Consider the following 57,671-nt stretch of genomic DNA (forward strand, 5'->3'; position numbering starts at 1 on the left):
CCTACAGGTTATGCGTCAGGTCATAAGATCAGAGGCAGGTAGCCAGCGCCGCCAAACGGCGCTTGGCGACAAAGTCGTCATGCTGCGCGTAGTAACTCAACGCCGTCCCTGACGCATCGGTGGTCACGTCCACAAAGGACTCCGCCGAACGCGTGTAAACGGTAGACCCACCCTTCTTACCCGGCTGCAAATAAGCGCCCGCATCGACGCCGAACACTGCCTCGTCCTGCCAGGCGAACTGCACGCACTGGGCGACGACCTTTTCCGGTTTGTCCGAAGTCAGGGTTTTGTACGGGGTGCCCGTGCGGGCATCGTTCATCACCGAACCGGCGCATCCCGCCAGCAACGTTGCGGCCAGCGCCACCATCAGAATTCGCATTGCGTGTGCTCATCAAGAAAAAGCGGACTGTATCACCGTGGGCCGGCGTATCGTTCTGCTTTACTTCATTTATACCGCGACACCGCGCCACGATTCGCGCACCCTGTCGCGCCAACCGCTGCATCGCCCCTGTTTTCGGGCTCATTTTTTTGGAACGTCCATGACACCCAACGCCGAATTCTACAAACCGACCGCTGAATATGCCGACAAGCTGATCAGCCAGATCGGCCAGACGCCTTCCTGGATCGCCAAGCGAATCGGCGTCACCGACAAGCGGATCCGTTACATCCTCGACGGCGAACGCACCGTCAAGGGCGAAACCACGCCGATCCAGATGACCTACTGCGAGCAGTTTGCCCTCGAATGCCTGGCCGCAGCGGCCAAGGCCAGCAAGAAGCAGTCCGTGTAACCCATTCTCAAGGAGCGACCATGGCGGCAACCGAACAGCTACACGAGCAGGCGCTGCAGAAGTTTCTAGATGAGCGACCTGAACTGCGCCACGAACTCGACAACCTCAACCCGCTGCTGGCTCAGGCCAAGGGCGAAACCGCGGCGCAATTTCGCGACGAGCGCTTGCATGAAGCGTTCGAAGCCGAGGCCGAACGCCTGGGGTTGTTTGCCTGGGAGCTGACCCTGCAACTGACCGCCGCGACACCGGAGGACTATGAAGCTCAACGCCTGAACGTACACCGGGAAGTGGCCGAGATGGCGGGGATGGACTGGCTGGAGTATTGCGAGTTATATGGTCTGATCCCATAACCGTCGCCGCACAAGGATCCCGCCACCGATGCTGCCTTCGTCCTCCACGACCCGCGCCAGTCCGGGGCATCTGCACACTCAGAAATGGCGCGGCCGCATCGGCCTGTCGCTGGTGGCCGCACTCTCGGTACTCGCCGGCATGACCGACGCTATCGGCTTCATGGCCAGCGGCGATTTCGTCTCCTTCATGAGCGGCAACACCACCCGCCTCGCCGTGGCGATCAGCGACGGCGACATGGGCCTGACCCTGCGCCTGCTGCTGCTCGTGGCCACGTTCATCCTCGGCAACGCCTTGGGCATTGTCGTCAGCCGGGTCGGCGGGCGCCGCGCGCTGCCCTTGCTGTTGTGCATCGCCATGTTGCTGTGTGCGGCAGCGGCCTGGCCTTATGACGAACAATTGCCAGCGCTGCTGGCAGCGATCATCGCGATGGGCATGCTCAATGCCGCCGTCGAAGAAGTGAATGGCCTGCCGGTGGGCCTGACTTACGTGACGGGCGCCCTGTCGCGCTTCGGTCGCGGCCTGGGACGCTGGATGCTCGGCGAGCGGCGCAATGGCTGGCGGGTGCAGTTGATCCCCTGGACCGGAATGTTTGCCGGCGCGGTGCTGGGGGCTGTGCTGGAGCATCATCTTGGACTCAGGGCGTTGTTTGTCAGCGGGTTGCTGGCGGGGGCGCTTGGAGTGTTGTCGTTGAGGATTCCAAGGCGTTGGCAGTTGGGGTATATGCCGCGTTGAGCGGCGTAGCACATTCAGCATTTATGTCGGCAGACAGACCGCCATCGCTGGCAAGCCAGCTCCTACAGGGGTTTTGTGGTGGGTCGAAGGCTTGTAAACGACACGAGACCTGTAGGAGCCAGCTTGCTGGCGATGGCGACAACTCGGTCCACGCCTTATCATGGCCGCAGTTTCGCTGATCGAGTCCGTCATGAAGTTCGCCATAGCGCTGTTTTCCGCCGCCCATGCGCCCTCCTCGCGCCGTGCCTTGTTGTTCGCCCAGGCTGCGCTGGCCGGCGGGCATGAGATTGTCCGGCTGTTTTTCTATCAGGATGGCGTCTACAACGCGTCCGCCAGCGTGGTCACGCCGCAGGATGAACTGGACCTGCCCAAGCAATGGCGCGCCTTTGTGGCCGAACATCAACTGGACGGCGTCGTCTGCATCGCCGCCGCCCTGCGTCGTGGCGTATTGAACGACGAAGAAGCCCAGCGTTATCAGCGCGAAGCGGTCGCCGTCGGCGCGCCGTGGGAATTGTCCGGTCTCGGTCAGTTGCATGACGCGGTGCAGGACGCCGACCGACTGATCTGTTTCGGAGGTGCGTGACATGCCTAAATCCTTGCTGATTATCAGCCGTCAGGCGCCGTGGTCCGGGCCGAGCGCACGTGAAGCACTGGACATCGTGCTGGCCGGTGGTGCCTTCGACCTGCCGATCGGCCTGCTGTTTCTTGATGACGGGGTGTTCCAGCTCGCGCCGAAACAGGACGCCAAGGCCCTGCAACAGAAAGACTTGAGCGCCAACCTGCAAGCGTTGCCGATGTTCGGCGTCGAAGACCTGTTCGTCTGTGGCGACAGCGCCGCTGAACGCGGCCTGGCCCCGGACAGCTTGTCGCTGGAGGACGCCCAGGTGCTGGCCGCCCGCGAAATCACCGCCCTTATTGACCGTTACGACCAGGTGATCACCCTCTGATGTCGACTTTGCATGTGTTGTCTCATTCCCCGTTCGGCGACGACCGCCTGAGCAGTTGCCTGCGCTTGATCGGCGCGAACGATGCGCTGCTGCTGACCGGTGACGCGGTGTATGCGTTGCAACCGGGCACCGCGCCCTTCAACGCACTGATCACCGGCAACCCGACGCTGTTCGTGTTGGCCGAAGACGCCCAGGCGCGTGCGGTGGAGGTTCCGGATACGGCCAAGGCGATCGATTATCCCGCCTTCGTCGAACTGTCGATTCACTACGACAAGGTCAACAGCTGGTTATGAATGCACTGACGGTCGGCGCCCGCGCCATCGAGTTGGACAAGGACGGTTTCCTGGTTGAACTGAGCGACTGGTCCGCCGACGTGGCCAGCGCCCTCGCCGCTGCCGAAGAAATCGAGTTGAGCCCCGAGCACTGGGAAATCCTCGAATTGCTGCGCAGCTTCTACGCCGAATTCCAGCTGTCCCCGGCCACCCGTCCGCTGATCAAGTACACAGCGTTGAAGCTCGGCCCGGAAAAAGGCAACAGCCTGCACCTGAACCGACTGTTCAAAGGCACCCCTGCCAAACTCGCCGCGAAACTGGCGGGCCTGCCCAAACCGACGAATTGCTTATGACCGATTATCCAGTGCTGACTCTAGAAACGCCCGCCGAACACCCCTTCGCCCAATTCGTGCGGATCCTCGGCAAAGGCAAGCGCGGCGCCCGCGACCTGACCCGCGAGGAAGCCCGCGAAGCCATGGGCATGGTGCTCGACGACAAGGTCGAAGACACTCAGCTCGGTGCGTTTCTGATGCTGCTGCGGCACAAGGAAGAAAGCGCCGAGGAAATGGCCGGCTTCACCGAAGCCCTGCGTGAGCGCTTGCAACCACCGGCCTTGAATGTCGATCTGGATTGGCCAACCTACGCTGGCAAGAAACGCCATCTGCCGTGGTATCTGCTGGCGGCCAAGTGCCTGGCGCAGAACGGCGTGAGGATTTTCATGCACGGCGGCGGCGCGCACACGGCCGGGCGGCTGTACAGCGAGCAACTGCTGGATGAGCTGAAGATCCCGTTGTGCCGCAACTGGCAACAGGTCGGCTTGGCGCTCGATAACGGCGGCTTGGCGTTCATGCCGCTGGTGGATTGGGCCCCGCAACTGCAACGCATGATCGACCTGCGCAACACCTTGGGCCTGCGCTCGCCGATCCACTCCCTGACGCGCATTCTCAATCCGTTGAACGCTCGCTGCGGCCTGCAAAGCATTTTCCACCCCGGCTACCAGGCGGTGCATCGCGATGCCAGCGGCTTGCTCGGCGACACCGCGATTGTGGTCAAGGGCGATGGCGGCGAGATCGAGATCAACCCCGACAACGACAGCCACCTTTACGGCACCACCGGCGGCGAGAGCTGGGATGAGGAATGGCCGCAGCTGTCGGCGCAACGCCATGTCAAACCCGCCTCTCTCGATCCCGAACATTTGAAAGCCGTATGGCGTGGCGACGTGGTCGACAGTTATCCGCAAATGGCGCTGATCTCGACCATGGCCCTCGCACTACGCGGCCTCGGCCAACCTCGCGAAATCGCCTTCGAAACAGCCCAGAAATATTGGGATGCACGGGACAGATCGATTTAACCGATCATAAGCGCCCAACCTTTGCGCTTTTTTATCGAACCTATCGGAATAGACTCCTCTCCAACGCTTATCGGTTGAGGAGTCTTGAACATGGGTTTGTTAGTCGAAGGTCGCTGGCATGACCAGTGGTACGAAAGCAGCAAGGACGGCGCGTTCCAGCGCGAACAGGCGCAGCGTCGAAACTGGCTGACGGCCGACGGCACGCCCGGCCCGACCGGTGTGGGTGGCTTTGCCGCCGAAGCGGGTCGTTATCACCTCTTCGTATCGCTCGCCTGTCCGTGGGCGCATCGCACACTGATCCTGCGCAAACTCAAAGGCCTTGAAAGCCTGATCGACGTGTCGGTGGTCAGTTGGCTGATGCTGGAAAACGGCTGGACCTTCGACAAGCACTTCGGCTCGACCGGCGACAAGCTCGATCACTTCAACTTCATGCACCAGCGCTATACCGCCGACACTGCCGACTACACGGGTCGCGTCACCGTGCCGGTGCTCTGGGACAAGCAGCAGAATCGCATCGTCAACAATGAATCGGCGGAGATCATCCGCATGTTCAACGGCGCATTCGATGACTTGACCGGCAATGACCTGGATTTCTATCCGGCGCCGTTGCGCGGCGAGATCGATGCGTTGAATGAGCGGATTTATCCGGCGGTGAACAACGGTGTGTACCGCGCCGGGTTCGCGACATCGCAGACGGCTTATGAAGAGGCGTTTGACGGGTTGTTTGCGGAACTGGATCGACTGGAACAGCTGTTAGACGCCAATCGTTATCTGGTGGGCGAATACCTGACTGAAGCGGACATTCGCCTGTTTACCACGCTGATCCGCTTTGACGCGGTGTATCACGGGCACTTCAAATGCAACCTGCGGCGGATTGCCGATTATCCGAACCTGTCGAACTGGCTGCGCGAGATTTATCAGTGGCCGGGGATTGCCGAGACGGTGGATTTTCAGCACATCAAGAACCACTACTATGGCAGCCACAAGACCATTAACCCGACCGGGGTTGTGCCGAAGGGGCCGGAGCAGGACTTTACCGTGGCGCATGATCGGGCGCGGTTGAGTGGGAAAGGGGTTTGGCGCAAGAACAGCGCCTGATCCGGGTTCTATTTCGATTTTGAGGCCCCCTTCGCGGGCAAGCCTCGCTCCTACAGGTTTTGTGTCCACCCGCAATCGTGCGAACAACATAAAATCTGTAGGAGCGAGGCTTGCCCGCGAAGGAAGCGACGCGGTCTTCAGACTTGCGCCTGAGCCCCCTCAAACCACGCCAGTTTCTCGCGCAACTGCACCACTTCCCCAACAATCACCAGCGTCGGTGCATGCACTTCATGCTCCGCCACCAATCGTGGAAGATCGGCCAAGGTGCCGGTAAACACCCGCTGATTCACCGTGGTGCCCTGCTGAATCAACGCCGCCGGCGTATCCGCTGCGCGACCATGCTTGATCAACTGCTCGCAGATGATCGGCAAGCCCACCAGCCCCATGTAGAACACCAGGGTTTGCGCCGGGGCGACCAGGTCACCCCACGGCAAATCGGTGGAACCGTCCTTCAGGTGCCCGGTGACAAATCGCACCGACTGCGCGTAATCGCGGTGGGTCAGCGGAATCCCGGCGTACGCCGCGCAACCGCTGGCCGCCGTGATGCCCGGCACCACCTGGAACGGGATGCCATGGGCCGCCAGTTCTTCGATCTCTTCACCGCCACGGCCGAAGATGAACGGATCACCGCCTTTCAACCGCACCACGCGCTTGCCCTGTTTGGCCAGGTCCACCAGTTGCTGGTTGATCTGATCCTGCGGCACGGCGTGATCGGCACGACGCTTGCCGACGTAGACCCGTTCAGCATCGCGACGGCACAAATCGAGAATCGCCGGCGCCACCAACCGGTCATACAGCACCACATCGGCTTGCTGCATCAGGCGCAAGGCGCGGAAGGTCAACAGGTCGGGATCGCCCGGCCCGGCACCGACCAGGTACACCTCACCCGTGGCAACCGGCGCTTCACCGCTGATTTTCGCCTGCATCATGCGCTCGGCTTCAGCGCCCTGCCCGGCCAGTTGCCGGTCGGCAATCGGGCCCTGGAACACATCTTCCCAAAACGCCCGACGCTGCTGTACATCCGGAAACAGGCCTTTGACCTGACTGCGAAAACGCGCAGCCAGACCGGCCAGTTGACCGTAGGTGGAAGGAATCCAGGTTTCGATCTTGGCGCGGATCAACCGCGCCAGCACCGGCGCATCGCCGCCACTGGAAACCGCGATGATCAGTGGCGAACGGTCGACGATTGCCGGGAAGATCACGCTGCACAAGGCTGGCGCATCCACCACGTTGACCGGCACGCAACGCCGATGAGCATCAGCGGAGACTTGTGCATTCAGCGGTTCATCATCGGTGGCGGCAATGATCAGCCCGCAGCCGTCCAGATCCGCTTCGACGTAGCCACGCAACAGGCACTCGCCACCGCTGCCGGCAACGAGTTCGCGCAGTTGCGGTTCGATTTCAGGCGCAACCACCCGCAGCAGCGCACCGGCTTCGGCCAGCAGGCGGGATTTGCGCAAGGCAATTTCCCCCCCACCGACGACCAACACACGACTGCCGCGAAGGTTGTGAAACAGCGGCAGATAGTCCATTTAGCCGATGACCTCGAGGCCACCCATGTACGGTTTCAGCACGTCCGGCACACGGATCGAACCGTCGGCCTGCTGGTAGTTTTCCAGCACGGCAACGAGGGTACGACCGACCGCCAGACCGGAACCATTCAGGGTGTGAACCAGTTCAGGCTTGCCGGTTTCCGGGTTGCGGAAACGCGCTTGCATGCGACGGGCCTGGAAATCGCCGCAGTTGGAGCACGACGAAATCTCGCGGTATTTGTCCTGGCTCGGGATCCACACTTCCAGGTCGTAGGTCTTGACGGCGCTAAAGCCCATGTCGCCGGTGCACAGCGCAAGAGTGCGATAAGGCAGTTCCAGCAATTGCAGGACTTTCTCGGCGTTGGCGGTCAGGCCTTCCAGCGCTTCCATCGAGGTCGATGGCTCAACGATCTGGACCATCTCGACCTTGTCGAACTGGTGCTGGCGAATCATGCCGCGGGTATCGCGACCCGACGCACCGGCTTCACTGCGGAAGCACGGCGTATGGGCGACGAACTTGATCGGCAGCAGTTTCGAATCGACGATTTCGCCGGCAACGATGTTGGTCAGCGACACTTCAGCGGTCGGGATCAGGTACAGATCGGCTTCGCCTTCGCGCGCAATCTTGAACAGGTCTTCTTCGAATTTCGGCAATTGGCCGGTGCCTTGCAGCGCCGGCGCCTGGACCAGATAAGGCGTGTAGGCCTCTTCGTAACCGTGCTCGCTGGTGTGCAGGTTGATCATGAACTGCGCCAGGGCGCGGTGCAGACGGGCGATCGGGCCACGCAACAGGGCGAAACGCGCGCCGGACAGCTTGGCGGCGGTTTCGAAGTCCAGCCAGCCGAATTTCTCGCCCAGGGCGACGTGGTCCTGGACCGGGAAATCGAACGCGGTCGGGGTACCCCAGCGGCGTACTTCAACGTTGCCGTCTTCGTCATCGCCGATTGGCACGGATTCGTGCGGCAGGTTCGGGATGCCGAGCAGGATCGAATCCAGATCTGTCTGAATCCCGTCCAGCTCGACTTTGCCGGCGCTCAATTCGTTGGCCATGCGCTCGACGTCCGCCATCAACGGCGCGATGTCTTCGCCGCGCTGCTTGGCCTGACCGATGGATTTGGAGCGCGCATTACGTTCAGCCTGCAGTGCTTCGGTGCGGGTCTGGACGGTCTTGCGCTGTTCTTCCAGCGCTTCGATGCGCGCAACATCCAGCGTGTAGCCACGGGATGCCAGGCGGTCCGCTACGTCCTGAAGGTTGCTACGTAACAGTTTGGAATCGAGCATGTCGGTCTCTCGTTATCAAAGTTTGGTCAAGGACAGGCCGGCCCAGGTGGCGAGCAGCCCGCCGAATACGCTGATGGCAGCATAGCCCAGGGCTAGTGGCACCTGCCCGCTTTCCAGCAGGCGCACCGTATCCAGTGAAAAGGATGAAAAAGTCGTCAGCCCCCCGAGGAAGCCGACAATCAGCCCGGCGCGCACTTCGAAAGGCACCTCCGGGCGAATCAAAAACAGACCGTATAGAACGCCGATCAGCAAACAGCCGACGATATTAACGGCCAGCGTCGCGGTATAGAAGTGCCGTGGCCAATTAGCGTTGACCCAGTTGCCAGTGGCGAAGCGCAACAGCGTGCCAGCGACCCCGCCGACGGAAACCGCAACAATCAATGGAAGCACTATTTTCTCCGCTGCCGGGGGCTTAAACGGTCAAGTTGCGCGAGGTGATTGAGCTTCTCGCCGATCTTCAGCTCCAGGCCTCGCGGCACTGGCTGATAGAACGGTTGCGGCTCAAGCTCTTCGGGGAAGTAGTCTTCGCCGGCAGCGTAGGCATCCGGCTCATCGTGGGCATAACGGTACTCGTCGCCGTAACCGAGTTGCTTCATCAGCTTGGTCGGGGCGTTGCGCAGGTGCAACGGCACTTCCAGCGAACCGTGTTCGGTGGCGCTGCGCATCGCGGCTTTGAAACCCATGTACACCGCGTTGCTTTTCGGCGCGCAGGCCAGATAAGTGATGGCCTGGGCAACCGCCAACTCGCCTTCCGGGCTGCCGAGGCGTTCCTGCACCTCCCACGCGGCCAGGCACAGGCTCAAGGCGCGGGGATCGGCGTTGCCGATGTCTTCGCTGGCCATGCGCACCACGCGCCGGGCGAGGTACAGCGGATCGCAACCGCCATCGATCATCCGTGCAAACCAGTACAACGCGCCATCCGGATTGGAGCCGCGCACCGATTTATGCAGCGCGGAAATCTGGTCGTAAAACGCTTCGCCGCCCTTGTCGAATCGGCGACGGGTATCGCCCAAAAGACTTTGCAGCAGATCGACGCCGATTTCGCTGTTGTCTTCGGCAAGGTCCGAGGCGTTTTCCAGCAGGTTGAGCAGGCGTCGACCATCGCCATCGGCGGCGGACAGCAGCATCTGAAAGCCTTCATCGCTGAGGGTCAGTTGCCGTTTGCCCAGGCCACGCTCTTCGGTGAGCGCACGATGCACCAGTTTGCGCAGCGCCGCTTCGTCGAGGCTTTTGAGCACGTAGACGCGCGCCCGGGAGAGCAAAGCGTTATTGAGTTCGAACGAGGGGTTTTCCGTGGTCGCGCCGATGAAAATCAGCGTGCCGTCTTCGACGTAGGGCAGGAAGGCGTCCTGCTGCGACTTGTTGAAGCGATGCACTTCGTCGACGAACAGGATGGTGCGTTTGCCGTACTGGCCGGCCTGTTGCTTGGCGATTTCCACCGCCTGGCGGATTTCCTTCACGCCGGCCAATACAGCCGAGACCGTTTCGAAGTGCGCATCCGAGACTTCCGCCAGCAACCGCGCCAGGGTGGTTTTGCCCACGCCCGGCGGGCCCCAGAAAATCATCGAATGCAGCGCACCCTGCTCCAGCGCTTCGCGCAAAGGCTTGCCGCGAGCGAGCACGTGTTCCTGACCGACGTACTCGTCCAGATTGGCCGCACGCAAACGGGCGGCCAAGGGCTGAGCTATCGGGGCGCTGCGAAACAGGTCCATCACTGCTTATGAAACCTCACTATGAACACCGCAATACCTGTAGGAGCCAGCTTGCTGGCGATGGCTGTTTATCATTCAACATTGATGTTGACTGACCCACCATCGCCAGCAAGCTGGCTCCTACAAGGGGCTGCGGTTTATTCCTGGATGATGTCCGCGCCTTTAGGGATGTCGAACTTGAACTTCGACGCCGGGATCGGCTCGTTGGCCTTCACGCCGGTAAACAGGATGTTGGTGCGCTGGCCGACGCTGTCGATCAGTTGCATGTCATTGACCAGGCCATTGCGGAACGACAGGCGCAGGCTGTCGAACAGGGTGTCCTTGGTCTTTGGCTTCAGCGTGAAATCGATCACGCCGCCAGCTTCCTTGGCGCTGATGGCGAAGCTCTGGCTGATCTTGGACACGTCACCGGACAACAGCAACGCCGGCGTCTGGCTCAGACGCAGATCGAGGGTCTTGATGGTGGCCTGTTCCAGGTCCGGGTCCCACAGGGTCACTTTCTTGCCGTCGGAAACCACGACTTGCTCAGCCGGCGCATCGGTGTGCCAGTAGAACAGGCCCGGGCGCTGCAGCGACATTTCACCGGCCGTTTCCTGCAACTGGGTGCCGCTGCCATCGAGGGTCAGCTGCGAGAAGCGTGCAGTCAGGGTCTGGGATTTTTCCAAGAGTTGGGTCAGACGTGCCACGTCCTTGTCATCGGCGTGGGCCGAGAGTGTGGTCAAAGCCAGAACCGGCAGCAACAGCATGCGGATAAGACGCATGGGAGTCCTCATAACATTCGTGGGGAGTACGATGACGCGTCACTGCACCATCGTTCAAAACATCAAATCAAATCAGTCGCGCACCGGGCCAGGCGCCAGGACTTCACGCGAACCGTTGGTGTTCATGGACGTCACGACCCCGGCCATTTCCATGGCTTCGATCATGCGTGCGGCGCGGTTGTAGCCGATCTTCAGCTTGCGCTGAACCGCAGAGATGGACGCGCGACGGCTTTCCAGTACGAACTGCACCGCTTCGTCGTACAGCGCATCGGTTTCAGCATCGTCATCACCGCCGCCACCGCCATTCTCAAAGCCGCTACCGGCCTCTTCGACACCGGCGAGGATGTCATCGTTGTATTCAGGCGCACCGCGCAGCTTCCAGGCTTCCACCACCCGGTGAACCTCGTCATCGGACACGAACGCACCATGCACACGAATCGGCAGGCTGGTGCCCGGCGGCATGTAGAGCATGTCACCGTGGCCCAGCAACTGCTCGGCACCACCCTGGTCGATGATGGTCCGCGAGTCGATCTTGCTCGACACCTGGAACGCCATGCGCGTCGGGATGTTCGCCTTGATCAGACCGGTGATCACGTCAACCGACGGACGCTGGGTCGCGAGGATCAAGTGGATACCGGCGGCACGGGCCTTCTGGGCGATACGGGCGATCAGCTCTTCAACCTTCTTGCCGACGATCATCATCATGTCGGCGAATTCGTCGACCACCACGACAATGGTCGGCAGCTTGGTCAGCAGCGGCGCTTCGTCGTGAATGCTTTCGCGCTTGTACAGTGGATCGCTCAGCGGCGTGCCGGCGTCCTGGGCTTCCTTGACCTTGGCGTTGAAGCCGGACAGGTTTCGCACGCCCATCTTCGCCATCAGTTTGTAGCGACGCTCCATCTCCGCCACGCTCCAGCGCAGGGCGTTGGCCGCGTCTTTCATGTCGGTCACGACCGGGCACAGCAGGTGCGGAATGCCTTCGTAGATCGACAGTTCAAGCATTTTCGGGTCGATCATGATCAGCTTGGCGTCTTCCGGGCCGGACTTGAACAGGATCGACAGAATCATCGCGTTCACACCCACCGACTTACCGGAACCGGTCGTACCGGCCACCAGCAAGTGCGGCATTTTGGCGAGGTCGGTGATGACCGGCTTGCCGCCGATGTCATGACCCAGGGCCAGGGTGACCGGGGATTTGAAGTTGTCGTACTCAGGCGTCGAGAGCACTTCGGAGAAGCGCACGATCTGCCGGTCTTCGTTGGGAATCTCGATACCGACGGTGGTCTTGCCCGGAATCACTTCCACCACCCGCACGCTGGTCACGGCCAGGGAACGCGCCAGGTCTTTCGCCAGGTTGGCGATACGGCTGACCTTGACCCCGGCGGCAGGCTGGATTTCGTAACGGGTAATCACCGGGCCCGGGTGGATCGAATCCACCGAGACTTCGACGCCGAATTCCTTGAGCTTGATTTCCAGCAAGTGGCCGACGGCTGCCAGCGACTCCGGGGAATAATTGAGTTGTTTCTTTTCCGCAGGATCGAGAATCGAGATCGGCGGCAAGGTGCCTTCGACGGCGCTGTCGACGAACAGCGGCGCCTGTTTCTCTTTTTCCACGCGCTGGCTTGGCGCGGCGGGTTTCGGCGGCGCGGGGGCAATCACCGGCGGGACCTGCTTCTCGCGGTCCGACATGTGTTTGCTCAGGGCTTGCTCACGCTCGATCAGGCGTTCCTTGACCTTGGCTTGCTCGCGCTTGTCGGTAACGGTCGGTGCGACCACCTCATGCACGCGATCATCGACTTCACGCAACTGCGCAACCAGCTGCTTGCGTTCGACACGGGCAGCCCACCAGCGGTTGGCCGCGCCCTGGAACACCTCGAACAGGTCGAGGGTGATCTTGCCGGTAACGTCCATCACCTTGAACCACGACAGGTCGGTGAACACCGTCAGGCCGAACAGGAACAACGCGATGAACAGCAAGGTGCTGCCCTGGATATTCAGTGCATTGCGGGCCAGATCGCCAAGGCTTTCGCCCAACGCGCCGCCCGCGCCGGCCGGCAGACCGGTCGGTGCATGGAAATGGATGTGGGCCAGGGCCGCGCCCGACAGCACCAGGAACACCAGGCCGATCAGGCGCCAGGAAAACAGCCAACCGCTCCACTGCCACGGCTCGTGGCGTTGACGGAAGATCTGGTAGGTCTTGACCGCCAGCAACAGCGGGAAAATGTAGGCGAAGTAACCCAGCACCATGAACAGGATGTCGGCACTGTAGGAGCCGACCGGTCCGCCAAAGTTCTGAACATCGTCGATCTTGCTGTTATGGCTCCAGCCCGGATCGTCCTTGCCGTAAGTCAACAAGGCCATCATCAGGAACAGGCACAGGCCGCCGATGGCGATCAATGCACCTTCCTTGAGCCGGTAGTGCAAATGCTGGCGCCAGAGCGGAACGACGGCTGGTTTAGGTGCTGCGGTGGATTTCTTCAAAACGCTTCTTTTCCTGCGCCTATGGCGCGTCCATCTGTTGAATGACTATAAAAAACTGCCCAATCCAGGCAGGTAAAAAAGTTAACCGGCGCAACTGGGACTACTTTTAACACTGCACTCCGGTTTTTATAAACACGGTGCGCACTGAATATTCAAGTGACCGGCACGCATTGTACGGGTTTGTTCGTACGATGCCATGCTGGCAGGCCATGGATCAGCATAGCTAACGGCGCACCGATTGCGATTCAATTTGAGCACGCATTCTCTTTCGTGACAAAGGCTTATGAGGTGTTTTATGAGCGAATCCAAGCATTGCCGCCTGATCATTCTGGGTTCCGGCCCTGCCGGTTACAGTGCAGCGGTTTATGCCGCCCGCGCCAACCTCAAACCTGTGGTCATTACCGGCATACAGGCAGGTGGCCAGCTCACCACCACCGTCGAAGTCGACAACTGGCCCGGTGACGTCGAAGGCCTGACCGGCCCGGTACTGATGGAACGCATGCAAAAACACGCCGAGCGCTTTGACACAGAGATCGTTTACGACCACATCCACACAGCCAAGTTGCAACAGCGCCCGTTCGAACTTATCGGCGACGGCGGCACTTATACGTGCGACGCACTGATTATTGCCACCGGCGCTTCGGCGCAGTATCTGGGTCTGCCCTCGGAAGAGGCCTTCGCCGGCAGAGGGGTTTCGGCCTGCGCAACGTGCGACGGCTTCTTCTACCGCAATCAGGTGGTCGCCGTAGTCGGTGGCGGCAATACCGCTGTTGAAGAAGCGTTGTATTTGTCCAATATCGCCAAGGAAGTCCACTTGATCCACCGACGCGACAAGTTGCGCTCGGAGAAAATCCTTCAGGACAAACTCTTCGAAAAAGCCGCCAACGGTAATATCCGTTTGCACTGGAACCAGAATCTCGATGAAGTGCTGGGCGACGCCAGCGGCGTGACCGGCGCCCGCCTGCGCGAAAGCCACAGCGGCGAAACCAGCGAGCTGTCGGTGGCCGGCGTGTTCATCGCCATTGGCCACAAGCCCAATACCGGGCTGTTTGAAGGCCAGCTGAAAATGCGTGACGGCTATCTGCTGATCAGAGGCGGCAGCGAAGGCGATGCCACCGCCACCGAGATCCCCGGCGTGTTCGCCGCAGGCGATGTGGCCGACCACGTTTATCGCCAGGCCGTCACTTCCGCCGGCGCCGGCTGCATGGCCGCACTCGACGCCGAGAAATACCTCGACGACATTCCGGCCGTTTGACGGCAAACTTCACGGTGGGCCCAACCGCCCACCACTGCCCTCCCCTTCTGTAAGCCCGGATGCCATGCTGACTTGGTTACAACGCAACACTCTGACCTTCCCACCGCTGGAAAAAGCCATGCGCGATCCCAACGGATTGCTGGCTGCGGGCGGCGATCTGTCCGCCGATCGTCTGATTCAGGCCTATCGCCATGGCTGCTTTCCGTGGTTTTCGGAAGGCCAGCCGATTCTCTGGTGGTCGCCGGATCCGCGTACCGTGCTGTTTCCCGACGAACTGCACGTCTCGCGCAGCCTCAGCAAGCTGCTGCGTCAGCAACGCTATCAAGTGACCTTTGATCAGGATTTTGCCGCAGTCATTCGCGCGTGCGCTGCACCGCGCGAATATGCCGACGGGACCTGGATCACCGAAGCGATGCAGAACGCCTACCTGGCGCTGCACCAGCGGGGCTACGCGCATTCGGTGGAGGTCTGGGATCAGGGGGAACTGGTCGGTGGGCTCTATGGCCTGGCGATGGGGCAGTTGTTTTTCGGCGAATCCATGTTCAGCCGCGCCGACAACGCCTCCAAATTCGGCTTTGCCACCCTGGTCAAACATCTGAAAGACTCGGGTTTCGTGCTGATCGACTGCCAGATGCCCACCGATCATTTGCACAGCCTGGGCGCCCGCGCCATTCCTCGTCGCGAGTTTGCCCGCTATCTTGCGCAGCATCTGGACCAACCCAGCCGTGCCACCTGGGTTTGCTGAGCGACTTTCGCGCGCGTGGCTTACACTTAATTCAAAGCTTATACCGAGGGTTGATCATGACCGAGTTGGCGCGTTTGAAGTTTTATGCCACTCAGCCCCACTCTTGCAGTTATCTGCCCGAGGAGCAGGCCACAACGCTGTTCCTCGACCCTAGCCAGCCCATGGATGTGCATGTCTATGCAGACCTGTCTGAAATGGGTTTTCGTCGCAGCGGCGATCATCTTTATCGGCCACATTGCCAGAATTGCAATGCGTGCGTGCCTGCGCGCATTCCAGTGGCGCAATTTTCGCCGAATCGTCAGCAGAAACGCATTTTCAAGCGCAATGCCGACGTGCAGGTGCGCCCGACCAAGCCGAAGTTCAGCGAAGAGTACTTCGACCTGTATCAGCGCTACATCGAACAGCGCCATGCCGATGGCGACATGTACCCGCCGAGTCGTGACCAGTTCTCGACCTTCCTGGTGCGTGACCTGCCATTTTCGCGTTTCTACGAATTTCGCCTGGAGGGCCAGCTGTTGGCGGTGGCGGTCACTGACTTGCTGCCGAACGGTCTGTCGGCGGTCTACACCTTCTACGAACCCTCTGAAGAACGCCGCAGCCTGGGGCGCTACGCGATTCTCTGGCAAATCGCCGAGGCCCAGCGCCTGGGGCTTGAAGCGGTCTACCTCGGATACTGGATCAAGAACTGCAAAAAAATGAGCTACAAGACCCAATATCGCCCGATCGAACTGTTGATTAATCAGCGCTGGGTCATCCTGAACTAGAACCCCTTGGCTTAAACCCCATTTTTCGGGCACAATGCACGCCGCTTTTGCCTGGCGCAGTTGCACCGGGCCATTCATTGGACACCGAGGGCTTTACTGCATGTCGAAAGAAGACAGCTTCGAAATGGAAGGCACTGTCGTCGACACCCTGCCCAACACCATGTTTCGCGTGGAGTTGGAAAATGGGCACGTCGTAACCGCGCATATCTCCGGCAAGATGCGCAAGAACTACATTCGTATTCTTACCGGTGACAAAGTGCGCGTCGAGCTGACGCCCTATGACTTGAGCAAAGGGCGCATCACTTACCGCGCTCGCTAATCAAGTCAATACAAGACGCCCGGCTTTTGCCGGGCGTTTTTGTTTGTCTGCGATTTGGTGTGGTGTGGTGTGGTGTGGTGTGAATATCCATTTTTTTGGTGATGGCTGGTATTGGTTTCGCTTTTACAGCGAGTCACTTTCGAAAAGCGCGAAAGTAACCAAAGCGCTTTTGCCCCTTTCGTTCGGTGGCTCGCTAAGGCTCGCCATGCCCTCGCTCCGGTCCTGCTCCGTGGGCCCGCCGCCATCGGCCATCCATGGCCGGGGGCGGCTAACCCGGCATCCATGCCGGGTTGCCCACTGCGCAGAACCTCCACTCGGCCTCTCGAGGGGGCGACCACCGCCACAGCCGCCGAGGCGGCCTGAAAGCCGACCTGGCTCTGCAGTTGTCCGCGTTGTCCTTCACTGCTGCGCTCACTCATTCCGAACATGTACACCAATCCCCTGTAGGAGCCGGCTTGCTGGCGATGGCGTCCTTTCAGGCGATAAATGCGCGACTGACCCACCGCTATCGCCAGCAAGCCGGCTCCTACAAGGGATTGGGTTCACACGACTCAAAATTGTAGGAGCCAGCTTGCTGGCGATGGACGCCAACGATAACGCGGGCTGTCTGAATGAACGCGTCGCCCAAACGCTTTTCGCCGGCAAGCCGGCTCCTACAAGGGATTGGGTTCACACGATTCAAAATTGTAGGAGCTGGCTTGCCAGCGATGGACGTCAACGATAACGCGGGGCTGTCTGAATGAACGCGTTGTCCAAACGATTTTCGCCGGCAAGCCGGCTCCTACAGGGATCGGCGTTTGCGTTTGCTTTTGATTTTCACCACTCATCAGGCCGAGCGTTAGCTCGCCTTCAGCTTTTGATCTGAGCGCCCCCTCGAGAGGCCGAGTGCAGGTTCTGCGCAGTGGGCAACCCGGCATGGATGCCGGGTTAGCCGCCCCCGGCCATGGATGGCCGATGGCGGCGGGCCCACGGAGCAGGACCGGAGCGAGGGCATGCCGAGCCATGGCGAGGCACCGAACGAAAGGGGCAAGAGCCCTTGGTTACTTGGGGCCCTTCCAAGTGACTCGCCGTAAGGGCGAAACCAATAGCCGCCGTTACCAAAAAAACGGATCTGCCCCCAAACCAAGCAGCCAACAAAAAAGGCGCCCGAAGGCGCCTTTCGCTTTACAACAGATCAACAACCGTCAGGCCATTTCAGCCGTGGTTTCAAACTCGAAGGTCAGCTCGCCGTCCTTCAGATCGATATGCACCACGCCACCATGGTCAGCCAGCTCGCCAAAGAGAATCTCTTCCGCCAGCGGACGCTTGATCTTGTCCTGAATCAAACGCGCCATCGGCCGAGCGCCCATTGCCGAGTCGTAGCCACCTGCCGCCAGCCAGCTGCGCGCCGCGTCGGTCACTTCCAGCTGCACGCGCTTGTCTTCCAACTGCGCCTGAAGCTCGGTAAGGAACTTGTCCACCACGCTTTTGATGACCTCATGACTGAGGCGACCAAACTGGATAATGGTGTCCAGACGGTTGCGGAACTCCGGCGTGAAGCTCTTCTTGATCACTTCCATCGCATCGGACGAGTGGTCCTGATGGGTGAAACCGATCGAAGCACGCGCTGCGGTTTCGGCACCGGCGTTGGTCGTCATGATGACGATCACGTTACGGAAGTCCGCCTTGCGCCCGTTGTTATCGGTCAGCGTACCGTGGTCCATGACCTGCAACAGCAGGTTGAAGACTTCCGGATGCGCCTTCTCGATTTCATCGAGCAACAGCACGCAGTGAGGCTGCTTGGTAATGGCTTCGGTCAGCAGACCGCCCTGATCAAACCCGACGTAGCCAGGAGGCGCACCGATCAGACGCGATACGGTGTGGCGCTCCATGTACTCGGACATGTCGAAACGAACCAGCTCGATACCCAACGCCTTGGCCAACTGACGCGCCGCTTCGGTTTTACCGACACCGGTCGGGCCTGCGAACAGGAACGAACCGACAGGCTTGTCAGGCGACTTGAGGCCGGCACGGGACAGTTTGATCGCAGTCGACAGCGAGTCGATTGCGGCATCCTGACCAAACACCGTCAGCTTCAGGTCACGCTCAAGGTTACGCAGCAGCTCTTTGTCGGAGCTGGTGACGTGTTTTGGCGGAATCCGCGCGATTTTCGCGACGATGTCCTCGACCTGAGGCACTTCGATGCGTTTCACGCGTTTCTCGATCGGCTGCAGACGCTGGTAGGCGCCCGCCTCGTCGATCACGTCGATGGCCTTGTCCGGCATGTGCCGGTCATTGATGTAACGCGAGGCCAGTTCGGCAGCGGCGCGCAGGGCTTCATCACTGTATTCGATATTGTGATGGAGCTCGAAACGCCCTTTCAGGCCACGCAGGATGCCGATGGTGTCTTCCACCGACGGTTCCGATACATCGACTTTCTGGAAGCGTCGCGCCAGGGCACGGTCCTTCTCGAAGATGCCGCGAAATTCCTGGAAGGTGGTCGAACCGATGCAACGGATGTCACCGGACGACAGCAGCGGCTTGAGCAGGTTCGAGGCATCCATGACGCCACCGGACGCGGCACCCGCACCGATGATGGTGTGAATTTCGTCGATGAACAGGATCGCCTGCGGACGTTTTTTCAGTTCATTGAGCAACGCCTTGAAGCGCTTCTCGAAATCGCCGCGGTATTTGGTCCCGGCCAGCAAGGCGCCCAGATCGAGGGAATACACCACGCTGTTGGCCAGCAGGTCCGGCACCTGGTTGTCGACAATACGTTTGGCCAGGCCTTCGGCAATCGCGGTTTTACCCACGCCCGCCTCGCCCACCAGCAGCGGGTTGTTTTTGCGTCGACGCGCGAGGATCTGCGCGACACGCTCGACTTCGAGCTCACGACCTACCAACGGATCGATACGACCCTGGCGCGCGAGTTCGTTGAGGTTACTGGCATAAGCATCCAGAGGATTGCCTGAAGAAGAAGACTCACCGCCCTCGTCGTCCTGCATATCTTGCTCACCTTCAGAGTGATCGCCATGCCCCGGCACTTTGGAAATGCCGTGTGCGATGTAGTTGACGACATCAATGCGTGCAACGCTCTGCTGTTTCAGCAGGAACACTGCCTGACTTTCTTGCTCACTGAAGATCGCAACCAGCACGTTGGCGCCAGTCACTTCGCGTTTGCCCGAGCTCTGTACGTGGAAAACAGCACGCTGCAGAACACGCTGGAAGCCCAGGGTAGGTTGGGTCTCGCGATCCTCATCATGAATAGGGATCAACGGCGTGGTGGAGTCGATGAACTCCTGCAGATCATGCTTGAGTTTGTCGAGGTTGGCGCCGCAGGCACGCAAAACGGTGGCGGCAGCCTCATTGTCCAATAAGGCCAGCAGAAGATGTTCGACGGTCATGAATTCATGACGCTTCGAACGGGCCTCCTTGAAGGCAAGATTGAGGGTGACTTCGAGCTCGCGGTTTAACATAGCTTCACCTCATACCCAAGTGGTCGGCGATTAACCGTCCTTCTCGATTTCACAGAGTAGCGGATGCTGGCTTTCCCTGGCGTACTGGTTGACCTGCATGGCCTTGGTCTCGGCAATGTCGCGGGTAAACACTCCACATACTGCCCGTCCTTCTGTGTGGACGGCCAGCATGACCTTGGTCGCCAGCTCGCGATTCAGGTTAAAAAACACCTCGAGCACTTCGACGACGAAATCCATCGGTGTGTAGTCATCATTAAACAAAACCACCTTGTACATCGGCGGCGCCTGTAAAGCAGGCTTGGCCTCCTGAACAGCAATGCCTGCGGAATCGTCGTCGTGTAAATCAGGGCGATCCTGATTGAATGTTAGTCGAATCTGGCTGATTGCATGCATGGAAAGAAAGGTTCGTCAGTTGTGCGAATACAGTAGTGGGGACGGTTATGAACGATTTCAATACCGACTGCCGGGTCACCTTGACTATCGGCAAAACGGTGTTACAACCAATAGAGCCCACAGTGGGTAAAAAAGGTCCGCGGAGTCAATCTTATTTACAGGATTCGACTGCGGATGTACTGGATGATACTCCAGTGATGGAGTCTGTTGCAGAGGGATATGAGCATGGCTGTCGGTAAGGTGAAATGGTTCAACAATGCCAAGGGATTCGGTTTCATCAACACCGACGCCCGCGAAGGGCAGGACGAGGACGGTAAAGAGATCGATTTCTTTGCCCATTATTCCGCCATTGAAATGGACGGCTACAAAACCCTCAAGGCTGGACAAATCGTGAGCTTCGAGATCATTCAGGGCCCCAAAGGGTTGCATGCCGTGGAGATCAAGGATGCGACCACCAAGAATGAACAGACTGTCGCTGCCAATTTGCAGGAAACCGTGCCGAACTGAAGCCACTGTCATCCCGGCATAAAAAAACCGCCCGAAGGCGGTTTTTTTGTGCCGATTCGCTTACATGTGCGAAATCAGTGCATCGCCAAACCCGGAAGAAGACACCAGCTTCGCGCCGTCCATCAGACGTTCGAAGTCATAGGTCACGGTCTTCGCGGAAATCGCGCCGTTGGTGCCCTTGATGATCAGGTCGGCCGCTTCGGTCCAGCCCAGGTGACGCAACATCATCTCGGCGGACAGGATCAGCGAGCCCGGGTTGACCTGGTCCTTGCCGGCGTACTTCGGCGCAGTACCGTGGGTCGCTTCGAACATGGCGATGGTGTCGGACAGGTTGGCACCCGGCGCGATACCGATACCGCCCACTTCCGCCGCCAGGGCGTCGGAGAGGTAGTCGCCGTTCAGGTTCAGGGTCGCGATCACATCGTATTCGGCCGGGCGCAGCAGGATCTGCTGGAGCATGGCGTCGGCGATGGCATCCTTGACGATGACGTTCTTGCCGGTTTTCGGGTTCTTGAACTGCATCCACGGACCGCCATCGAGCAGGGTCGCGCCGAACTCTTCAGCCGCCACTTCGTAGGCCCATTCCTTGAAGGCACCTTCGGTGAACTTCATGATGTTGCCTTTGTGCACGATGGTCAGCGAGTCGCGGTCGTTGTCGACCACGTACTGCAGGGCCTTGCGCGCCAGACGCTTGGTGCCTTGCAGGGACACCGGCTTGACGCCGATACCGCAGTTTCCGTCGAAACGGATCTTGGTGACGCCCATTTCTTCTTTGAGGAACTTGATGACCTTGGTCGCTTCCGGCGAACCGGCCTTCCACTCGATACCGGCATAAATGTCTTCCGAGTTTTCACGGAAGATGGTCATGTCGACGTCGCCTGGCTTCTTGACCGGGCTAGGCACGCCTTCGAACCAGCGCACCGGGCGCAGGCACACGTACAGGTCGAGTTGCTGACGCAGGGCCACGTTCAGGGAACGAATGCCGCCGCCGACCGGCGTGGTCAGAGGGCCCTTGATGGAAACAACGTAATCCTTGACCGCGTCCAGGGTTTCCTGAGGCAGCCAGGTGTCCTGATCGTAAACCTGAGTTGCTTTCTCCCCGGCGTAGACTTCCATCCAGGAAATTTTGCGCTCGCCGCCGTAAGCCTTCTTAACAGCAGCATCGACAACCTTGATCATGACCGGGCTGATATCAACGCCAATACCATCGCCTTCGATGAAGGGGATGATCGGGTTGTTAGGAACATTGAGAGAATGGTCCGCGTTGACGGTGATTTTGTCGCCGACTGCTGGAACCTGAATCTTCTTGTATCCCATGCTGAACTCCATTGTTTGGATTGAACATCTGGCTTCGTCCGAGCGTACCCCAGTTAAATCGGCGCGCAAACCCTATGTTCTGCCCATCGACTGCAAAGCTGCGCAGTTCGTGTTCTACAAGCCTGAAAGCAAAGGGAAAAGCGCCAAACTCAAGCACGGCCAACGACTCTACGCCCTGCACTCCCCTGCGACCTTTAGACCAATGGACGACAATCGTTACGTATGAACCATCGGCAGATTGCCAGCTACCTATGTATAATGCCGCCCGCTGACCACAGAGTCACGACGGCCGACCTCTCTAGCACGAGACTTTGGACCCGAAAAAGCAGGACTGTTACCGCAGTCCACCCGCTTGACGCTCGACTGATGCACCCAACATCACCGCGCACAAATCTCGACATTCGGCTCATGGATGACTTTGAACGAACGCGCTTACCCGGCGCCCCTCGAGTTTCTGCGCACGCTTTAGCAAAGAAGAGAGAGTTAATCCGAATATGCCCACCCGCTCGAAGATCATCTATACCTTCACCGACGAAGCCCCAGCCCTCGCCACCTATTCACTGTTGCCTATCGTAGAAGCGTTCACCGCTTCGGCTGATATCGCCGTTGAAACCCGCGATATTTCTCTTGCAGGGCGCATCCTGGCCAGCTTCCCCGAGCAATTGGGTGACAAAGCCGTAGCCGACCACCTCGCCGAACTGGGCGACCTGGCCGTTACGCCAGAAGCCAACATCATCAAGCTGCCGAACATCAGTGCTTCGGTTCCGCAACTGCAGGCCGCGATCAAAGAGCTGCAAGCCCAGGGCTTCGCACTGCCGGACTACCCGGAAACCGTGACCAGCGACGCCGACAAAGAAGCCAAGTCGCGTTACGACAAGATCAAGGGCAGCGCCGTGAACCCGGTTCTGCGCGAAGGCAACTCCGATCGTCGTGCCCCGCTGTCGGTCAAGAACTACGCTCGCAAGCACCCGCACAAAATGGGCGCCTGGGCTGCGGACTCCAAGTCCCACGTCGCGCACATGAGCACCGGCGATTTCTACGGCAGCGAAAAAGCCGCCCTGATCGACGCCGCTGACGCCGTCAAAATCGAACTGATCGCTCAAGACGGCACCACCACCGTCCTGAAAGAAAAGACCACCGTGCAAGCCGGTGAGATCCTCGATTGCGCGGTCATGAGCAAAAACGCTCTGCGCAGCTTCATCGCTGCCGAGATCGAAGACGCCAAAGCCAAGGGCGTGCTGCTGTCGGTTCACCTGAAAGCCACCATGATGAAGGTCTCCGACCCGATCATGTTCGGCCAGATCGTTGCCGAGTTCTATAAAGACGCACTGGCCAAGCACGCTGACGTGCTGGCACAGATCGGCTTCAACCTGAACAACGGCATCGGCGACCTGTACGCTCGCATCAAGGCTTTGCCTGCCGAGCAACAAGCGCAGATCGAAGCGGACATCCAGGCGGTCTACGCCGTTCGTCCGTCGTTGGCCATGGTCAACTCCGACAAAGGCATCACCAACCTGCACGTGCCGAGCGACGTAATCGTCGACGCCTCGATGCCGGCGATGATCCGTGACTCCGGCAAAATGTGGGGCACCGACGGTCAGTTGCACGACACCAAGGCTGTGATCCCAGATCGCTGCTACGCCACCATCTACCAGGCCGTTATCGAAGACTGCAAGCTGCACGGCGCTTTCGATCCGACCACCATGGGCAGCGTGCCAAACGTTGGCCTGATGGCGAAAAAAGCCGAAGAGTACGGCTCGCACGACAAGACTTTCCAGATCAAGACCAACGGCGTTGTCCGCGTGACGGACAGCAAAGGCACCTTGTTGCTGGAGCAGTCGGTTGAAGCCGGCGATATCTTCCGCATGTGCCAGACCAAAGACGCGCCGATCCAGGACTGGGTCAAACTGGCCGTCAACCGTGCTCGCGCAAGCAGCACCCCGGCGATTTTCTGGCTGGACCCAATGCGCGCTCACGACGGCGTAGTGATCGAGAAAGTTCAGGCTTACCTGAAGGATCACGACACCTCCGGCCTGGACATCCGCATCATGTCGCCAGTCGACGCGATGGCCTTCACCCTGGGCCGCACCCGCGAAGGCAAGGACACCATCTCGGTGACCGGCAACGTACTGCGCGACTACCTGACCGACCTGTTCCCGATCATGGAACTGGGCACCAGCGCCAAGATGCTGTCGATCGTTCCGCTGATGAACGGCGGCGGTCTGTTCGAAACCGGCGCCGGCGGTTCGGCACCGAAGCACGTTCAGCAGCTGCTGGAAGAGAACTTCCTGCGCTGGGATTCCCTGGGCGAGTTCCTCGCACTGGCCGCTTCCCTTGAGCACCTGGGCGTTACTTACAACAACCCTAAGGCGCTGGTTCTGGCCAAGACCCTGGACCAGGCCACCGGCCAGTTCCTGGACAACAACAAGTCGCCATCGCGTAAAGTCGGCAACATCGACAACCGCGGCAGCCACTTCTACCTGGCGCTGTACTGGGCTCAGGCCCTGGCCGCCCAGACTGAAGACGCTGCACTGCAAGCGCAGTTCGGCGAGCTGGCAAAAACCCTGACCGAGAACGAGGCGACCATTGTTGCCGAGCTCAACGCCGTTCAGGGCAAGCCAGTGGACATCGGCGGTTACTACCACGCCAATGCCGAGCTGATCAGCAAGGCCATGCGCCCAAGCAACACTTTCAACGCGGCTATCGCTGCGCTGGTTTAAGGTTGTAAGGATGCAAAGAAGCCCCGGCCCAGTGCCGGGGTTTCTGTTTCTACAGGCTGACCACAACCTTGTAGGAGCCGGCTTGCCGGCGATAGCGGTTTATCATTCAACATTTTTATTGGCTGACACTCCGCGATCGCCGGCAAGCCGGCTCCTACAGGTTTCGCATTTCAACATTTGAGGACTATCTATGGACTGGAAACCCCACATCACCGTCGCCACCATCGTCGAAGACAATGGCCGCTTCCTGATGGTCGAAGAAACCAAGCACGGACGGACGGTACTCAACCAGCCCGCCGGCCACCTCGACCCGAACGAAACCCTGACCGAAGCCGCCGTACGCGAAACCCTCGAAGAAACCGGCTGGGACGTCGAGGCGACCGGCGTGGTGGGCATTTACCTCTACACCGCGCCCAGCAACGGCGTGACGTATCAGCGAGTCTGCTTCATTGCAAAAGCGCTCAAGCACCACCCCGACTATCAACTGGATGACGGCATCGTCGGCGCAAAATGGCTGACGCGTGACGAACTGCTGGCACAACGCGCAAACTGGCGCAGTGAGCTGATCATCCGTTGTATCGATGATTATCTGGACGGTAAACACTTCGGCCTCGAACTGATCCGCCCTTCTCTTTAGCCTTGTGGGCTGCGGCCTGCTAGAATCGCGTCCTTTTTCAAGACACTCATTGAATCCCTATGCGTGATCCAGCCCCTTCTGACACACAAAAGAAGCGCGTCATTGTCGGCATGTCCGGCGGCGTGGACTCTTCCGTTTCCGCCCTCCTGCTGATCGAGCAGGGTTATGAGGTGGAAGGCCTGTTCATGAAGAACTGGGAAGAAGACGATGGAACGGAATACTGCACCGCCATGGACGACCTGGCGGACGCCCAGGCCGTGTGCGACAAAATTGGCATCAAGCTGCACACCGCCAACTTCGCCGCCGAGTACTGGGACAACGTGTTCGAGCACTTCCTGGCCGAATACAAGGCCGGTCGCACGCCGAACCCGGACATCCTGTGCAACCGCGAAATCAAGTTCAAGGCGTTCCTCGACTACGCCATGGTGCTCGGCGCCGACCTGATCGCCACCGGCCACTACGTGCGCCGCCGCGACATCGACGGCCGCACCGAACTGCTCAAGGGCCTGGACCCGAACAAGGACCAGAGCTACTTCCTGCACGCCGTCGGCGGCGAACAGATCGCCAAGACCCTGTTCCCGGTCGGCGAGCTGGAAAAACCGCAAGTGCGGGCGATTGCCGAGAAATACGAACTCGCCACCGCGAAGAAAAAGGATTCCACCGGGATCTGCTTCATCGGCGAACGCCGCTTCAGCGACTTCCTCAAGCAGTACCTGCCGGCGCAGCCAGGCGAAATCAAAACCACCGAAGGTGAAGTCATCGGCCGCCACCACGGCTTGATGTACCACACCATCGGCCAGCGTCAGGGCCTGGGCATCGGCGGCTTGAAAGACGCCAGTGACGAGCCGTGGTACGTGCTGATCAAAGACCTGGAGCACAACGAACTGATCGTTGGCCAGGGCAATGACCACCCTTACCTGTTCTCCCGCGCCCTGCTCGCCTCCGACATCTATTGGGTCAACCCGATCGACCTGAGCGAGCCGCGCAAACTGACCGCCAAAGTGCGTTATCGCCAGAGCGACCAGTCGTGCACGCTGGAGAAAACCGCCACCGGCTACCGCGCGACCTTCGATGAGCCGCAACGCGCGGTCACTCCAGGTCAGTCTGTGGTGTTCTACGACGGCGAAATCTGCCTCGGCGGCGGCGTGATTGAAGTGGCGGAACCGTGGACCAGCAAAGGCACCCTTCAAGGCGAGCAGCAATGAGCCCCACTCAGGAGCAACTGACGGCGCTGGGCGGCGTGTTTCTCGCCGCCGTCCTTGTCGACAAGATCGCCAAGACCGGCCAGACCAGCGAAGCCGGCCTGACGTGCATGCTTGGCAGCCTGCTGATTCGCGACCCCAAGGACACGCTGGAAGTCTACGGCGGCGACGACATCAATCTGCGCGAAGGTTATCGCGCACTGATCGGCGCCCTTGAACGTGACCCGAGCACCCTGCAGCGCGAACCGCTGCGCTACGCCCTGGCAATGCTCGGGCTGGAGCGGCAACTGGCCAAGCGCGGCGACATGCTCGAGGTGATCGGCAAACGTCTGCCGCAGATTCAGTCCCAGGTCGAACACTTCGGCCCGGCGCACGAAAATGTGATCGCCGCCTGCGGCGCGCTGTACCAGGACACCCTGAGCACCTTGCGCCAACGGATTCAGGTTCACGGCGACATGCGCAACCTGCAGCAGCCGAGCAACGCTTCGAAGATCCGCGCGCTGTTGCTGGCCGGGATTCGTTCGGCGCGCCTGTGGCGGCAGTTGGGCGGTCATCGCTGGCAGTTGGTCGTCAGCCGCCGCAAATTGCTGAAAGAGCTTTACCCGCTGATGCGCAGCAGCTGAACCGCGCCCGCAACACCGTTTTGTAGTCAGTAACGCGTAATACGCTGGTCAGTTGGCAACGGACCGGCGGATTTTTTCATGTATGATACGCGCCCCATTTCGTTGCCCGACTGTCCGAGAACACCCCATGCAGCTTTCTTCGCTCACTGCGGTTTCCCCTGTTGACGGCCGCTACGCCGGCAAAACCCAGGCCCTGCGCCCAATTTTCAGCGAATACGGCCTGATCCGTGCTCGCGTGCTGGTTGAAGTGCGCTGGCTCCAGCGCCTCGCCGCTCACCCTGCCATCAGCGAAGTGCCGGCGTTCTCCGCCGAAGCCAACGCTGTGCTGAACACCCTGGCGGAAAACTTCTCTCTGGAGCACGCCGAGCGTGTCAAAGAGATCGAGCGCACCACCAACCACGACGTCAAAGCCATCGAATACCTGCTCAAAGAGCAAGCGGCCAAGCTGCCGGAACTGGCGGCTGTCAGCGAGTTCATCCACTTTGCCTGCACCAGCGAGGACATCAACAACCTGTCCCACGCCCTGATGCTGCGCGAAGGCCGTGATGACGTCATGCTGCCGCTGATGCGCCAGACTGCCGAAGCCATCCGCGAACTGGCCATCCGTTTCGCTGACGTGCCGATGCTGTCGCGCACCCACGGTCAACCGGCCTCGCCGACCACCCTGGGCAAAGAGCTGGCAAACGTGGTTTACCGTCTGGAGCGTCAAATCGCTCAAGTCGCTGCCGTTCCGCTGCTGGGCAAGATCAACGGCGCTGTCGGCAACTACAACGCTCACCTGTCGGCCTACCCTGAGATCGACTGGGAAGCCAACGCCCGCGCCTTCATCGAAGACGAACTGGGCCTGGGCTTCAACCCGTACACCACGCAGATCGAACCGCACGACTACATCGCCGAGCTGTTCGACGCGATCGCGCGCTTCAACACCATCCTGATCGACTTCGACCGCGACATCTGGGGCTACATCTCCCTGGGTTATTTCAAACAGCGCACCATCGCTGGCGAAATCGGTTCGTCGACCATGCCGCACAAGGTCAACCCGATCGACTTCGAAAACTCCGAAGGCAACCTGGGTATCGCCAACGCACTGTTCCAGCACCTGGCGAGCAAACTGCCGATCTCCCGCTGGCAGCGCGACCTGACCGACTCCACCGTACTGCGCAACCTCGGTGTCGGCTTCGCCCACAGCGTGATCGCGTACGAAGCCAGCCTCAAAGGCATCAGCAAACTGGAGCTCAACGCTCAGAAAATCGCTGCTGACCTCGATGCTTGCTGGGAAGTCCTGGCCGAGCCGATCCAGACCGTGATGCGTCGCTACAACATCGAAAACCCGTACGAGAAGCTGAAAGAGTTGACCCGTGGCAAGGGCATCAGCCCTGAAGCGCTGCAAACTTTCATCGACGGGCTGGACATGCCTGCCGCCGCCAAGGCCGAGCTGAAACTGCTCACCCCGGCGAACTACATCGGCAACGCTGTAGAGCAAGCCAAGCGCATCTGATCGACCGCTTTACCCGTTTGAGACGCCCGGCAGCGCCGGGCGTTTTTATTCCCGTATGAAAAGTGCTTTTTTTCAATAGGTTACACATGAATCCTGACATTCCTCTTCAACTTCTGGGCGGCATCACGGCGCGCGAATTCCTGCGTGACTACTGGCAGAAAAAACCCCTGCTGATCCGTCAGGCGATCCCTGATTTCGAAAGCCCGATCGACGCCGACGAACTGGCCGGCCTGGCGCTGGAAGAAGAAGTTGAATCGCGCCTGATCATCGAGCACGGCGAGCGCCCTTGGGAATTGCGCCGCGGCCCGTTCGCCGAAGACGAATTCAGCAAGCTGCCGGAAACCGAATGGACCCTGCTGGTGCAAGCGGTTGACCAGTTCGTGCCGGAAGTCAGCGAACTGCTGGAACAGTTCCGCTTCCTGCCGAGCTGGCGCATCGACGACGTGATGATCAGCTTCGCTGCCCCGGGTGGCAGCGTCGGTCCGCACTTCGACAACTACGACGTGTTCCTGCTGCAAGGCCACGGCAAGCGCAACTGGAAAATCGGCCAGATGTGCAATTCCGACAGTCCGCTGCTGCAACACGCGGACCTGCGCATCCTGGCTGATTTCGAAGCCACCGATGAGTGGGTACTGGAACCGGGCGACATGCTCTACCTGCCGCCACGCCTGGCCCACTGCGGTGTGGCCGTCGATAACTGCCTGACCTACTCCGTAGGTTTCCGCGCGCCGAGCGCCGCTGAAGTGCTGACCCACTTCACCGACTTCCTCAGCCAGTTCCTGACTGACGAAGAGCGTTACACCGACGCCGACGCCCTGCCTGCGGTTGATCCGCATCAGATCCAGCACGACGCCCTCGATCGCCTGAAAGCCCTGCTGGCCGAGCACATGAGCGACGAACGCCTGCTGCTGACCTGGTTCGGCCAGTTCATGACCGAACCGCGCTACCCGGAACTGGTGGTCGGCCCTGAAGAAATCGAAGAAGACGACCTGCTCGCCAGCCTGGAGCAAGGCGCCGTACTGATCCGCAACCCGAGCGCCCGTATGGCCTGGTCCGAAGTCGATGACGACCTGCTGCTGTTCGCCAGCGGTCAGAGCCGTTATCTGCCGGGCAAACTGCGCGACCTGCTGAAGTTGATCTGTGCCGCCGATGCGCTGCACATCGACAACCTCGGCGAATGGCTGAGCGACGAAGACGGTCGCGGCTTGATTTGCGAACTGATCAAGCAAGGAAGCCTGGGGTTTGCCGATGAATAAAATTCACGTACGTGTCGCAGACTGGCAAAAGGATAACGCCGAGATCCGGCGCATTCGTGAGACGGTGTTCATCGCCGAGCAATCCGTTCCGCCCGAGCTGGAATGGGATGCAGATGACGCGACAGCGGTGCATTTCCTGGCCTTCGAAGGTGACTTTCCGATTGGCACCGCACGCTTGCTGCCCGACGGGCATGTTGGCCGGGTTTCGGTGCTGAAAGACTGGCGCGGCTTGAAGGTTGGCGATGCGCTGATGCAAGCGGTGATCGGTGAAGCCGAGAAGCGCGGGCTGAAGCAGCAGATGCTGAGCGCGCAGGTGCAGGCGACGGCGTTCTATGAGCGCCTTGGTTTCAGCCTGGTCAGTGAGGAGTTCCTGGAAGCCGGGATTCCGCATGTGGACATGGTGCGGCACTCGGCTTAAAACCGCGGCGCGGCCTTCGCGAGCAAGCTTCGCTCCTACAGGATCACACCGAACCTGTAGGAGCGAGGCTTGCCCGCGAAGAGGCCCGAAAGCACACCACAAAACGCCCCGCCATTTTCGGATGCCGGGGCGTTTTGCTGTCTAGGATTCAACTTGCCCCACGCCAGGCCGACAAACTGGCAAACTCAAGACCTGTAGGAGCGAGCCTGCTCGCGATAGTCGTGAGACCGCCGCGGGGTATCAGGCTTCCAGCGTCATCGTTGACGACCATCGCCAGCAAGCTGGCTCCTACACACAAACTTCAAGGCCGGAGATAACGGATATGTCCCTACGCACCCTGCTCACCACGCTGCTGCTGACCTGCAGTTTTTCGGTCATGGCAGCCACCGAGATCGTGCCGTTGAACTACCACACCAGCGCCGACATGCTGCCGATGGCGCAGGATTTTATCGGCAAGGACGGCCAGGTCAGCGCCTACGGCAACCAACTGATCGTCAATGCCGATCAACGCAAGATCGACGAACTTAAAGCGCTTATCGCCCAACTCGACACTCAACCCAAGCGCCTGTTGATCACCGTCGACACCAACGAAAACAACTTCCAGGGCGATCAGGGTTACTCGGTGAACGGCGCCAAACCCAACCAGACCCGAATCATCAATCGCAGCACCGAAAGCCGTGACGGCGGCATTCAGCAAGTCCAGGCCAGCGAAGGCACACCGGCGCTGATCCAGGTCGGCCAGAGCGTGCCGTTGACCAGCACGCAGATCGATTCCTATGGCGATCCCCGCAGCCAGACCGAATACCGCAACGTCACCCAGGGTTTCTATGTCACCGCCAGCGTCACCGGCGACATCGTTCACCTGTCGATCAGTACCAACCGTGACCGCATGAGCCAGGAACGTCCCGATGTAGTGAACGTGCAAAGCACCGACACAACCGTCACCGGCCGCCTCGGCGAATGGATCACCCTCGCCGGCGTGAATCACCAGACTCAGGCCGACAAACAGGGCATGACCCGCAGCTACTCGACTCAGGGCCGGGATGACATGACCCTGCGGGTGAAAGTCGATACTTTGGACTAAACCACCAAAAACTGACTGATTAGTCGTATTAGACCAAAGATGTAGTGCTCGAAAAAAAGCACTACAAAACGTTTGACGAGCCAAAAAAGCGAAGGCATGATGGCCTCGCTCCCGCTAATCAGGGGCCCTGGCAAGGGCCTTCGAGGCGATGCTCGCACCTACCCCGCGAGCCGTTTCGTGTCTGTACCGCCCACAAGGTGTGTTTGACGAGGTTGCCGACTGGAACGAAGTTGTCCCGAGGGACGGAAGCGTATTTAGGTAACCCGGCATCACACTGAAGTTCGTATAAAGGCCCACGACGCCCGAATGCGCTCGCCAGTCCGCCCTTACCTGCTCACTTCCCCTCGAGCCCATCGTTCATCCCGTCGCCAACCCCGCCGAATTCGACTTGACCGCCTAAGCTTCTGGTCTGCGAGCGCATGAATTTTCCACCGCAGAACAACTTTCCGTAAAAGACGCGACGAGGTTTATCTCCATGGCACTGACACGCGAACAGCAAATTGCAGCCCTCGAAAAAGACTGGGCTGAAAACCCACGCTGGAAAGGCGTGACACGCGCTTACTCCGCTGCTGACGTCGTCCGCCTGCGTGGCTCGGTTCAACCTGAGCACACCTTTGCAAAACTCGGCGCCGAGAAGCTCTGGAACCTGGTCACCCAGGGCGCCAAGCCGTCCTTCCGTCCTGAGAAAGATTTCGTCAACTGCATGGGCGCCCTGACCGGCGGCCAGGCTGTACAACAAGTCAAAGCCGGCATCCAGGCGATCTACCTGTCGGGCTGGCAGGTTGCTGCGGACAACAACTCCGCCGAATCGATGTACCCGGACCAGTCGCTGTACCCGGTGGACTCGGTTCCAACCGTGGTCAAGCGCATCAACAACTCGTTCCGTCGTGCTGACCAGATCCAGTGGAAAGCCGGCAAGGGCCCGGGCGACGAAGGTTACATCGACTACTTCGCACCAATCGTGGCTGACGCCGAAGCCGGTTTCGGCGGCGTACTGAACGCCTACGAGCTGATGAAGAGCATGATCGAAGCAGGCGCCGCCGGCGTTCACTTCGAAGACCAACTGGCTTCCGTGAAAAAATGCGGCCACATGGGCGGCAAGGTACTGGTTCCTACCCAGGAAGCCGTACAGAAGCTGACCGCTGCCCGTCTGGCGGCTGACGTTGCCGGTACTCCGACCATCATCCTGGCACGTACCGACGCTAACGCGGCCGACCTGCTGACTTCCGACTGCGACCCGTACGACCAGCCATTCGTGACTGGCGAACGTACCCAGGAAGGCTTCTACAAAGTGCGCGCCGGCCTGGACCAGGCAATCGCTCGCGGCCTGGCTTACGCCCCGTACGCCGACCTGATCTGGTGCGAAACCGCCAAGCCGGATCTGGACGAAGCCCGTCGCTTCGCTGAAGCGATCAAGAAGGAATACCCGGACCAACTGCTGTCGTACAACTGCTCGCCTTCCTTCAACTGGAAGAAAAACCTGGACGACGCGACCATCGCCAAGTTCCAGCGCGAACTGTCCGCCATGGGTTACAAGCACCAGTTCATCACCCTGGCCGGCATTCACAACATGTGGCACAGCATGTTCAACCTGGCGCACGACTACGCCCGCAACGACATGACTGCCTACGTGAAGCTGCAAGAGCAGGAATTCGCCGACGCCGCCAAGGGTTACACCTTCGTGGCTCACCAGCAGGAAGTGGGCACCGGCTACTTCGACGACATGACCACCGTGATCCAGGGCGGCTCCTCGTCGGTTACCGCACTGACCGGTTCGACTGAAGAAGAACAGTTCCACTGATCTGCTTCGCCTGAACGAACGGCCGTTGCGGACCGAATAAAAAGCTAACCGCAACGCCGCATATCTGACGCCCCGACTGGTTCGGGGCGTTTTTTTTGCGTTCATTTTTTACACGATACGACCCCTGTAGGAGCGAGCGGTGCGGCGATCCGACTTGCCCGCGAAGAATGCACCGCGACATGCCAGGTAGACCGCAGCGCATTCTTCGCGGGCAAGCCTCGCTCCTACAGAAGGAAGGGGGTGATTCAGGAAAAATCCTTGATCCAGCGCAGTTTCACGATCAGAAAAACAGGGTAAAACGGTGCCGCCCGCTACTTGCAGTAACGCGCATATAAGACAACTTTCCACCCACCTACCCGTTAAACAGTTTGAAAACCGCTTCAAACAATATTGATTATCATTTAGCTCAAACTATGTTCGTTACATTCCCTACAAAACATAATTGATGAAAAGCCTGCTAATGCCCGCAACGCATGGGCTGCGGGACTTTGGAGGTGCGCTATGTCCTTATTCCTATAAATAATTTCGCTATAGGAATTTTACTTGCACGGTGTTGTGCCATAAAATCAGCGGGATTGATTGCTGCGACATATCGTCACTGCTTTGTTTCTTTTTCAAGCTCAGAGACCTTTGCTCTCTGTTAAGGATTACCAGCATGCCCGAAGCGACAGGACTCATGGCCCACAACTGGGGCTTTGCCATTTTCCTTCTGGGCGTCGTCGGCCTTTGCGCCTTCATGCTCGGCGTCTCCAGCCTCCTCGGGTCAAAAGCCTGGGGCCGCAGCAAAAACGAACCGTTCGAGTCCGGCATGCTACCTACAGGTGGCGCCCGCTTGCGGCTCTCAGCCAAATTCTATCTGGTCGCGATGCTCTTCGTGATCTTCGATATCGAAGCCCTTTTTCTCTTTGCCTGGTCTGTGTCCGTCCGCGAAAGCGGCTGGACCGGATTCGTCGAAGCTCTCGTTTTCATAGCAATTCTGTTGGCAGGCCTTGTCTACCTATTCCGAGTGGGCGCCCTTGACTGGGCTCCGGAAGCTCGTCGTAAGCGGCAAGCGAAGCTGAAACAATGAGGCTTTGGCAATGCAATACAATCTCACCAGGATCGACCCCGATGCTCCTAACGAGCAGTATCCGATTGGCGAACGGGAAACCGTTTCCGATCCGTTAGAAGATCAAGTCCACAAAAACATCTTCATGGGCAAGCTCGAAGACGTGCTTAACGGCACGATCAACTGGGGGCGCAAGAACTCCCTGTGGCCGTATAACTTCGGCCTTTCGTGCTGCTACGTGGAAATGACCACCGCCTTCACGGCGCCCCACGACATCGCGCGCTTTGGCGCCGAGGTTATCCGGGCATCGCCGCGTCAGGCGGATTTCATGGTTATCGCCGGTACCTGCTTCATCAAGATGGCGCCGATCATTCAGCGTCTCTACGAGCAAATGCTCGAACCTAAATGGGTCATCTCCATGGGTTCGTGCGCCAACTCCGGTGGCATGTACGACATCTACTCAGTCGTTCAAGGGGTGGACAAGTTCCTGCCCGTGGACGTCTACGTGCCTGGCTGCCCGCCCCGCCCTGAAGCTTTTCTGCAAGGCTTGATGCTTTTGCAGGAGTCGATAGGACAGGAGCGTCGTCCGCTTTCCTGGGTCGTTGGCGATCAAGGCGTGTATCGCGCCGAGATGCCTTCCGAGAAGGACAAGCGCCGCGAACAGCGAATCGCAGTCACCAACCTGCGCAGCCCCGACGAAGTCTGATCCAGATCTGCTTCTTATATAGAACGAGACACTGGCTTCATTCTTTACGTTGACCGAAAGCGATAAATAACCATGACTACAGGCAGTGCTCTGTACATCCCGCCTTACAAGGCAGACGACCAGGATGTGGTCGTCGAACTGAATAACCGTTTTGGCCCCGAGGCGTTCACCGCCCAGCCTACCCGCACCGGCATGCCGGTGCTTTGGGTTGCCCGTGCCAAACTCGTCGAAGTGATGACCTTCCTGCGCAACCTGCCCAAGCCGTACGTCATGCTCTATGACCTGCACGGCGTGGACGAGCGTCTGCGCACCAAGCGTCAAGGGCTGCCAAGCGGCGCCGACTTCACCGTGTTCTATCACCTGATGTCGATCGAACGTAATAGTGACGTGATGATCAAGGTCGCCTTGTCCGAGAGCGACCTCAGCGTGCCGACCGTCACCGGGATCTGGCCGAACGCCAACTGGTACGAGCGTGAAGTGTGGGACATGTACGGCATCGACTTTGCCGGCCACCCGCACCTGACCCGCATCATGATGCCGCCGACCTGGGAAGGTCACCCGCTGCGCAAGGACTTCCCGGCCCGTGCCACCGAGTTCGACCCGTTCACCCTGAACCTGGCCAAGCAACAGCTTGAGGAAGAAGCCGCGCGCTTCAAGCCTGAAGACTGGGGCATGAAGCGTTCCGGTGCGAACGAGGACTACATGTTCCTCAACCTCGGTCCCAACCACCCTTCCGCGCACGGTGCGTTCCGCATCATCCTGCAGCTGGACGGTGAAGAGATCGTCGACTGCGTACCGGACGTCGGCTACCACCACCGTGGTGCCGAGAAGATGGCCGAGCGTCAGTCCTGGCACAGCTTCATCCCGTACACCGACCGTATCGACTACCTCGGTGGCGTGATGAACAACCTGCCGTACGTGCTCTCGGTCGAGAAGCTGGCCGGCATCAAGGTGCCCGAGAAGGTCGACGTCATCCGCATCATGATGGCCGAGTTCTTCCGGATCACCAGCCACCTGCTGTTCCTGGGTACCTACATCCAGGACGTCGGCGCCATGACCCCGGTGTTCTTCACCTTCACCGACCGCCAGAAGGCGTACACGGTGATCGAAGCCATTACCGGTTTCCGTCTGCACCCGGCCTGGTACCGCATCGGTGGCGTCGCCCACGACCTGCCGCGCGGCTGGGAAAAGCTGGTGAAAGATTTCGTCGAGTGGATGCCAAAGCGTCTGGACGAATACCAGAAAGCCGCCCTGGACAACAGCATCCTGCGTGGCCGGACCATCGGCGTCGCTGCCTACAACACCAAAGAGGCCCTCGAATGGGGCGTCACCGGTGCAGGCCTGCGTTCGACCGGTTGCGACTTCGACCTGCGTAAAGCGCGTCCATACTCGGGCTACGAGAACTTCGAATTCGAAGTGCCGCTGGCCGCCAATGGCGATGCCTACGACCGTTGCATCGTGCGCGTCGAAGAAATGCGCCAGAGCATCAAGATCATCGACCAGTGCATGCGCAACATGCCGGAAGGCCCGTACAAGGCGGATCACCCGCTGACCACGCCGCCGCCGAAAGAGCGCACGCTGCAGCACATCGAGACCCTGATCACGCACTTCCTGCAAGTTTCGTGGGGCCCGGTCATGCCGGCCAACGAATCCTTCCAGATGATCGAAGCGACCAAGGGCATCAACAGTTATTACCTGACGAGCGATGGCGGCACCATGAGCTACCGCACCCGGATTCGCACCCCAAGCTTCCCGCACCTGCAGCAGATCCCTTCGGTGATCAAAGGCAGCATGGTCGCGGACTTGATTGCGTACCTGGGTAGTATCGATTTCGTTATGGCCGACGTGGACCGCTAAGCATGAACAGCACGCTTATCCAGACAGACCGTTTCACCTTGAGTGAAACCGAGCGCTCGGCCATCGAGCACGAGCTGCATCACTACGAAGACCCGCGCGCGGCGTCGATCGAAGCCCTGAAGATCGTCCAGAAGGAACGTGGCTGGGTGCCTGACGGCGCGCTCTACGCGATCGGCGAGATCCTCGGCATCCCGGCGAGCGACGTTGAAGGCGTGGCTACTTTCTATAGCCAGATCTTCCGTCAGCCAGTCGGTCGCCACATCATTCGCGTCTGCGACAGCATGGTCTGCTACATCGGCGGCCATGAATCGGTAGTCAGCGAAATCCAGAGCAAACTCGGCATCGGCCTGGGCCAGACCACCGCCGACGGTCGTTTCACCCTGCTGCCGGTCTGCTGCCTCGGCAACTGCGACAAGGCGCCGGCGTTGATGATCGACGACGACACTTTCGGTGATGTGCAGCCTGCCGGCGTTGCCAAATTGCTCGAGGGCTACGTATGACCCTGACTTCCTTCGGTCCTGCCAACCGCATCAAGCGTTCGGCCGAGACTCACCCGCTGACCTGGCGTCTGCGTGACGACGGCGAAGCTGTCTGGCTCGACGAGTACCAGGCCAAGAACGGTTACGCGGCTGCGCGCAAAGCCTTCGCCGACATGGCACAGGACGACATCGTCCAGACCGTGAAAGACGCCGGCCTGAAAGGTCGCGGCGGTGCAGGCTTCCCCACGGGCGTGAAGTGGGGCCTGATGCCGAAAGACGAATCCATCAACATCCGCTACCTGCTGTGCAACGCGGATGAAATGGAGCCGAACACCTGGAAAGACCGCATGCTGATGGAGCAACTGCCCCATCTGCTGATCGAAGGCATGCTGATCAGTGCCCGCGCGCTGAAAACCTACCGTGGCTACATCTTCCTGCGTGGCGAATACACCACCGCCGCCAAGCACCTCAACCGTGCCGTGGAAGAAGCCAAGGCAGCTGGCCTTTTGGGCAAAAACATCCTGGGCAGCGGCTTCGATTTCGAGCTGTTCGTCCACACCGGCGCCGGGCGTTACATCTGCGGTGAAGAAACCGCACTGATCAACTCCCTCGAAGGCCGCCGCGCCAACCCGCGCTCCAAGCCGCCCTTCCCTGCCGCCGTTGGCGTGTGGGGCAAGCCGACTTGCGTGAACAACGTTGAAACCCTGTGCAACGTCCCGGCGATCATTGCCGATGGCGTGGACTGGTACAAATCGTTGGCTCGCGAAGGCAGTGAAGACATGGGCACCAAGCTCATGGGCTTCTCCGGTAAGGTCAAGAACCCGGGCCTGTGGGAATTGCCATTCGGCGTTACCGGTCGCGAGTTGTTCGAAGACTACGCCGGCGGCATGCGCGACGGTTACAAGCTCAAGGCCTGGCAGCCAGGCGGCGCCGGTACCGGCTTCCTGTTGCCTGAACACCTGGACGCACAAATGTACGCCGGCGGCATCGCCAAAGTGGGCACCCGTATGGGTACCGGCCTGGCCATGGCGGTGGACGACAGCGTCAACATGGTTTCGCTGCTGCGCAACATGGAGCAGTTCTTCGCCCGCGAATCCTGTGGTTTCTGCACCCCTTGCCGCGATGGCTTGCCATGGAGCGTCAAGCTGCTGATGGCCATCGAGAACGGCGAAGGCCAGCCAGGCGACATCGAGACCCTGCTGGGTCTGGTCGGTTTCCTCGGCCCAGGCAAGACCTTCTGTGCTCACGCACCGGGTGCCGTGGAGCCATTGGGCAGCGCAATCAAATACTTCCGCCATGAGTTCGAAGCCGGCATCGCGCCTGTCAGCGCCGTCGTCCCGCCTCTGGCAAGGCCGATCGTAGTCGGCGCTTAACGCTTAAAAAAGGCGAACGGTCCGTGCCGTTCGCCTTCTCGTGTGATGACGCCTTGAACGGCTGTGTTGATTCACGCGAATAACAAGATTCCATTAGCCACGCCCGCTGACACCGGGCCAACGAAGAACTTTGAACCATGGCCACTATCCACGTAGACGGCAAAGAGCTCGAAGTCGATGGGGCAGACAACCTGTTACAGGCATGTCTGTCGCTAGGCCTCGATATCCCTTATTTCTGCTGGCACCCTGCCCTTGGCAGCGTTGGCGCTTGCCGCCAGTGCGCGGTCAAGCAGTACACCGACGAGAACGACACCCGCGGTCGCATCGTCATGTCCTGCATGACCCCTGCCACCGACGGCACCTGGATCTCCATCGAAGATGAAGAGTCCAAGGCCTTCCGCGCCAGTGTTGTTGAATGGCTGATGACCAACCACCCGCACGACTGCCCGGTCTGTGAGGAAGGCGGTCACTGCCACCTGCAAGACATGACCGTGATGACCGGCCACAACGAGCGCCGTTATCGCTTCACCAAGCGTACCCACCAGAACCAGCAACTGGGCCCGTTCATTTCCCACGAAATGAACCGCTGCATCGCTTGCTACCGCTGCGTGCGCTTCTATAAGGATTACGCTGGCGGCACCGACCTTGGTGTGTTCGGCGCCCACGACAACGTGTACTTCGGTCGCGTTGAAGACGGCGTACTGGAAAGCGAATTCTCCGGCAACCTCACCGAGGTCTGCCCGACCGGTGTGTTCACCGACAAGACTCACTCCGAGCGCTACAACCGCAAGTGGGACATGCAGTTCTCGCCGAGCATCTGCCATGGCTGCTCCAGCGGTTGCAACATCTCCCCGGGCGAGCGTTACGGCGAACTGCGTCGGATCGAAAACCGCTTCAACGGTTCGGTCAACCAGTACTTCCTGTGCGACCGTGGCCGTTTCGGCTATGGCTACGTCAACCGCGAAGACCGCCCGCGTCAGCCTCTGCTGGCCAACGGCACCAAGCTGAGCCTCGACGAAGCGCTGGATAAAGCGGCTGACCTGCTGCGCGGTCGCAACATCGTCGGTATCGGTTCGCCGCGTGCCAGCCTCGAAAGCAACTACGCGTTGCGCGAGCTGGTCGGTGCCGAGCACTTCTACTCCGGTATCGAAGCCGCCGAGCTGGAACGCATTCGTCTGGTCATGCAGGTGCTGAAAGACAGCCCGCTGCCGATCCCGAACATGCGCGACATCGAAGACCACGACGCCATCTTCGTCCTCGGCGAAGACCTGACCCAGACCGCCGCCCGTATGGCGCTGTCCCTGCGTCAATCGGTCAAGGGCAAGGCCGAAGACATGGCCGACGGCATGCGCGTTCAGCCTTGGCTCGACGCTGCGGTGAAGAACATCGGTCAGCACGAGCTGAACCCGCTGTTCATCGCCAGCCTGGCTGAAACCAAGCTCGACGACATCGCCGAAGAGTGCGTTCACGCCGCTCCAGATGACCTGGCCCGCATCGGTTTCGCCGTGGCTCACGCCCTCGACGCCAGCGCCCCAGCCGTTGAAGGCCTCGACACCGAAGCCCTCGAACTGGCCAAGCGCATTGCCGACGCCCTGCTCGCGGCCAAGCGTCCACTGATCATTGCCGGTACCTCGCTGGGTTCCAAAGCATTGATCGAAGCCGCCGCGAACATCGCCAAAGCCCTGAAGCTGCGCGAGAAGAACGGTTCCATCAGCCTGATCGTGCCAGAGGCCAACAGCCTCGGCCTGGCCATGCTCGGTGGCGAATCGGTCGACGCCGCGCTGCAAGCGGTGATCGATGGCAAGGCCGACGCCATCGTCGTGCTGGAAAACGATCTGTACACCCGTACCGACAAAGCCCGTGTCGATGCCGCCCTGACCGCCGCGAAAGTGGTGATCGTTGCCGACCACCAGAAAACCGCCACCAGCGATCGCGCGCACCTGGTTCTGCCAGCCGCCAGCTTCGCTGAAGGCGACGGTACGCTGGTCAGCCAGGAAGGCCGCGCCCAGCGCTTCTTCCAGGTCTTCGATCCGAAGTACATGGACGCGAGCATCCTGGTTCACGAAGGCTGGCGCTGGCTGCATGCCCTGCGCGCTACCTTGCTGAACCAGCCGATCGACTGGACCCAACTGGACCACGTCACCGCTGCCGTCGCTGCAAGCACGCCGCAACTGAACCGCATCGTCGATGCCGCACCGTCCGCCTCGTTCCGCATCAAGGGCATGAAGCTTGCCCGCGAACCGCTGCGTTACTCGGGTCGTACCGCCATGCGCGCTGACATCAACGTGCACGAACCGCGTACCCCGCAAGACAAGGACACCGCGTTCGCCTTCTCCATGGAAGGTTACTCGGGCTCGGCCGAACCGCGTCAGCAAGTGCCTTTCGCCTGGTCTCCGGGCTGGAACTCGCCGCAAGCCTGGAACAAGTTCCAGGACGAAGTCGGTGGTCACATCCGCGCTGGCGACCCGGGCACCCGCCTGATCGAAAGCACCGGTGATTCGCTGAACTGGTTCTCGGCTGTTCCGCGCGCCTTCAACCCGGCGCCGGGCACCTGGCAGGTCGTGCCGTTCTTCCACCTGCTCGGTAGCGAAGAGAACTCTTCGAAAGCCGCACCGGTTCAGGAACGCATCCCGGCCGCCTACGTCGCTTTGGCCAAGTCCGAAGCGGATCGCCTGGGTGTCAATGACGGTGCCCTGCTGAGCTTGAACGTTGCCGGCCAGACCCTGCGTCTGCCACTGCGCATCAACGAAGAACTGGGTGCTGGCCTGGTCGCATTGCCGGCCGGTATCGCGGGCATTCCGCCAGCGATCTTTGGCAAATCCGTTGACGGTCTGCAGGAGGCAGCTCAATGACCTGGTTCACGCCTGAAGTGATTGACGTGATCATCGCGGTCCTCAAGGCCATCGTGATTCTGCTCGCCGTGGTGGTGTGCGGCGCGCTGCTGAGCTGGGTCGAGCGTCGTCTGCTCGCCCTCTGGCAGGACCGTTACGGTCCGAACCGCGTCGGCCCGTTCGGCGCGTTCCAGATCGCGGCCGACATGATCAAGATGTTCTTCAAGGAAGACTGGACCCCGCCGTTCGCCGACAAGATGATCTTCACCCTGGCACCGGTCGTGGCCATGAGCGCCCTGCTGATTGCCTTCGCGATCATCCCGATCACCCCGACCTGGGGCGTGGCGGACATCAACATCGGCATCCTGTTCTTCTTCGCCATGGCCGGCCTGTCGGTCTACGCGGTGCTGTTCGCCGGCTGGTCGAGCAACAACAAGTTCGCCCTGCTGGGCAGCTTGCGGGCCTCGGCACAGACCGTGTCGTACGAAGTGTTCATGGGCCTGTCGCTGATGGGCATCGTGATCCAGGTCGGCTCGTTCAACATGCGCGACATCGTTGAATACCAAGCGCAGAACCTGTGGTTCATCATCCCGCAGATCTTCGGTTTCCTGACCTTCTTCATCGCCGGCGTCGCCGTGACTCACCGTCACCCGTTCGACCAGCCGGAAGCGGAGCAGGAACTGGCTGACGGTTACCACATTGAATACGCCGGCATGAAATGGGGCATGTTCTTCGTCGGCGAGTACATCGGCATCGTGTTGATTTCGGCGCTGCTGGTGACCTTGTTCTTCGGTGGCTGGCACGGTCCGTTCAACATTCTGCCGCAGATCCCGTTCATCTGGTTTGCGCTGAAAACCGCGTTCTTCATCATGATCTTCATCCTGTTGCGCGCCTCGATTCCGCGCCCACGGTATGACCAAGTGATGGACTTCAGCTGGAAGTTCTGCCTGCCGCTGACCCTCGTCAACATGCTGGTGACCGCTGCGATCGTGTTGCTCAACACGCCCGCCGTCGCGGCTCAGTGAGGATAGAGAATCATGAAGTACATATTTGACATCGTGCATGGCTTCTTCACCCAGCTTCGCAGCCTGGTGATGATTTTCGGCCACGCCTTCCGCAAGCGCGACACGCTGCAGTACCCGGAAGAACCGGTCTACCTGCCGCCGCGCTACCGTGGCCGTATCGTCCTGACCCGCGACCCTGATGGCGAAGAGCGTTGTGTAGCCTGCAACCTGTGCGCCGTGGCGTGCCCGGTCGGGTGCATCTCGCTGCAGAAAGCTGAAACCGAAGACGGTCGCTGGTACCCGGACTTCTTCCGCATCAACTTCTCGCGCTGCATTTTCTGCGGCCTCTGCGAGGAAGCCTGCCCGACCACCGCGATCCAGCTGACACCGGATTTCGAGATGGCCGAGTTCAAACGTCAGGACCTGGTTTACGAGAAAGAAGATCTGCTGATCTCCGGCCCCGGCAAAAACCCTGATTACAACTTCTATCGTGTTGCAGGTATGGCGATTGCCGGGAAGCCGAAAGGCTCCGCGCAGAATGAAGCCGAACCGATCAACGTGAAGAGCTTGCTGCCTTAAGGAAGAAAGATGGAATTCGCTTTCTATTTCGCATCGGGTATCGCTGTGGTGTCCACGCTTCGCGTGATCACCCACACCAACCCTGTGCACGCCCTGCTCTACCTGATCATTTCGCTGATCGCCGTGGCCATGACGTTCTTCGCCCTCGGCGCACCGTTTGCCGGTGTTCTGGAAGTGATCGCCTACGCTGGCGCCATCATGGTGCTGTTCGTGTTCGTGGTGATGATGCTGAACCTGGGCCCGGCCTCGGTTCAGCAAGAGCGCGTCTGGCTCAAGCCCGGCATCTGGCTCGGCCCGGTGATTCTCGGCGCCCTGCTGCTGGCTGAACTGCTGTACGTGCTGTTCTCCCACCAGAGCGGCCAGGCCGTCGGCCACACCACCGTAGACGCCAAGGCCGTGGGCATCAGCCTGTTCGGTCCGTACCTGCTGGTGGTCGAACTCGCCTCGATGCTGCTGCTCGCCGCAGCCGTGACGGCGTTCCACTTGGGCCGTAACGAAGCCAAGGAGCAATGACGATGCCTGCTATCCCTTTGGAGCATGGTCTGGCGGTCGCCGGCATCCTGTTCTGCCTCGGTCTGGTCGGCCTGATGGTCCGCCGCAACATTCTCTTCGTGCTGATGAGCCTGGAGGTCATGATGAATGCCTCCGCTTTGGCGTTCATCGTTGCCGGTAGCCGCTGGGCGCAGCCGGATGGACAGATCATGTTCATCCTGGTGATCAGCCTGGCAGCCGCCGAGGCCAGTATCGGCCTGGCGATCCTGCTGCAACTGTATCGCCGCTTCCACACGCTCGATATCGACGCTGCCAGTGAGATGCGCGGATGAATCTTCTCTATCTGACTTTCGTATTCCCTCTCATCGGTTTCCTGCTGCTGTCGTTCTCCCGTGGACGCCTCTCGGAAAACCTGTCGGCGCTGATCGGCGTCGGTTCCATCGGCCTGTCTGCCATCGTCACCGCTTACGTGATCTGGCAGTTCAACATCGCGCCACCTGAAGGCGGTCACTACACCCAGGTGTTGTGGCAGTGGATGGCGGTGGAAGGCTTCACGCCGAACTTCGCGCTGTACCTGGATGGTCTGTCCCTGACCATGCTCGGTGTAGTCGTCGGTGTCGGCTTCCTGATCCACCTGTTCGCGTCCTGGTACATGCGCGGTGAAGCCGGTTACTCGCGCTTCTTCGCCTACACCAACCTGTTTATCGCCAGCATGCTGTTCCTGGTCCTGGGCGATAACCTGTTGTTCCTGTACTTCGGCTGGGAAGGCGTGGGCCTGTGCTCGTACCTGTTGATCGGTTTCTACTACAGCAACCGCAACAACGGTAACGCCGCACTCAAAGCCTTCATCGTGACCCGCATCGGCGACGTGTTCATGGCCATCGGCCTGTTCATCCTGTTCGCCCAACTGGGTACGCTGAACGTCCAGGAACTGCTGGTGCTGGCACCGCAGAAATTCCAGGCCGGCGACTTCTGGATGGTCATGGCCACCCTGATGCTGCTGGGCGGCGCTGTCGGTAAATCCGCGCAACTGCCACTGCAAACCTGGCTGGCGGATGCGATGGCCGGTCCTACCCCGGTTTCGGCACTGATCCACGCCGCGACCATGGTGACCGCCGGTGTCTACCTGATCGCCCGTACCCACGGCCTGTTCACCCTGGCGCCGGAAATCCTGCATCTGGTAGGCATCGTCGGCGGCGTGACCCTGGTACTCGCCGGATTCGCGGCACTGGTTCAGACCGACATCAAACGTATCCTCGCCTATTCGACCATGAGCCAGATCGGCTACATGTTCCTGGCGCTGGGCGTTGGTGCATGGGATGGCGCGATTTTCCACCTGATGACCCACGCCTTCTTCAAGGCGCTGCTGTTCCTTGCGTCCGGTGCGGTGATCGTTGCCTGCCACCACGAGCAGAACATCTTCAAGATGGGCGGCCTGTGGAAGAAACTGCCACTGGCCTACGCCAGCTTCATCGTCGGCGGCGCGGCCCTGGCGGCCCTGCCACTGGTGACCGCAGGCTTCTACTCCAAGGACGAAATCCTTTGGGAAGCGTTTGCCAGCGGCAACCAGGGTCTGCTGTACGCAGGTCTGGTCGGTGCGTTCATGACTTCGCTGTACACCTTCCGCCTGATCTTCATCGCGTTCCACGGTGAAGTGAAGACCGAAGCGCACGCCGGTCACGGCATCGCTCACTGGCTGCCACTGTCGGTGCTGATCGTATTGTCCACCGCCATTGGCGCGATGATCGTTCCGCCGCTGCACGGTGTGCTGCCGGAAAGCGTCGGCCACGCCGGCGGCGAAGCCAAGCACAGTCTGGAAATCGCCTCGGGCGCCATCGCCCTGGCCGGTATCCTGCTGGCCGCATTGCTGTTCCTCGGCAAGCGTCGTTTCGTCACTGCAATCGCCAACAGCGGCATCGGCCGCTTCCTTTCGGCCTGGTGGTTCGCTGCCTGGGGCTTCGACTGGATCTACGACAAACTGTTCGTCAAGCCATACCTGGCGATCAGCCATGTACTGCGCAAAGACCCGCTCGACCAGACCATCGGTCTGATCCCGCGTATGGCCAAAGGCGGTCACACCGCCCTGAGCCGTACCGAAACCGGTCAACTGCGTTGGTACGCGGCATCGATGGCAGCCGGCTCCGTGCTGGTCATCGGCGCCATCGTGCTGGTAGCGGTCTGAATATGAACCTTGCGAACTTGCGAAAGGAATTGAGCCCGTCATGATTCTGCCTTGGCTAATCCTGATCCCCTTCATCGGCGGCCTGCTGTGCTGGATGGGTGAGCGCTTCGGCGCCACCCTCCCCCGCTGGATTGCGCTGATCACCATGTCCCTGTTGCTCTCCCTCGGCCTCTGGCTGTGGGCCACCGGTGACTATTCATTTGCCCCGGCGCCTGGCGCCGACCCGACCTGGGCGCTTGAGTTCAAGCACATCTGGATCGAGCGCTTCGGCATCAGCGTGCACCTGGCCCTCGACGGCCTGTCGCTGCTGATGATCATGCTGACCGGTCTGCTGGGTGTGCTTTCGGTACTCTGCTCGTGGAAAGAGATTCAACGTCACGTTGGCTTCTTCCACTTGAACCTGATGTGGATCCTGGGCGGTGTCGTCGGCGTGTTCCTCGCCCTCGACCTGTTCATGTTCTTCTTCTTCTGGGAAATGATGCTGGTGCCGATGTACTTCCTCATCGCGCTCTGGGGTCACAGCTCTTCGGACGGCAAGAAAACCCGGATCTACGCGGCGACCAAGTTCTTCATCTTCACTCAGGCTTCCGGCCTGATCATGTTGGTGGCGATCCTGGGTCTGGTACTGGTCAACTTCAACGACACCGGCGTAATTACTTTCAACTACGCCGATCTGTTGAAAACCAAGATGTCGCTGACCACCGAGTACATCCTGATGCTCGGTTTCTTCATCGCCTTCGCGGTCAAGCTGCCAGTCGTACCGTTCCACTCCTGGTTGCCTGATGCTCACGCCCAGGCGCCGACCGCAGGTTCCGTCGACCTGGCCGGTATCTTGCTGAAAACCGCTGCGTACGGTCTGCTGCGTTTCGCCCTGCCGCTGTTCCCGAATGCGTCGGCCGAGTTTGCGCCGATCGCCATGACCCTCGGTCTGATCGGGATTTTCTACGGCGCGTTCCTGGCCTTCGCACAAACCGACATCAAGCGTCTGATTGCCTTCTCGTCCGTTTCCCACATGGGCTTCGTACTGATCGGCATCTACTCCGGCAGCCAACTGGCGCTGCAGGGCGCGGTGATGCAGATGCTGGCGCACGGTCTGTCGGCCGCGGCACTCTTTATCCTGAGCGGTCAGTTGTACGAGCGTACCCACACCCGCGACATGCGTGAAATGGGTGGCCTGTGGTCGAAGATCGCTTACCTGCCAGCCCTCAGCCTGTTCTTCGCAGCCGCGTCGCTGGGCTTGCCGGGCACCGGTAACTTTGTCGGTGAGTTCCTGATCCTGATCGGTACCTTCCCTGCTGCACCGTTGGTCACCATCATCGCGACGTCCGGTCTGGTGTTCGGTTCGGTCTACTCGCTGATCATGATCCACCGTGCGTACTTCGGTCCGGCCAAATCGGACGCGGTGCTGCATGGCATGGACGGTCGCGAACTGATCATGGTGGTCGGTCTGGCGGCATTGCTGATCTACATCGGCGTGTACCCGCAACCGTTCCTCGATACCTCTGCTGCGACGATGCATGGCGTGCAGCAATGGCTCGGCACCGCCTTCACTCAACTCGCTTCGGCCCGGTAAGAGCGCTATGGAATTCACGACTCAACACTTTATCGCGCTAGCGCCGTTGTTGATCACCAGCGCCACGATCATCGTGGTGATGCTGGCGATTGCCTGGCGCCGCAACCACTCGCAGACCTTCCTGATTTCCGTGGCGGGCCTGAACCTGGCGTTGCTGTCGATCCTGCCAGCCTTGAAAGTCGCGCCATTGGCCGTGACCCCACTGCTGCAGATCGATAGCTTTGCCTGCTTGTACATGGCGCTGATCCTGGTCGCCACCCTGGCCTGTGTGACCCTCGCCCACGCCTACCTCGGCGATGGCGGTTCGGGTTACCCGGGCAACCGTGAAGAACTGTACCTGCTGATCCTGATGGCCGCCGCCGGTGGCCTGGTTCTGGTCAGCGCGCAGCACCTGGCCGGGTTGTTCATCGGTCTGGAACTGCTCTCGGTGCCGGTCTACGGTCTGGTGGCCTACGCCTTCTTCAACAAGCGTTCGCTGGAAGCCGGTATCAAGTACATGGTGCTGTCGGCCGCCGGTTCCGCGTTCCTGTTGTTCGGTATGGCCCTGCTCTACGCCGATTCCGGCAGCCTGAGCTTTGTCGGTATCGGCCAGGCCCTCGCGGCCACCGGTCTGCCAAGCTCCCTGGCGCAGATGGGCCTGGGCATGATGCTGATCGGCCTGGCGTTCAAACTGTCGCTGGTACCGTTCCACCTCTGGACCCCGGACGTTTACGAAGGTGCTCCGGCACCGGTGGCGGCGTTCCTGGCGACCGCTTCCAAAGTCGCTGTGTTCGCAGTGATGGTGCGTCTGTTCCAGATCTCGCCAGCGGCGAGCAGCGGTGTACTCAGCGACGTGCTGACCATCATCGCCATCGCCTCGATCCTGTTCGGTAACCTGCTGGCCCTGACCCAAAGCAACCTCAAGCGTCTGCTGGGTTACTCGTCCATCGCGCACTTCGGCTACCTGCTGATCGCCCTGGTGGCGAGCAAGGGTCTGGCCGTGGAAGCCATCGGCGTGTACCTGGTCACCTACGTGATCACCAGCCTCGGCGCCTTCGGCGTGATCACCCTGATGTCCTCGCCGTACAACGGCCGTGACGCGGATGCCCTGTACGAATACCGCGGCCTGTTCTGGCGCCGTCCGTACCTGACCGCCGTACTGACCGTGATGATGCTGTCCCTGGCCGGTATCCCGCTGACCGCGGGCTTCATCGGCAAGTTCTACATCATCGCCACCGGTGTCGAGTCGCACCAATGGTGGCTGGTTGGTTCCCTGGTACTGGGCAGCGCCATCGGCGTCTTCTACTACCTGCGCGTCATGGTCACTCTGTACCTGATGGAGCCAAACCTGCGTCGCCACGATGCGCAACTGCATTGGGAACAACGTGCAGGCGGCGTGATGCTGCTGGCCATCGCCGTACTGGCGTTCTTCCTCGGGCTGTATCCGCAGCCGTTGCTGGCTCTGGTTCAGCAGGCTGGTCTGGCGGGTTGATCGCTTAGCGGTAGATCGTAGAAAACAGAAACGGCACCTTCGGGTGCCGTTTTTGCGTTTGTGGGGTTTGGTACTGATGTTTTCCCCCTCCTCTGGCGTACATATCCATTTTTGCGGTCACGGCGGCTATGGGTTTCGCCCTTACGGCGAGTCACTTGGAAGAGCCCCAAGTAACCAAGGGCTCTTGCCCCTTTCGTTCGGTGCCTCGCCATGGCTCGGCATTCCCTCGCTCCGGTCCTGCTCCGTGGGCCCGCCGCCATCGGCCATCCATGGCCGGGGGCGGCTAACCCGGCATCCATGCCGGGTTGCCCACTGCGCAGAACCTCCACTCGGCCTCTCGAGGGGGCGCTCAGATCAAAAGCGGAAGGCGAGCTAACGCTCGGCCTGATGAGTGGTGGAAAGCAAAAGCGTATGGGATTCCCTGTAGGAGCCGGCTTGCCGGCGAAAAACGTCTAGGCGACGCGTTCAATCAGACAGCACGCGTTATCGTTGACGTCCATCGCCAGCAAGCTGGCTCCTACAATTTTGAATCGTGTGAACCCAATCCCCTGTAGGAGCCGGCTTGCTGGCGATAGCGGTGGATCAGTCAACGTATGTATTGGCTGGACAGATGCTATCGCCAGCAAGCCGGCGCCTACAGGGGAACGTGTGCAACTGGGTGATCAGGTTGGCTGATACTGAAAAAGGCACAAACAAAAACGGCACCTTCCGGTGCCGTTCGCCTTTCTCAGTCCCGCCGTTTACTTACGCGCATCCGCCCACGATTTCAGCAGTTCGTTGTAGCTCACGGTTTCACCCTTAGGCTTTTCGTTCGCCAGTTTCGGTTTTGGTGCCCCCGGCTGATCGAACCAGTATTGCGCATCGCGCTCAGGGTTCATTTTCGGGGCGCAGGTGGCTTGGGCCTTCGAGCGTTCCAGACGGGACATGATCGCGTCCTGATCCTTGGCCAGACCATCGAGCAGCTCGCGGCGCTGACTTGAGTCGCCGCGCGCTGTACCCACCCACATGACGAAATTGTAATAACCCCATCACCTTGGCGTTATCCGCAGATTGCAACGATGTCTCCCGGCGATCACGCGGGTGGGCCCTGCCCTCCCGCCGAACAATAAAACCCACGCCGAAGAACGTTCCAGTTCTGCCGATCCCAAGGAGTGCTTGATGGTTAACAATACAAAAATGTCGATGGCGGCTTTAGCCGTGGTGGTCGGTTCGGGGCCGACCCTGGTGTTAGCGGAAGAAAAAGCCGAGGGGTTTATCGAAGGCAGCAGCCTGACGCTGCTCAACCGCAACTACTACTTCAATCGTGATCACCGTGACGGTCAGTCCAGTCCCACCGGCAACGGTTATTCCGAAGCCTGGGCCCACGCCATCATCAGCAAGTTTGAATCCGGGTTTACACAAGGCACTGTCGGGGTGGGTGTCGATGCGTTTGCGATGATCGGGTTAAAACTTGATACCGGTGATGGCCGCAACGGAGGCCGCAGTTCGTTCGACGTACTGCCGGTCAACAGTGAAGGCCAGGCGCGGGACGAATACACCAAGGTCGGGGGCGCGGCGAAAGTGCGAGCCTTTGATACGGTGGTTAAAGTGGGCGATGTCTTTCCCTCCAACCCGGTCGTCGCGGCAGGCGACTCCAGGCTGCTGCCGGAAAGCTTCCGGGGTGTCACCGCCACCAATACCAGTATCGAAGGCCTGTCAGTACAGGGCGGTCGCCTGCATGCGATGAGCCAACCGGTTTCCAGCGACATGCGCGAAAACTTCGCGACGTTCTACGCGGGGCCGGTCAATTCGCCGTGGATTGGTTACTTCGGTGGGGACTACGCACTCAACAACAACCTCAGCTTCAGTCTGTATTCCAGTCGCCTCAAGGATGCCTGGATTCAATACTACGCAGGCAGCGCGTGGACGTACCCGCTGTCGGATGACCTGTCGTTGTTTGGCGGCCTGAACTACTACACGGCTGTCGACGAAGGCAAACAACTGCTCGGCGAGTTCGACAACAACATCTGGAGCGGCCGCGTCGGAGTGAAACTCGGCGCGCACTCCGTGGCCCTCTCGCACCAGCGCAACAACGGCAATGACGACTTCGATTATCTGCGCCAATCCGATTCGATCTTCCTCGACAACTCCATCCAGTACAGCGACTTCAACTCGCCCAAGGAACGTTCGTGGATGGTGCGTTACGACCTCGACATGACGACCTATGGCGTGCCGGGATTATCGTTCATGACCCGTTACGCCCGTGGCACCGACGCCGACTATTCCAGCGCCAACGCCGTGTACATGCGCCGCGATACCGACGGCAATCCGCTGACCGACCAGAAGCGCTGGGAACGCGACATCGAAGTCAAATACGTGGTGCAGAGCGGCTCGTTGAAAGACCTGTCACTGCGTTTGCGCCAGGCCAATACCCGCGCCACTGCGTATGAATCGGATCTGGATGAAGTGCGGGTGATTATCGAATACCCGCTGGCGATTCTCTGAGTTACCCCTTCATACCCATTCACCTTTAGAAGCTCCTTGCTCCTTTGGTAAGAGGTGAATCCTTTGGCGTCCTTCGGGGCGCCTTTTTTTTCGCCCGCTGACTAACCGATTTTGTAGCGAGGGAGCGTGGTCCCGCTCGCTTGCGACTCCACGGCCGTGGGCTTTTCAGATGCGCGATATTAGAATGTCATCACTTTAAAACTGTAAATCAAAAGGAATGAATCGTGGTGGTACTAATAGGGTTGGTGGCGTTGTTTGGATTGCTGTCTTTGGTGGTGGCGGTTGTCGGGCTGATAGCGCCGACTGTTTTCAAGAGCAAAAAAACCGGCAAGGTCCCGACACGATGGACCTTGTTCATGGGTGGGTTGGGCTTCATGCTTCTGGCTTCTGCTCTTGTTGACTACCTCAACCCCAAAACTCAAGGCTTCGAGTCCGTGGCAACTGTTGAAGCAAACGCCAACCGTTCCGCAGACTCCATGGGTTTGACTGTCAATGAGTTCCATAACGCGTTCAACGACGCGGTAGGTCGATACAATAAGGAATTCAAAACTGCCGACTTTGAAGTTCAGACGGGTGGGGCCACCGACACGTTCTCGCATGCTTTCAGCCAGGACCTGGCGATGATGGGAACCATCGATAAAAATGACGGCAACGTGGACATGGTGATCCTTAACATTTCACCAAATGAGGAGCAATCACTTCAGATATTTTCTGTTCTGCTTGCGATCACTGAAGCACTCAACCCTGGCATCCCGGTTGAGCAGAACAAAAAAATGGTCATGGACGTTTTCCATGAGTCGGTCAAGAATTTCGACGCTAAAGAACCAACCGAGCGCAAGGTGGGCGACCTTAATTACTCAGCGACGACGACTCGTTACACAGGGATGATGTTTTCTATCGTAAAGAGCAGAAAAAACTGAGTCATCCAGCACACTAAAAAACCGCGCCCCTCAACGGGTCGCGGTTATTCAAGGAATGCCAAAGCGCTAAATCCCCCTTCATCAGCTAAAGGTGGATTAGTTACACAGAAGGCTCCCCATCTCCCAAACAACCTTTAAACACCCCGAATTGAAATACGCTCGGGGGATTGTGTGGCCTCAGCCACCGTTGTTTCGGCAGGCACCCGCCACGCTGTATTTGAGAGTGTTGAGCTGTCCTTTCGAATCCTCATAGGTCATGGCGGCGGGGGCGACAACGCAGGCCGGCTGCGGCTTCACAACGCTGACAATTTTCACTACATCCAGCTTCATGCCGTACTCATAGTCCTTCACTACCGGCGCCGCTTTGCCTTGGCTCACGGCGTATTGCTCCATGGCTTTGACGTTGGCGCTAAACGCGCGCTCAAAGGTTCGGTCGCCGCCCCCTTCGGCCAGTGCATTCTGAGACACGGCCATGACGCCGGCAAACGCGAGCAATTTGAAACCTTCCATATCCATATCCCTCCAGTGCGGAATCATGAAAAAGCCCGGCATCGGCGTTCGATGACAGGCTTGGTGCGATGCGGCACGCTTACAGATCCTTGGTTTTTTCGTCTTTCTTTTCGTTGACGACGACCGGATCGCGGGTCTGTTCCTTGGCGACGAACAGCTCAACGGAGCGGTCGTTGGCGGTCATCATTCTGTCGAAGGTGCGGTCACCGCCGCCTTCGGCCATCGCCAGAGAAGACATCACCAGAGCTGCTGCAACGGCACCGATTTGGGCAAGTTTCATGTTTGATTCCTCGTTTAAGTAGCTGACGGGATCAAGGTAACAAGCCGAACCTTTCGTGACGGTGGCGTGAAAATTACATATCCGTTATGTGGCACAAACTTGTGGGAGCGAGCCTGCTCGCGATGACTCAATAACATTCAACATTATCGTTTATTGACCCACCGCTATCGCGAGCAGGCTCGCTCCCACAGGGAAGAACTATGTAGCGGGTGTTACGTCCTCCTCACGGCGATGCGCCAGCTGGTACAGCGCGGGCAATATCAGCAGCGTCAGAATCGTCGAAGAAAGAATCCCGCCAATCACCACGGTCGCCAGCGGACGCTGCACTTCCGCCCCTGTGCCCGTTGCCAGGGCCATCGGAATGAAGCCCAATGACGCCACCAGCGCCGTCATCAACACCGGCCGCAGCCGTGTGAGTGCGCCTTCGGTGATCGCGTCGCCGAGTGAGCGCCCCTCCTCCCGCAGATTGCGGATAAACGCGATCATCACCAGACCGTTGAGCACTGCGACACCCGACAGCGCGATAAAACCGACACCCGCCGAAATCGACAGCGGAATATCCCGCAGCCACAGCGCCATGACCCCCCCGGTCAGCGCAAACGGAATCCCGGTAAACACCAACAGGCCATCCTTGAGGTTGTTGAACATCATGAACAACAACCCAAACACCAGCAGCAACGCCACCGGCACCACGATCTGCAAACGCCTGGCCGCCGACTGCAACTGTTCGAACTGGCCGCCCCAACTGATCCAGTAACCGGCCGGCACCTGCACGTCACGCTCGATCACCTCACCCGCTTCGCTGACGAACGAGCCGATATCGCGTCCGCGCACGTTGGCGCTGACGATCACCAGGCGCTTGCCGTTTTCACGGCTGACCTGATTCGGCCCGAGCACCAGATCGAGGCTGGCGACTTCCTTCAAGGCAATGAAACCGATCTGCGCCGCATCGCCATTCAGCGGCGCCGGCACCGGAATCAACAGCGCCGACAAGCCATCGATGTCCTTGCGCATGGCGTCGGACAAACGCACGACCATGTCGAAACGCCGGTCACCCTCATACAACGTCCCGGCCTGACGCCCGCCCACTGCCACGGCAATGGTGTCCTGCACATCGCCGACGTTGAGCCCGTAACGCGCAGCCTTGTCGCGATCGATGTTGATGGTCAGCACCGGCAGTCCGGTGGTTTGCTCGACCTTCACTTCAGAGGCGCCGTTGACCTTCTGCATGGCGGCGGCAATCTTCGCCGCCGTGGCGTTCAGCACGTCCATGTCATCGCCGAACACCTTGACCGCCACATCGCTACGCACGCCGGAGATCAGTTCGTTGAAGCGCAACTGGATCGGCTGCGAGAGTTCATAGTTGCTGCCCGGCAGCGTCGCGGCGGCGGCTTGCACTTCGGCCATCAGGGTTTCACGAGACTTGCCCGGGTCCGGCCACTGCTCCTTGGGCTTGAGCATCACGTAGCTGTCGGAGATGTTTGGCGGCATCGGATCGGAAGCGATTTCGGCGGTGCCGGTGCGGGCGAAGACACGTTCGACTTCCGGCACTTTGGCGAGGATCAGGGTTTCCAGTCGCTGCTGCATGCCCACCGATTGCGTGAGGCTAGTACCCGGCACGCGCAAGGCTTGCAAGGCGAAGTCGCCCTCGCTGAGGCTTGGTACAAACTCGCTGCCCAAGCGGCTGGTGACCACGCCACTGAGCACGATCACGCCCAACGCAGCGCCCACGGCTACCGCCCGATGGGACATCACCCAGGCCAGCGCCGGTGCGTAGACCTTGCGAGCACCGCGCATGACCACGCCCTCTTCTTCCTTGACCTTGCCGGTGACGAACAGCGCAATCGCCGCGGGCACAAAAGTCACCGACAACAGCATGGCACCAAGCAATGCGATAACCACGGTGAATGCCATCGGGTGGAACATTTTCCCCTCGACACCGCTCAGGGCGAAGATCGGCAGGTACACGACCATGATGATCAACTGGCCGAAAATCAGCGGCCGGCGCGCCTCTTTCGCCGCCGCAAACACTTCATGGAAGCGCTCGGAGCGGGTCAGTAAGCGCCCGTGATGCTGCTGCGCGTGGGCCAATCGGCGCAGGGTGTTTTCGACGATTACCACCGCGCCATCGACGATGATGCCGAAGTCGAGCGCGCCGAGGCTCATCAGGTTGGCGCTGACCTTGTTGCTGAACATGCCGGTGAAAGTGAACAGCATCGACAGCGGAATCACCATCGCGGTAATCAGCGCTGCACGGATGTTGCCGAGGAACAGGAACAAAATCGCGATCACCAGAATCGCACCTTCCACGAGGTTTTTCTTCACCGTGGCGATGGCTTTATCGACCAAGTGCGTGCGGTCGTAAACCGGCACGGCAATCACGCCCTCGGGCAAGGATTTGTTGATCTGCTCAAGTTTGCTGGCCACGGCCTGGGACACGGTGCGGCTGTTCTCGCCGATCAGCATGAACACCGTGCCAAGAACCACTTCGCGACCGTTTTCGGTGGCCGCGCCGCTGCGCAGTTCACGGCCGATGTCCACGGTAGCGACGTTCTTGATACGGATCGGCGTGCCGTCGACATTGGCCATGACGATGTTGGCTATGTCGTCGGTGCTCGCCACTTGACCCGGCGCACGGATCAACAATTGCTCGCCGCTGCGCTCGATGTAACCGGCACCGACATTGGCGTTGTTGCGCTCCAGCGCAGTGATCAGATCAGTGAGAGTCAGCTTGTACGCAGCCAGCCGTTTCGGGTCTGGCGCAATCTGATATTCCTTGGCAAAACCACCGATGGTGTTGATCTCGGCGACACCCGGCACGTTGCGCAATTGCGGCTTGATGATCCAGTCCTGGATCACTCGCAGATCGGTCGGCGTGTAGGGCGTTCCATCGTCCTTCAGCGCGCCCTCCTTCGCCTCCACCGTCCACAGGAAAATCTCTCCGAGCCCGGTAGAAATCGGCCCCATGACCGCTTCGGCGCCTTCGGGCAATTGCTCCTTGGCGATCTGCAAGCGCTCGTTGACCAATTGCCGGGCGAAGAACAGATCGGTGCCGTCCTTGAAGATCACCGTGACCTGCGACAGCCCCGAACGCGACAGAGAGCGGGTCTGCTCCAGCGCCGGTAAACCAGCCATGGCGGTTTCAATCGGGAAGGTGATGCGTTGCTCGGTTTCCAGCGGCGAGAACCCGGCAGCCCCGGTGTTGATTTGTACCTGGACGTTGGTGATGTCGGGCACGGCGTCGATCGGCAGCTTTTGATAGCTGGCGATGCCGAGGCCGGCCATGAGCAGAACGGCGAGCAGCACGATGATGCGCTGCTCGATGGCAAACTGGATCAGGCGTTCGAACATGGGGACCTTCCGGGATCAATGAGAGTGCGCGGCTGAGGCCTTGCCCAATTCCGATTTGAGAACGAAGCTGCCGGCCGCAGCGACTTGCACGCCAGGTTCGAGCCCTTGTGTGATTTCCACCTGGCCTGAGGCACGACTGCCCAGCTCCACCGCTTGCGCCTTGAAGCCATCGTCGGTGCGCACGAATACCGTGGGTTTGTCCTCGACGGTCTGGATTGCGGTTTCCGGTACGGCGACGCTGGCCTCACGGCTGTCTGTGGCGACCAGCGCAGTGACAAACAATCCCGGACGCCACGAACCTTGCGGGTTTTCCAGGGTGACGCGAACCGTTGCCGTGCGCGTTTGTTCACCGAGCAAACTGCCGACGTAAGCCACTGTGCCGGCGACTTCGGCGTTCAGTTCCGCCGCGCTGACGGTGACCGGTTTGCCCACCTGCACCTTGTTCAGGTCCTTGGGCGAAACGCCGAATGTCACCCACACCCGGGACAAATCCGAGAGCGTGAACGCGTTGCTGGTTTCGTCGACCACCTCCCCCGGCGTCAGGTGTTTTTCCACCACCACGCCGTCGAACGGTGCGCGCAACTCATAACGATTGCCGCCAGTGGCAACCATGCTGCCGCTGAGCACGCTAATTTTCTGTCGCGCATTGTTCAGGGCGATTTCAGCCTCTTCCAGTGCCTGACGCGCCTGGAGGAAATCCTGTTCGGCGGAGATTTTGTCCTGCCACAGTTTCTTCTCGCGTTCGTAGGTGGTGCGCGCCAAGGTCAGGCGCCGTTGCGCGGCGGCTTGCTCGCTGCGCTGATCGGAGATCTGCTGACTGGCGATCACCGCCAGCAACTGGCCCTTCTTCACCGACTGCCCGAGATTGACCGGCACCGACTCGACCACCCCCGGTACTCGAGGCACCACGTGCGCGGTGCGATCCTCATCGAAACGCACTTCGCCGGGGAACGACAAGCCGAGGCTGATGCGCTGCGCACGGGCCTCGGCCAATTGAATATCCGCCGCGGCGATCTGCTCGGTGCTCAATTCAATGTGCCCTTCTTCGGCATGCTCGCCCTCGGCGGCGGCGCCTTCTTCGGCGTGATCGGCATGCTCAGAGGCTTCATCGGCGTGCGCGTCGATGGACGCGTTGCCGGTCCACATCGAACCGATGCCGATGCCCAAAGCCAGGGTCGCCGCAGCGACCGCTATCAATTTTTTATCCATGGAAACTCCTCTGCGTCAGGCC

General features: G+C 59.9%; 53 protein-coding genes and 1 pseudogene. 39 read left to right on the plus strand and 15 right to left on the minus strand.

Annotated elements, in window-relative coordinates; translation table 11 throughout:
• Positions 1-28: 28 nt before the first annotated feature.
• Positions 29-379 carry a hypothetical protein gene (locus tag KGB25_RS18875; RefSeq protein ID WP_008029480.1) on the minus strand — a complete coding sequence of 117 codons (351 nt, stop codon included), beginning with the start codon at positions 377-379 and terminating at the stop codon, positions 29-31.
• 160 nt (positions 380-539) lie between these two features.
• Between KGB25_RS18875 and KGB25_RS18880 the strand changes: the two genes are divergently transcribed.
• The 9 genes from KGB25_RS18880 to KGB25_RS18920 all read left to right on the plus strand — a co-directional run bounded on the left by KGB25_RS18880 (position 540) and on the right by KGB25_RS18920 (position 5,539).
• A complete protein-coding gene (locus tag KGB25_RS18880) occupies positions 540-788 on the plus strand; it encodes a hypothetical protein (RefSeq protein ID WP_008045271.1) in 249 nt (82 codons plus the stop codon).
• A 20-nt stretch (positions 789-808) separates the two neighbouring features.
• The gene (locus KGB25_RS18885; protein ID WP_223436212.1) at positions 809-1,138 is read left to right on the plus strand and encodes a DUF6388 family protein; all 330 of its coding nucleotides are present in this window, start codon (positions 809-811) and stop codon (positions 1,136-1,138) included.
• A gap of 28 nt (positions 1,139-1,166) precedes the next feature.
• Positions 1,167-1,871, plus strand: a complete 705-nt coding sequence (locus KGB25_RS18890) for a YoaK family protein (RefSeq protein ID WP_008029486.1) — start codon at positions 1,167-1,169, stop codon at positions 1,869-1,871.
• A gap of 190 nt (positions 1,872-2,061) precedes the next feature.
• A complete protein-coding gene (gene tusD, locus KGB25_RS18895) occupies positions 2,062-2,454 on the plus strand; it encodes a sulfurtransferase complex subunit TusD (protein WP_223416604.1) in 393 nt (130 codons plus the stop codon).
• Between the two features lies 1 nt (position 2,455).
• Entirely contained in the window at positions 2,456-2,818 is a 363-nt protein-coding gene (tusC, locus tag KGB25_RS18900) for a sulfurtransferase complex subunit TusC (protein WP_223416597.1), read from the plus strand.
• Entirely contained in the window at positions 2,818-3,111 is a 294-nt protein-coding gene (gene tusB, locus KGB25_RS18905; protein ID WP_008043791.1) for a sulfurtransferase complex subunit TusB, read from the plus strand. The genes tusC and tusB overlap by 1 nt, the downstream gene beginning before the upstream one ends.
• The gene (locus tag KGB25_RS18910) at positions 3,108-3,443 is read left to right on the plus strand and encodes a TusE/DsrC/DsvC family sulfur relay protein (RefSeq protein WP_223436214.1); all 336 of its coding nucleotides are present in this window, start codon (positions 3,108-3,110) and stop codon (positions 3,441-3,443) included. The genes tusB and KGB25_RS18910 overlap by 4 nt, the downstream gene beginning before the upstream one ends.
• On the plus strand, positions 3,440-4,441 hold the full coding sequence (locus KGB25_RS18915) for a glycosyl transferase family protein (RefSeq protein WP_223436216.1): 1,002 nt from the start codon (positions 3,440-3,442) through the stop codon (positions 4,439-4,441). The genes KGB25_RS18910 and KGB25_RS18915 overlap by 4 nt, the downstream gene beginning before the upstream one ends.
• 90 nt (positions 4,442-4,531) lie before the next feature.
• Positions 4,532-5,539 (plus strand): glutathione S-transferase family protein, encoded by a 1,008-nt coding sequence (locus KGB25_RS18920; RefSeq protein ID WP_223436219.1) that lies wholly within the window; start codon positions 4,532-4,534, stop codon positions 5,537-5,539.
• 137 nt (positions 5,540-5,676) lie between these two features.
• Here the strand turns inward: KGB25_RS18920 and cysG are convergent, their stop codons facing one another.
• From cysG to KGB25_RS18950, 6 genes are all read right to left on the minus strand, one after another.
• The gene (cysG, locus tag KGB25_RS18925) at positions 5,677-7,071 is read right to left on the minus strand and encodes a siroheme synthase CysG (protein WP_008029501.1); all 1,395 of its coding nucleotides are present in this window, start codon (positions 7,069-7,071) and stop codon (positions 5,677-5,679) included.
• Positions 7,072-8,352 carry a serine--tRNA ligase gene (serS, locus tag KGB25_RS18930; protein WP_008043810.1) on the minus strand — a complete coding sequence of 427 codons (1,281 nt, stop codon included), beginning with the start codon at positions 8,350-8,352 and terminating at the stop codon, positions 7,072-7,074.
• A 15-nt stretch (positions 8,353-8,367) separates the two neighbouring features.
• Positions 8,368-8,742 carry a fluoride efflux transporter CrcB gene (gene crcB, locus KGB25_RS18935; RefSeq protein ID WP_008029503.1) on the minus strand — a complete coding sequence of 125 codons (375 nt, stop codon included), beginning with the start codon at positions 8,740-8,742 and terminating at the stop codon, positions 8,368-8,370.
• The gene (locus KGB25_RS18940; RefSeq protein WP_008029505.1) at positions 8,742-10,064 is read right to left on the minus strand and encodes a replication-associated recombination protein A; all 1,323 of its coding nucleotides are present in this window, start codon (positions 10,062-10,064) and stop codon (positions 8,742-8,744) included. Before KGB25_RS18940 ends, crcB begins: the two co-directional genes overlap by 1 nt.
• 137 nt (positions 10,065-10,201) lie before the next feature.
• On the minus strand, positions 10,202-10,825 hold the full coding sequence (gene lolA, locus KGB25_RS18945; protein ID WP_008029508.1) for an outer membrane lipoprotein chaperone LolA: 624 nt from the start codon (positions 10,823-10,825) through the stop codon (positions 10,202-10,204).
• 72 nt (positions 10,826-10,897) lie between these two features.
• Positions 10,898-13,306, minus strand: coding sequence for a DNA translocase FtsK (locus tag KGB25_RS18950; protein ID WP_192418736.1), 2,409 nt, complete (start codon positions 13,304-13,306; stop codon positions 10,898-10,900).
• Between the two features lie 295 nt (positions 13,307-13,601).
• On the opposite strand from KGB25_RS18950, the gene trxB reads away from it, so the two are divergent.
• The 4 genes from trxB (at position 13,602) to infA (ending at position 16,389) form a co-directional block, all read left to right on the plus strand.
• The gene (gene trxB, locus KGB25_RS18955) at positions 13,602-14,561 is read left to right on the plus strand and encodes a thioredoxin-disulfide reductase (RefSeq protein WP_008029514.1); all 960 of its coding nucleotides are present in this window, start codon (positions 13,602-13,604) and stop codon (positions 14,559-14,561) included.
• 64 nt (positions 14,562-14,625) lie between these two features.
• A complete protein-coding gene (gene aat, locus KGB25_RS18960) occupies positions 14,626-15,306 on the plus strand; it encodes a leucyl/phenylalanyl-tRNA--protein transferase (protein ID WP_008043823.1) in 681 nt (226 codons plus the stop codon).
• 56 nt (positions 15,307-15,362) lie between these two features.
• Positions 15,363-16,070: an arginyltransferase gene (locus KGB25_RS18965; protein ID WP_008029519.1), complete on the plus strand. Its 708-nt coding sequence runs from the start codon at positions 15,363-15,365 to the stop codon at positions 16,068-16,070.
• 100 nt (positions 16,071-16,170) lie between these two features.
• Positions 16,171-16,389: a translation initiation factor IF-1 gene (gene infA, locus KGB25_RS18970; RefSeq protein ID WP_002553999.1), complete on the plus strand. Its 219-nt coding sequence runs from the start codon at positions 16,171-16,173 to the stop codon at positions 16,387-16,389.
• 1,184 nt (positions 16,390-17,573) lie between these two features.
• On the opposite strand, the gene clpA is transcribed toward infA, so the two are convergent.
• Both clpA and clpS read right to left on the minus strand, forming a co-directional pair.
• Complete coding sequence (clpA, locus tag KGB25_RS18975) at positions 17,574-19,844, minus strand: ATP-dependent Clp protease ATP-binding subunit ClpA (protein ID WP_008033994.1); 2,271 nt, start codon at positions 19,842-19,844, stop codon at positions 17,574-17,576.
• 30 nt (positions 19,845-19,874) lie between these two features.
• Positions 19,875-20,237, minus strand: coding sequence for an ATP-dependent Clp protease adapter ClpS (clpS, locus tag KGB25_RS18980; RefSeq protein WP_015094394.1), 363 nt, complete (start codon positions 20,235-20,237; stop codon positions 19,875-19,877).
• Between the two features lie 225 nt (positions 20,238-20,462).
• On the opposite strand from clpS, the gene KGB25_RS18985 reads away from it, so the two are divergent.
• Positions 20,463-20,744, plus strand: a complete 282-nt coding sequence (locus KGB25_RS18985) for a cold shock domain-containing protein (protein ID WP_317850751.1) — start codon at positions 20,463-20,465, stop codon at positions 20,742-20,744.
• Positions 20,745-20,804: 60 nt separating this feature from the next.
• On the opposite strand, the gene icd is transcribed toward KGB25_RS18985, so the two are convergent.
• Positions 20,805-22,061 carry an NADP-dependent isocitrate dehydrogenase gene (gene icd / locus KGB25_RS18990; protein WP_223436221.1) on the minus strand — a complete coding sequence of 419 codons (1,257 nt, stop codon included), beginning with the start codon at positions 22,059-22,061 and terminating at the stop codon, positions 20,805-20,807.
• Between icd and KGB25_RS18995 the strand changes: the two genes are divergently transcribed.
• The 23 genes from KGB25_RS18995 to nuoN all read left to right on the plus strand — a co-directional run bounded on the left by KGB25_RS18995 (position 22,060) and on the right by nuoN (position 48,895).
• Positions 22,060-22,287 (plus strand): hypothetical protein, encoded by a 228-nt coding sequence (locus KGB25_RS18995; RefSeq protein WP_032829130.1) that lies wholly within the window; start codon positions 22,060-22,062, stop codon positions 22,285-22,287. The genes icd and KGB25_RS18995 overlap by 2 nt on opposite strands.
• A gap of 268 nt (positions 22,288-22,555) precedes the next feature.
• Positions 22,556-24,781, plus strand: coding sequence for an NADP-dependent isocitrate dehydrogenase (locus KGB25_RS19000; RefSeq protein WP_207286634.1), 2,226 nt, complete (start codon positions 22,556-22,558; stop codon positions 24,779-24,781).
• A gap of 190 nt (positions 24,782-24,971) precedes the next feature.
• Positions 24,972-25,418, plus strand: coding sequence for an NUDIX hydrolase (locus KGB25_RS19005; RefSeq protein ID WP_008032714.1), 447 nt, complete (start codon positions 24,972-24,974; stop codon positions 25,416-25,418).
• A 59-nt stretch (positions 25,419-25,477) separates the two neighbouring features.
• Positions 25,478-26,623 (plus strand): tRNA 2-thiouridine(34) synthase MnmA, encoded by a 1,146-nt coding sequence (mnmA, locus tag KGB25_RS19010; protein ID WP_008041236.1) that lies wholly within the window; start codon positions 25,478-25,480, stop codon positions 26,621-26,623.
• On the plus strand, positions 26,620-27,243 hold the full coding sequence (gene hflD, locus KGB25_RS19015; RefSeq protein WP_008032717.1) for a high frequency lysogenization protein HflD: 624 nt from the start codon (positions 26,620-26,622) through the stop codon (positions 27,241-27,243). The genes mnmA and hflD overlap by 4 nt, the downstream gene beginning before the upstream one ends.
• Positions 27,244-27,370: 127 nt before the next feature.
• Entirely contained in the window at positions 27,371-28,741 is a 1,371-nt protein-coding gene (gene purB, locus KGB25_RS19020) for an adenylosuccinate lyase (protein WP_008032719.1), read from the plus strand.
• 86 nt (positions 28,742-28,827) lie between these two features.
• Positions 28,828-29,997: a cupin domain-containing protein gene (locus KGB25_RS19025; RefSeq protein WP_223436223.1), complete on the plus strand. Its 1,170-nt coding sequence runs from the start codon at positions 28,828-28,830 to the stop codon at positions 29,995-29,997.
• Positions 29,990-30,415 (plus strand): GNAT family N-acetyltransferase, encoded by a 426-nt coding sequence (locus tag KGB25_RS19030; RefSeq protein WP_017339601.1) that lies wholly within the window; start codon positions 29,990-29,992, stop codon positions 30,413-30,415. The genes KGB25_RS19025 and KGB25_RS19030 overlap by 8 nt, the downstream gene beginning before the upstream one ends.
• Before the next feature lie 322 nt (positions 30,416-30,737).
• Positions 30,738-31,499, plus strand: a complete 762-nt coding sequence (locus tag KGB25_RS19035) for a secretin N-terminal domain-containing protein (RefSeq protein WP_223436225.1) — start codon at positions 30,738-30,740, stop codon at positions 31,497-31,499.
• 475 nt (positions 31,500-31,974) lie between these two features.
• On the plus strand, positions 31,975-33,300 hold the full coding sequence (gene aceA / locus KGB25_RS19040) for an isocitrate lyase (RefSeq protein ID WP_008032724.1): 1,326 nt from the start codon (positions 31,975-31,977) through the stop codon (positions 33,298-33,300).
• Between the two features lie 655 nt (positions 33,301-33,955).
• The gene (locus tag KGB25_RS19045) at positions 33,956-34,369 is read left to right on the plus strand and encodes an NADH-quinone oxidoreductase subunit A (protein WP_003223812.1); all 414 of its coding nucleotides are present in this window, start codon (positions 33,956-33,958) and stop codon (positions 34,367-34,369) included.
• A gap of 10 nt (positions 34,370-34,379) precedes the next feature.
• Positions 34,380-35,054 carry a NuoB/complex I 20 kDa subunit family protein gene (locus KGB25_RS19050; RefSeq protein WP_008032725.1) on the plus strand — a complete coding sequence of 225 codons (675 nt, stop codon included), beginning with the start codon at positions 34,380-34,382 and terminating at the stop codon, positions 35,052-35,054.
• A gap of 72 nt (positions 35,055-35,126) precedes the next feature.
• Positions 35,127-36,911, plus strand: a complete 1,785-nt coding sequence (gene nuoC / locus KGB25_RS19055) for an NADH-quinone oxidoreductase subunit C/D (protein ID WP_008032726.1) — start codon at positions 35,127-35,129, stop codon at positions 36,909-36,911.
• Between the two features lie 2 nt (positions 36,912-36,913).
• Positions 36,914-37,411: an NADH-quinone oxidoreductase subunit NuoE gene (gene nuoE, locus KGB25_RS19060; RefSeq protein ID WP_008020715.1), complete on the plus strand. Its 498-nt coding sequence runs from the start codon at positions 36,914-36,916 to the stop codon at positions 37,409-37,411.
• Positions 37,408-38,763 (plus strand): NADH-quinone oxidoreductase subunit NuoF, encoded by a 1,356-nt coding sequence (nuoF, locus tag KGB25_RS19065; protein ID WP_008032727.1) that lies wholly within the window; start codon positions 37,408-37,410, stop codon positions 38,761-38,763. Before nuoE ends, nuoF begins: the two co-directional genes overlap by 4 nt.
• 137 nt (positions 38,764-38,900) lie before the next feature.
• Positions 38,901-41,615 carry an NADH-quinone oxidoreductase subunit NuoG gene (nuoG, locus tag KGB25_RS19070; protein ID WP_223436227.1) on the plus strand — a complete coding sequence of 905 codons (2,715 nt, stop codon included), beginning with the start codon at positions 38,901-38,903 and terminating at the stop codon, positions 41,613-41,615.
• Complete coding sequence (gene nuoH, locus KGB25_RS19075) at positions 41,612-42,619, plus strand: NADH-quinone oxidoreductase subunit NuoH (RefSeq protein ID WP_008032732.1); 1,008 nt, start codon at positions 41,612-41,614, stop codon at positions 42,617-42,619. Before nuoG ends, nuoH begins: the two co-directional genes overlap by 4 nt.
• 12 nt (positions 42,620-42,631) lie before the next feature.
• On the plus strand, positions 42,632-43,177 hold the full coding sequence (nuoI, locus tag KGB25_RS19080) for an NADH-quinone oxidoreductase subunit NuoI (protein ID WP_008032736.1): 546 nt from the start codon (positions 42,632-42,634) through the stop codon (positions 43,175-43,177).
• Between the two features lie 9 nt (positions 43,178-43,186).
• Positions 43,187-43,690: an NADH-quinone oxidoreductase subunit J gene (gene nuoJ, locus KGB25_RS19085; RefSeq protein WP_008032738.1), complete on the plus strand. Its 504-nt coding sequence runs from the start codon at positions 43,187-43,189 to the stop codon at positions 43,688-43,690.
• A 2-nt stretch (positions 43,691-43,692) separates the two neighbouring features.
• A complete protein-coding gene (gene nuoK, locus KGB25_RS19090) occupies positions 43,693-44,001 on the plus strand; it encodes an NADH-quinone oxidoreductase subunit NuoK (RefSeq protein ID WP_007940879.1) in 309 nt (102 codons plus the stop codon).
• Entirely contained in the window at positions 43,998-45,851 is a 1,854-nt protein-coding gene (gene nuoL / locus KGB25_RS19095; protein WP_223436229.1) for an NADH-quinone oxidoreductase subunit L, read from the plus strand. The genes nuoK and nuoL overlap by 4 nt, the downstream gene beginning before the upstream one ends.
• 40 nt (positions 45,852-45,891) lie before the next feature.
• Complete coding sequence (nuoM, locus tag KGB25_RS19100; protein WP_008032746.1) at positions 45,892-47,424, plus strand: NADH-quinone oxidoreductase subunit M; 1,533 nt, start codon at positions 45,892-45,894, stop codon at positions 47,422-47,424.
• 7 nt (positions 47,425-47,431) lie between these two features.
• Positions 47,432-48,895 (plus strand): NADH-quinone oxidoreductase subunit NuoN, encoded by a 1,464-nt coding sequence (nuoN, locus tag KGB25_RS19105; protein ID WP_008032749.1) that lies wholly within the window; start codon positions 47,432-47,434, stop codon positions 48,893-48,895.
• A 740-nt stretch (positions 48,896-49,635) separates the two neighbouring features.
• Here nuoN and KGB25_RS19110 read toward each other — a convergent pair.
• Positions 49,636-49,857, minus strand: a pseudogene (locus tag KGB25_RS19110) (carbohydrate ABC transporter substrate-binding protein); the annotation flags it as partial.
• A 196-nt stretch (positions 49,858-50,053) separates the two neighbouring features.
• Here KGB25_RS19110 and KGB25_RS19115 point away from each other — a divergent pair.
• Entirely contained in the window at positions 50,054-51,379 is a 1,326-nt protein-coding gene (locus tag KGB25_RS19115) for an OprD family porin (protein WP_223436231.1), read from the plus strand.
• 224 nt (positions 51,380-51,603) lie between these two features.
• A complete protein-coding gene (locus KGB25_RS19120; protein WP_223436233.1) occupies positions 51,604-52,299 on the plus strand; it encodes a hypothetical protein in 696 nt (231 codons plus the stop codon).
• Positions 52,300-52,476: 177 nt separating this feature from the next.
• Here the strand turns inward: KGB25_RS19120 and KGB25_RS19125 are convergent, their stop codons facing one another.
• The 4 genes from KGB25_RS19125 to KGB25_RS19140 form a co-directional block, all read right to left on the minus strand.
• Complete coding sequence (locus KGB25_RS19125) at positions 52,477-52,809, minus strand: DUF2790 domain-containing protein (RefSeq protein ID WP_223436235.1); 333 nt, start codon at positions 52,807-52,809, stop codon at positions 52,477-52,479.
• A gap of 79 nt (positions 52,810-52,888) precedes the next feature.
• The gene (locus KGB25_RS19130; RefSeq protein ID WP_223436237.1) at positions 52,889-53,089 is read right to left on the minus strand and encodes a co-regulatory protein PtrA N-terminal domain-containing protein; all 201 of its coding nucleotides are present in this window, start codon (positions 53,087-53,089) and stop codon (positions 52,889-52,891) included.
• A 198-nt stretch (positions 53,090-53,287) separates the two neighbouring features.
• Entirely contained in the window at positions 53,288-56,440 is a 3,153-nt protein-coding gene (locus KGB25_RS19135) for a CusA/CzcA family heavy metal efflux RND transporter (protein ID WP_223436239.1), read from the minus strand.
• A 15-nt stretch (positions 56,441-56,455) separates the two neighbouring features.
• Positions 56,456-57,649: an efflux RND transporter periplasmic adaptor subunit gene (locus KGB25_RS19140; protein WP_223436241.1), complete on the minus strand. Its 1,194-nt coding sequence runs from the start codon at positions 57,647-57,649 to the stop codon at positions 56,456-56,458.
• Positions 57,650-57,671: the final 22 nt, after the last annotated feature.

The organism is Pseudomonas sp. BF-RE-21, from assembly GCF_019947305.1.
Lineage (GTDB): Bacteria > Pseudomonadota > Gammaproteobacteria > Pseudomonadales > Pseudomonadaceae > Aquipseudomonas > Aquipseudomonas migulae.

Excerpts from the sequence above, each read along its gene's own strand:
- KGB25_RS18995 (WP_032829130.1), top strand. The coding sequence starts at position 22,060 with ATGCTGAACTCCATTGTTTGGATTGAACATCTGGCTTCGTCCGAGCGT.
- KGB25_RS18885 (WP_223436212.1), top strand. The coding sequence starts at position 809 with ATGGCGGCAACCGAACAGCTACACGAGCAGGCGCTGCAGAAGTTTCTA.
- nuoC (WP_008032726.1), top strand. The coding sequence starts at position 35,127 with ATGACTACAGGCAGTGCTCTGTACATCCCGCCTTACAAGGCAGACGAC.
- KGB25_RS18890 (WP_008029486.1), top strand. The coding sequence starts at position 1,167 with ATGCTGCCTTCGTCCTCCACGACCCGCGCCAGTCCGGGGCATCTGCAC.
- nuoG (WP_223436227.1), top strand. The coding sequence starts at position 38,901 with ATGGCCACTATCCACGTAGACGGCAAAGAGCTCGAAGTCGATGGGGCA.
- cysG (WP_008029501.1), bottom strand. The coding sequence starts at position 7,071 with ATGGACTATCTGCCGCTGTTTCACAACCTTCGCGGCAGTCGTGTGTTG.
- KGB25_RS18875 (WP_008029480.1), bottom strand. The coding sequence starts at position 379 with ATGCGAATTCTGATGGTGGCGCTGGCCGCAACGTTGCTGGCGGGATGC.
- purB (WP_008032719.1), top strand. The coding sequence starts at position 27,371 with ATGCAGCTTTCTTCGCTCACTGCGGTTTCCCCTGTTGACGGCCGCTAC.
- KGB25_RS19130 (WP_223436237.1), bottom strand. The coding sequence starts at position 53,089 with ATGAAACTTGCCCAAATCGGTGCCGTTGCAGCAGCTCTGGTGATGTCT.
- KGB25_RS19050 (WP_008032725.1), top strand. The coding sequence starts at position 34,380 with ATGCAATACAATCTCACCAGGATCGACCCCGATGCTCCTAACGAGCAG.
- KGB25_RS19030 (WP_017339601.1), top strand. The coding sequence starts at position 29,990 with ATGAATAAAATTCACGTACGTGTCGCAGACTGGCAAAAGGATAACGCC.
- trxB (WP_008029514.1), top strand. The coding sequence starts at position 13,602 with ATGAGCGAATCCAAGCATTGCCGCCTGATCATTCTGGGTTCCGGCCCT.
- hflD (WP_008032717.1), top strand. The coding sequence starts at position 26,620 with ATGAGCCCCACTCAGGAGCAACTGACGGCGCTGGGCGGCGTGTTTCTC.
- KGB25_RS18940 (WP_008029505.1), bottom strand. The coding sequence starts at position 10,064 with ATGGACCTGTTTCGCAGCGCCCCGATAGCTCAGCCCTTGGCCGCCCGT.
- KGB25_RS19045 (WP_003223812.1), top strand. The coding sequence starts at position 33,956 with ATGCCCGAAGCGACAGGACTCATGGCCCACAACTGGGGCTTTGCCATT.
- mnmA (WP_008041236.1), top strand. The coding sequence starts at position 25,478 with ATGCGTGATCCAGCCCCTTCTGACACACAAAAGAAGCGCGTCATTGTC.
- KGB25_RS19140 (WP_223436241.1), bottom strand. The coding sequence starts at position 57,649 with ATGGATAAAAAATTGATAGCGGTCGCTGCGGCGACCCTGGCTTTGGGC.
- tusC (WP_223416597.1), top strand. The coding sequence starts at position 2,456 with ATGCCTAAATCCTTGCTGATTATCAGCCGTCAGGCGCCGTGGTCCGGG.
- infA (WP_002553999.1), top strand. The coding sequence starts at position 16,171 with ATGTCGAAAGAAGACAGCTTCGAAATGGAAGGCACTGTCGTCGACACC.
- aceA (WP_008032724.1), top strand. The coding sequence starts at position 31,975 with ATGGCACTGACACGCGAACAGCAAATTGCAGCCCTCGAAAAAGACTGG.
- clpA (WP_008033994.1), bottom strand. The coding sequence starts at position 19,844 with ATGTTAAACCGCGAGCTCGAAGTCACCCTCAATCTTGCCTTCAAGGAG.
- KGB25_RS19025 (WP_223436223.1), top strand. The coding sequence starts at position 28,828 with ATGAATCCTGACATTCCTCTTCAACTTCTGGGCGGCATCACGGCGCGC.
- serS (WP_008043810.1), bottom strand. The coding sequence starts at position 8,352 with ATGCTCGATTCCAAACTGTTACGTAGCAACCTTCAGGACGTAGCGGAC.
- KGB25_RS18985 (WP_317850751.1), top strand. The coding sequence starts at position 20,463 with ATGGCTGTCGGTAAGGTGAAATGGTTCAACAATGCCAAGGGATTCGGT.
- nuoI (WP_008032736.1), top strand. The coding sequence starts at position 42,632 with ATGAAGTACATATTTGACATCGTGCATGGCTTCTTCACCCAGCTTCGC.
- KGB25_RS19035 (WP_223436225.1), top strand. The coding sequence starts at position 30,738 with ATGTCCCTACGCACCCTGCTCACCACGCTGCTGCTGACCTGCAGTTTT.
- KGB25_RS19125 (WP_223436235.1), bottom strand. The coding sequence starts at position 52,809 with ATGGAAGGTTTCAAATTGCTCGCGTTTGCCGGCGTCATGGCCGTGTCT.
- KGB25_RS19000 (WP_207286634.1), top strand. The coding sequence starts at position 22,556 with ATGCCCACCCGCTCGAAGATCATCTATACCTTCACCGACGAAGCCCCA.
- KGB25_RS18910 (WP_223436214.1), top strand. The coding sequence starts at position 3,108 with ATGAATGCACTGACGGTCGGCGCCCGCGCCATCGAGTTGGACAAGGAC.
- KGB25_RS18965 (WP_008029519.1), top strand. The coding sequence starts at position 15,363 with ATGACCGAGTTGGCGCGTTTGAAGTTTTATGCCACTCAGCCCCACTCT.
- KGB25_RS19115 (WP_223436231.1), top strand. The coding sequence starts at position 50,054 with ATGGTTAACAATACAAAAATGTCGATGGCGGCTTTAGCCGTGGTGGTC.
- icd (WP_223436221.1), bottom strand. The coding sequence starts at position 22,061 with ATGGGATACAAGAAGATTCAGGTTCCAGCAGTCGGCGACAAAATCACC.
- nuoM (WP_008032746.1), top strand. The coding sequence starts at position 45,892 with ATGATTCTGCCTTGGCTAATCCTGATCCCCTTCATCGGCGGCCTGCTG.
- tusD (WP_223416604.1), top strand. The coding sequence starts at position 2,062 with ATGAAGTTCGCCATAGCGCTGTTTTCCGCCGCCCATGCGCCCTCCTCG.
- aat (WP_008043823.1), top strand. The coding sequence starts at position 14,626 with ATGCTGACTTGGTTACAACGCAACACTCTGACCTTCCCACCGCTGGAA.
- nuoN (WP_008032749.1), top strand. The coding sequence starts at position 47,432 with ATGGAATTCACGACTCAACACTTTATCGCGCTAGCGCCGTTGTTGATC.
- KGB25_RS18880 (WP_008045271.1), top strand. The coding sequence starts at position 540 with ATGACACCCAACGCCGAATTCTACAAACCGACCGCTGAATATGCCGAC.
- nuoL (WP_223436229.1), top strand. The coding sequence starts at position 43,998 with ATGAATCTTCTCTATCTGACTTTCGTATTCCCTCTCATCGGTTTCCTG.
- KGB25_RS18915 (WP_223436216.1), top strand. The coding sequence starts at position 3,440 with ATGACCGATTATCCAGTGCTGACTCTAGAAACGCCCGCCGAACACCCC.
- tusB (WP_008043791.1), top strand. The coding sequence starts at position 2,818 with ATGTCGACTTTGCATGTGTTGTCTCATTCCCCGTTCGGCGACGACCGC.
- lolA (WP_008029508.1), bottom strand. The coding sequence starts at position 10,825 with ATGCGTCTTATCCGCATGCTGTTGCTGCCGGTTCTGGCTTTGACCACA.
- nuoH (WP_008032732.1), top strand. The coding sequence starts at position 41,612 with ATGACCTGGTTCACGCCTGAAGTGATTGACGTGATCATCGCGGTCCTC.
- nuoJ (WP_008032738.1), top strand. The coding sequence starts at position 43,187 with ATGGAATTCGCTTTCTATTTCGCATCGGGTATCGCTGTGGTGTCCACG.
- KGB25_RS19135 (WP_223436239.1), bottom strand. The coding sequence starts at position 56,440 with ATGTTCGAACGCCTGATCCAGTTTGCCATCGAGCAGCGCATCATCGTG.
- nuoE (WP_008020715.1), top strand. The coding sequence starts at position 36,914 with ATGAACAGCACGCTTATCCAGACAGACCGTTTCACCTTGAGTGAAACC.
- KGB25_RS18920 (WP_223436219.1), top strand. The coding sequence starts at position 4,532 with ATGGGTTTGTTAGTCGAAGGTCGCTGGCATGACCAGTGGTACGAAAGC.
- nuoK (WP_007940879.1), top strand. The coding sequence starts at position 43,693 with ATGCCTGCTATCCCTTTGGAGCATGGTCTGGCGGTCGCCGGCATCCTG.
- clpS (WP_015094394.1), bottom strand. The coding sequence starts at position 20,237 with ATGCATGCAATCAGCCAGATTCGACTAACATTCAATCAGGATCGCCCT.
- nuoF (WP_008032727.1), top strand. The coding sequence starts at position 37,408 with ATGACCCTGACTTCCTTCGGTCCTGCCAACCGCATCAAGCGTTCGGCC.
- KGB25_RS19005 (WP_008032714.1), top strand. The coding sequence starts at position 24,972 with ATGGACTGGAAACCCCACATCACCGTCGCCACCATCGTCGAAGACAAT.